This window comes from Ruminococcus sp. Marseille-P328 (assembly GCF_964249465.1).
Classification (GTDB): Bacteria; Bacillota; Clostridia; order Lachnospirales; family Lachnospiraceae; genus Blautia_A; species Blautia_A faecis.
Map to the genome: position 1 here is coordinate 1 of NZ_CAXUBQ010000009.1, position 57,671 is coordinate 57,671.

General features: G+C 43.1%; 52 protein-coding genes and 1 rRNA gene (1 of these 53 running past the window's edge). 7 read left to right on the forward strand and 46 right to left on the reverse strand.

The genetic code is table 11. The features are described 5' to 3' along the window. A 16S ribosomal RNA gene (locus tag ACESTK_RS07955) occupies nt 1-292 on the reverse strand; the annotation flags it as partial. 670 nt (nt 293-962) lie between these two features. On the opposite strand from ACESTK_RS07955, the gene ACESTK_RS07960 reads away from it, so the two are divergent. Beyond that, nucleotides 963-1,847 carry a hypothetical protein gene (locus tag ACESTK_RS07960; RefSeq protein ID WP_373119405.1) on the forward strand — a complete coding sequence of 295 codons (885 nt, stop codon included), beginning with the start codon at nt 963-965 and terminating at the stop codon, nt 1,845-1,847. 107 nt (nt 1,848-1,954) lie between these two features. On the opposite strand, the gene ACESTK_RS07965 is transcribed toward ACESTK_RS07960, so the two are convergent. The 5 genes from ACESTK_RS07965 to ACESTK_RS07985 form a co-directional block, all read right to left on the reverse strand. Further along, nucleotides 1,955-2,386 (reverse strand): hypothetical protein, encoded by a 432-nt coding sequence (locus ACESTK_RS07965; protein ID WP_373119407.1) that lies wholly within the window; start codon nt 2,384-2,386, stop codon nt 1,955-1,957. A gap of 306 nt (nt 2,387-2,692) precedes the next feature. After that, the gene (gene sigE / locus ACESTK_RS07970) at nt 2,693-3,379 is read right to left on the reverse strand and encodes an RNA polymerase sporulation sigma factor SigE (RefSeq protein ID WP_173772878.1); all 687 of its coding nucleotides are present in this window, start codon (nt 3,377-3,379) and stop codon (nt 2,693-2,695) included. A gap of 57 nt (nt 3,380-3,436) precedes the next feature. After that, complete coding sequence (locus ACESTK_RS07975) at nt 3,437-4,282, reverse strand: sigma-E processing peptidase SpoIIGA (RefSeq protein ID WP_118584313.1); 846 nt, start codon at nt 4,280-4,282, stop codon at nt 3,437-3,439. Between the two features lie 251 nt (nt 4,283-4,533). Next, nucleotides 4,534-5,271: a type I 3-dehydroquinate dehydratase gene (gene aroD, locus ACESTK_RS07980; RefSeq protein WP_325064564.1), complete on the reverse strand. Its 738-nt coding sequence runs from the start codon at nt 5,269-5,271 to the stop codon at nt 4,534-4,536. Next, the gene (locus tag ACESTK_RS07985; RefSeq protein ID WP_313720020.1) at nt 5,156-5,539 is read right to left on the reverse strand and encodes a DUF6783 domain-containing protein; all 384 of its coding nucleotides are present in this window, start codon (nt 5,537-5,539) and stop codon (nt 5,156-5,158) included. Before ACESTK_RS07985 ends, aroD begins: the two co-directional genes overlap by 116 nt. Between ACESTK_RS07985 and ACESTK_RS07990 the strand changes: the two genes are divergently transcribed. Together ACESTK_RS07990 and ACESTK_RS07995 are read left to right on the forward strand one after the other, a co-directional pair. Beyond that, nucleotides 5,438-5,659 carry a DUF6783 domain-containing protein gene (locus ACESTK_RS07990; RefSeq protein ID WP_373119409.1) on the forward strand — a complete coding sequence of 74 codons (222 nt, stop codon included), beginning with the start codon at nt 5,438-5,440 and terminating at the stop codon, nt 5,657-5,659. The genes ACESTK_RS07985 and ACESTK_RS07990 overlap by 102 nt on opposite strands. Then, entirely contained in the window at nt 5,656-6,525 is an 870-nt protein-coding gene (locus tag ACESTK_RS07995; protein ID WP_373119410.1) for a shikimate dehydrogenase, read from the forward strand. Before ACESTK_RS07990 ends, ACESTK_RS07995 begins: the two co-directional genes overlap by 4 nt. Nucleotides 6,526-6,698: 173 nt before the next feature. On the opposite strand, the gene thrS is transcribed toward ACESTK_RS07995, so the two are convergent. From thrS to ACESTK_RS08065, 14 genes are all read right to left on the reverse strand, one after another. Continuing rightward, nucleotides 6,699-8,636, reverse strand: a complete 1,938-nt coding sequence (thrS, locus tag ACESTK_RS08000) for a threonine--tRNA ligase (RefSeq protein WP_347709132.1) — start codon at nt 8,634-8,636, stop codon at nt 6,699-6,701. 494 nt (nt 8,637-9,130) lie between these two features. Then, on the reverse strand, nt 9,131-9,877 hold the full coding sequence (locus ACESTK_RS08005; RefSeq protein WP_373119412.1) for a YdcF family protein: 747 nt from the start codon (nt 9,875-9,877) through the stop codon (nt 9,131-9,133). 206 nt (nt 9,878-10,083) lie between these two features. After that, complete coding sequence (locus tag ACESTK_RS08010) at nt 10,084-10,599, reverse strand: SEC-C metal-binding domain-containing protein (protein WP_118578503.1); 516 nt, start codon at nt 10,597-10,599, stop codon at nt 10,084-10,086. A gap of 347 nt (nt 10,600-10,946) precedes the next feature. Next, complete coding sequence (locus ACESTK_RS08015; RefSeq protein ID WP_195379290.1) at nt 10,947-11,768, reverse strand: HAD family phosphatase; 822 nt, start codon at nt 11,766-11,768, stop codon at nt 10,947-10,949. A 250-nt stretch (nt 11,769-12,018) separates the two neighbouring features. Continuing rightward, a complete protein-coding gene (locus ACESTK_RS08020) occupies nt 12,019-13,299 on the reverse strand; it encodes an adenylosuccinate synthase (RefSeq protein WP_195379289.1) in 1,281 nt (426 codons plus the stop codon). Nucleotides 13,300-13,360: 61 nt separating this feature from the next. Continuing rightward, nucleotides 13,361-14,794 carry an adenylosuccinate lyase gene (gene purB, locus ACESTK_RS08025; RefSeq protein WP_195379288.1) on the reverse strand — a complete coding sequence of 478 codons (1,434 nt, stop codon included), beginning with the start codon at nt 14,792-14,794 and terminating at the stop codon, nt 13,361-13,363. Between the two features lie 196 nt (nt 14,795-14,990). Then, a complete protein-coding gene (locus tag ACESTK_RS08030; protein ID WP_178090565.1) occupies nt 14,991-16,877 on the reverse strand; it encodes a beta-L-arabinofuranosidase domain-containing protein in 1,887 nt (628 codons plus the stop codon). Between the two features lie 70 nt (nt 16,878-16,947). Next, nucleotides 16,948-18,675: an extracellular solute-binding protein gene (locus tag ACESTK_RS08035; RefSeq protein ID WP_373119415.1), complete on the reverse strand. Its 1,728-nt coding sequence runs from the start codon at nt 18,673-18,675 to the stop codon at nt 16,948-16,950. A 178-nt stretch (nt 18,676-18,853) separates the two neighbouring features. Further along, nucleotides 18,854-20,677: a sensor histidine kinase gene (locus tag ACESTK_RS08040; RefSeq protein ID WP_373119417.1), complete on the reverse strand. Its 1,824-nt coding sequence runs from the start codon at nt 20,675-20,677 to the stop codon at nt 18,854-18,856. Further along, nucleotides 20,674-21,906: a response regulator gene (locus ACESTK_RS08045; RefSeq protein ID WP_148461306.1), complete on the reverse strand. Its 1,233-nt coding sequence runs from the start codon at nt 21,904-21,906 to the stop codon at nt 20,674-20,676. Before ACESTK_RS08045 ends, ACESTK_RS08040 begins: the two co-directional genes overlap by 4 nt. Nucleotides 21,907-22,130: 224 nt before the next feature. Then, a complete protein-coding gene (locus tag ACESTK_RS08050; protein ID WP_148461305.1) occupies nt 22,131-24,548 on the reverse strand; it encodes a glycoside hydrolase family 3 C-terminal domain-containing protein in 2,418 nt (805 codons plus the stop codon). Between the two features lie 61 nt (nt 24,549-24,609). Continuing rightward, nucleotides 24,610-26,319 carry a glycoside hydrolase family 2 protein gene (locus ACESTK_RS08055; RefSeq protein ID WP_148461304.1) on the reverse strand — a complete coding sequence of 570 codons (1,710 nt, stop codon included), beginning with the start codon at nt 26,317-26,319 and terminating at the stop codon, nt 24,610-24,612. Nucleotides 26,320-26,603: 284 nt separating this feature from the next. After that, nucleotides 26,604-27,287 carry a beta-galactosidase trimerization domain-containing protein gene (locus ACESTK_RS08060; RefSeq protein WP_313719902.1) on the reverse strand — a complete coding sequence of 228 codons (684 nt, stop codon included), beginning with the start codon at nt 27,285-27,287 and terminating at the stop codon, nt 26,604-26,606. An 8-nt stretch (nt 27,288-27,295) separates the two neighbouring features. After that, nucleotides 27,296-28,609, reverse strand: coding sequence for a beta-galactosidase (locus ACESTK_RS08065; RefSeq protein WP_313719904.1), 1,314 nt, complete (start codon nt 28,607-28,609; stop codon nt 27,296-27,298). 175 nt (nt 28,610-28,784) lie between these two features. Here ACESTK_RS08065 and ACESTK_RS08070 point away from each other — a divergent pair, with 175 nt between their 5' ends. Beyond that, nucleotides 28,785-29,060, forward strand: coding sequence for a hypothetical protein (locus ACESTK_RS08070; protein ID WP_330634135.1), 276 nt, complete (start codon nt 28,785-28,787; stop codon nt 29,058-29,060). Here ACESTK_RS08070 and ACESTK_RS08075 read toward each other — a convergent pair. The 10 genes from ACESTK_RS08075 to ACESTK_RS08120 all read right to left on the reverse strand — a co-directional run bounded on the left by ACESTK_RS08075 (nt 29,050) and on the right by ACESTK_RS08120 (nt 40,987). Beyond that, the gene (locus tag ACESTK_RS08075; protein WP_148461302.1) at nt 29,050-29,268 is read right to left on the reverse strand and encodes a hypothetical protein; all 219 of its coding nucleotides are present in this window, start codon (nt 29,266-29,268) and stop codon (nt 29,050-29,052) included. The genes ACESTK_RS08070 and ACESTK_RS08075 overlap by 11 nt on opposite strands. Nucleotides 29,269-29,287: 19 nt before the next feature. After that, nucleotides 29,288-30,433 carry a glycoside hydrolase family 27 protein gene (locus ACESTK_RS08080; RefSeq protein WP_148461301.1) on the reverse strand — a complete coding sequence of 382 codons (1,146 nt, stop codon included), beginning with the start codon at nt 30,431-30,433 and terminating at the stop codon, nt 29,288-29,290. Between the two features lie 30 nt (nt 30,434-30,463). Further along, the gene (locus ACESTK_RS08085; protein WP_148461300.1) at nt 30,464-31,369 is read right to left on the reverse strand and encodes a carbohydrate ABC transporter permease; all 906 of its coding nucleotides are present in this window, start codon (nt 31,367-31,369) and stop codon (nt 30,464-30,466) included. Between the two features lie 15 nt (nt 31,370-31,384). Beyond that, nucleotides 31,385-32,332, reverse strand: coding sequence for an ABC transporter permease subunit (locus tag ACESTK_RS08090; protein WP_148461298.1), 948 nt, complete (start codon nt 32,330-32,332; stop codon nt 31,385-31,387). A gap of 153 nt (nt 32,333-32,485) precedes the next feature. Further along, entirely contained in the window at nt 32,486-33,178 is a 693-nt protein-coding gene (locus ACESTK_RS08095; RefSeq protein ID WP_148461297.1) for an amino acid ABC transporter ATP-binding protein, read from the reverse strand. A gap of 70 nt (nt 33,179-33,248) precedes the next feature. Next, nucleotides 33,249-33,899 carry an amino acid ABC transporter permease gene (locus ACESTK_RS08100; protein ID WP_118578520.1) on the reverse strand — a complete coding sequence of 217 codons (651 nt, stop codon included), beginning with the start codon at nt 33,897-33,899 and terminating at the stop codon, nt 33,249-33,251. 394 nt (nt 33,900-34,293) lie between these two features. After that, entirely contained in the window at nt 34,294-35,184 is an 891-nt protein-coding gene (locus ACESTK_RS08105; RefSeq protein ID WP_373119421.1) for an amino acid ABC transporter substrate-binding protein, read from the reverse strand. A 132-nt stretch (nt 35,185-35,316) separates the two neighbouring features. Continuing rightward, nucleotides 35,317-36,099: a hypothetical protein gene (locus ACESTK_RS08110; protein WP_373119423.1), complete on the reverse strand. Its 783-nt coding sequence runs from the start codon at nt 36,097-36,099 to the stop codon at nt 35,317-35,319. A 12-nt stretch (nt 36,100-36,111) separates the two neighbouring features. Continuing rightward, nucleotides 36,112-37,389: a DUF5716 family protein gene (locus ACESTK_RS08115; RefSeq protein WP_148461294.1), complete on the reverse strand. Its 1,278-nt coding sequence runs from the start codon at nt 37,387-37,389 to the stop codon at nt 36,112-36,114. A gap of 4 nt (nt 37,390-37,393) precedes the next feature. Then, nucleotides 37,394-40,987 (reverse strand): DUF5717 family protein, encoded by a 3,594-nt coding sequence (locus tag ACESTK_RS08120; RefSeq protein ID WP_226840989.1) that lies wholly within the window; start codon nt 40,985-40,987, stop codon nt 37,394-37,396. Nucleotides 40,988-41,296: 309 nt separating this feature from the next. Between ACESTK_RS08120 and sigK the strand changes: the two genes are divergently transcribed. Next, a complete protein-coding gene (gene sigK / locus ACESTK_RS08125) occupies nt 41,297-41,926 on the forward strand; it encodes an RNA polymerase sporulation sigma factor SigK (RefSeq protein WP_148461293.1) in 630 nt (209 codons plus the stop codon). Between the two features lie 89 nt (nt 41,927-42,015). On the opposite strand, the gene ACESTK_RS08130 is transcribed toward sigK, so the two are convergent. The 9 genes from ACESTK_RS08130 to mtaB all read right to left on the reverse strand — a co-directional run bounded on the left by ACESTK_RS08130 (nt 42,016) and on the right by mtaB (nt 49,419). After that, nucleotides 42,016-43,242 (reverse strand): U32 family peptidase, encoded by a 1,227-nt coding sequence (locus tag ACESTK_RS08130; RefSeq protein WP_118578538.1) that lies wholly within the window; start codon nt 43,240-43,242, stop codon nt 42,016-42,018. After that, nucleotides 43,235-43,891 (reverse strand): O-methyltransferase, encoded by a 657-nt coding sequence (locus tag ACESTK_RS08135; protein WP_270414013.1) that lies wholly within the window; start codon nt 43,889-43,891, stop codon nt 43,235-43,237. Before ACESTK_RS08135 ends, ACESTK_RS08130 begins: the two co-directional genes overlap by 8 nt. Further along, the gene (locus tag ACESTK_RS08140; RefSeq protein WP_270414014.1) at nt 43,888-44,436 is read right to left on the reverse strand and encodes an endolytic transglycosylase MltG; all 549 of its coding nucleotides are present in this window, start codon (nt 44,434-44,436) and stop codon (nt 43,888-43,890) included. Before ACESTK_RS08140 ends, ACESTK_RS08135 begins: the two co-directional genes overlap by 4 nt. A 9-nt stretch (nt 44,437-44,445) precedes the next feature. Continuing rightward, nucleotides 44,446-44,784 carry a YlbF family regulator gene (locus tag ACESTK_RS08145; protein ID WP_373119426.1) on the reverse strand — a complete coding sequence of 113 codons (339 nt, stop codon included), beginning with the start codon at nt 44,782-44,784 and terminating at the stop codon, nt 44,446-44,448. Nucleotides 44,785-44,795: 11 nt separating this feature from the next. After that, on the reverse strand, nt 44,796-46,397 hold the full coding sequence (locus ACESTK_RS08150; RefSeq protein ID WP_368368580.1) for a ribonuclease J: 1,602 nt from the start codon (nt 46,395-46,397) through the stop codon (nt 44,796-44,798). A 459-nt stretch (nt 46,398-46,856) separates the two neighbouring features. Further along, nucleotides 46,857-47,111, reverse strand: a complete 255-nt coding sequence (locus ACESTK_RS08155; protein WP_373119428.1) for a DUF1292 domain-containing protein — start codon at nt 47,109-47,111, stop codon at nt 46,857-46,859. Next, on the reverse strand, nt 47,098-47,547 hold the full coding sequence (gene ruvX / locus ACESTK_RS08160; protein ID WP_118578548.1) for a Holliday junction resolvase RuvX: 450 nt from the start codon (nt 47,545-47,547) through the stop codon (nt 47,098-47,100). The genes ACESTK_RS08155 and ruvX overlap by 14 nt, the downstream gene beginning before the upstream one ends. Nucleotides 47,548-47,549: 2 nt before the next feature. After that, entirely contained in the window at nt 47,550-47,822 is a 273-nt protein-coding gene (locus ACESTK_RS08165) for an IreB family regulatory phosphoprotein (RefSeq protein ID WP_021925017.1), read from the reverse strand. Between the two features lie 265 nt (nt 47,823-48,087). After that, nucleotides 48,088-49,419: a tRNA (N(6)-L-threonylcarbamoyladenosine(37)-C(2))-methylthiotransferase MtaB gene (mtaB, locus tag ACESTK_RS08170; RefSeq protein ID WP_373119429.1), complete on the reverse strand. Its 1,332-nt coding sequence runs from the start codon at nt 49,417-49,419 to the stop codon at nt 48,088-48,090. 295 nt (nt 49,420-49,714) lie between these two features. Between mtaB and ACESTK_RS08175 the strand changes: the two genes are divergently transcribed. Then, complete coding sequence (locus tag ACESTK_RS08175; RefSeq protein WP_021925019.1) at nt 49,715-49,951, forward strand: HPr family phosphocarrier protein; 237 nt, start codon at nt 49,715-49,717, stop codon at nt 49,949-49,951. Nucleotides 49,952-50,042: 91 nt separating this feature from the next. Here the strand turns inward: ACESTK_RS08175 and thiI are convergent, their stop codons facing one another. Both thiI and ACESTK_RS08185 read right to left on the reverse strand, forming a co-directional pair. Next, the gene (thiI, locus tag ACESTK_RS08180; protein WP_118578552.1) at nt 50,043-51,224 is read right to left on the reverse strand and encodes a tRNA uracil 4-sulfurtransferase ThiI; all 1,182 of its coding nucleotides are present in this window, start codon (nt 51,222-51,224) and stop codon (nt 50,043-50,045) included. 82 nt (nt 51,225-51,306) lie between these two features. Continuing rightward, nucleotides 51,307-52,461: a cysteine desulfurase family protein gene (locus ACESTK_RS08185; protein ID WP_173716408.1), complete on the reverse strand. Its 1,155-nt coding sequence runs from the start codon at nt 52,459-52,461 to the stop codon at nt 51,307-51,309. On the opposite strand from ACESTK_RS08185, the gene ACESTK_RS08190 reads away from it, so the two are divergent. Then, nucleotides 52,452-52,679, forward strand: a complete 228-nt coding sequence (locus ACESTK_RS08190; protein WP_373119432.1) for a DUF6783 domain-containing protein — start codon at nt 52,452-52,454, stop codon at nt 52,677-52,679. The two genes, ACESTK_RS08185 and ACESTK_RS08190, sit on opposite strands and share 10 nt — an antisense overlap. Here ACESTK_RS08190 and ACESTK_RS08195 read toward each other — a convergent pair. The 5 genes from ACESTK_RS08195 to dnaK form a co-directional block, all read right to left on the reverse strand. After that, nucleotides 52,676-53,422, reverse strand: a complete 747-nt coding sequence (locus ACESTK_RS08195) for a 16S rRNA (uracil(1498)-N(3))-methyltransferase (RefSeq protein WP_373119434.1) — start codon at nt 53,420-53,422, stop codon at nt 52,676-52,678. The two genes, ACESTK_RS08190 and ACESTK_RS08195, sit on opposite strands and share 4 nt — an antisense overlap. Nucleotides 53,423-53,424: 2 nt before the next feature. Then, a complete protein-coding gene (gene prmA, locus ACESTK_RS08200) occupies nt 53,425-54,378 on the reverse strand; it encodes a 50S ribosomal protein L11 methyltransferase (protein WP_173716406.1) in 954 nt (317 codons plus the stop codon). Nucleotides 54,379-54,523: 145 nt separating this feature from the next. Further along, complete coding sequence (locus ACESTK_RS08205; RefSeq protein WP_226815525.1) at nt 54,524-55,204, reverse strand: phosphatase PAP2 family protein; 681 nt, start codon at nt 55,202-55,204, stop codon at nt 54,524-54,526. Nucleotides 55,205-55,364: 160 nt separating this feature from the next. Continuing rightward, nucleotides 55,365-56,552, reverse strand: coding sequence for a molecular chaperone DnaJ (gene dnaJ / locus ACESTK_RS08210; protein WP_118578560.1), 1,188 nt, complete (start codon nt 56,550-56,552; stop codon nt 55,365-55,367). A gap of 154 nt (nt 56,553-56,706) precedes the next feature. Beyond that, nucleotides 56,707-57,671, reverse strand: partial view of a molecular chaperone DnaK gene (gene dnaK, locus ACESTK_RS08215; RefSeq protein WP_373119435.1) — the 3' portion only. The gene runs 919 nt beyond the window's last position; only the last 965 of its 1,884 coding nucleotides appear in the window; its start codon lies off the right edge, out of view — the gene reads right to left on this strand; it ends in the stop codon at nt 56,707-56,709.

Here is a 57,671-nt window from a genome sequence, read left to right on the forward strand (position 1 = left end):
TCGCCTTGGTAGGCCGCTGCCCTGCCAACTAGCTAATCCAACGCGGGTCCATCTTATACCACCGGAGTTTTTCACACGGAACCATGCGGTTCTGTGCGCTTATGCGGTATTAGCAGCCATTTCTGGCTGTTATCCCCCGGTATAAGGCAGGTTACCCACGCGTTACTCACCCGTCCGCCACTAGAAATAAATTAAATCGACCGAAGTTTCAATAAAGTATTTCCCGTTCGACTTGCATGTGTTAAGCACGCCGCCAGCGTTCATCCTGAGCCAGGATCAAACTCTCTGTAAAAGTGTTTGATGCACTCAAGACAACCAACTAGCTTAGTTATCTCTCGTCATTACTGTTATAAAAAGTTCATTCATTTGAATGATGATTCGTTAAGAATTTTCGAGAATCGTATGTGTTTCACTGTTTAGTTATCAAGGTTGTTTGTCTGTCATCTCTTTGCGACAGCTTGTTTACTTTATCATATCTTCCAAATCTTGTCAAGCACTTTTTTCAAAAGTTTTTGAGATTTTCAAGATCCTGTCTATCGTTCTGTTCAAACGACTTGATTACTTTATCATAAGTTCAGTCATTTGTCAACAGTTAATTTAAATTTTCTGAAAACTATTTTATTTTTCAGCATTTCAGAAGCAATTTCTTGCGACAGCTTGTTTATTATACCACTGCCGCAAGGAATCGTCAAGCACTTTTTACAAAAAAGTTTATATTTTTTTGTTCAAATTATTTGTCGAATCATGTCGAACTCTTTTTCTTGCATTTTAGCCCGCCATGGGCTATGCTATAACAAAGCATTTCATTTCAGTAAGTCTATTTAATATCATCTCTGGTATCTTCGGCGCTCTGCCGCTTCAGAAATCTCATGCTTTTCCCATATAGCAGCAGGAAGGTTTCTGACCAAAATGTAGAGATTTACATTAAGAGGCCTTCCACCATCTTTATAAGGAGGTCTTCTATGAACAATGTATCTTTACCTGTAAACCGTATTTACAAGGATCGACTCTACAAGATGATTTTTAATGACAAATCAGAATTACTGAAACTTTACAATGCAATTAACGGAACTCATTATGATGATCCTGCAATGCTAACAATTACTACATTGGATAACGCAATCTACATGACAATGGAAAATGATCTTTCCTTTATTATTGATATGCGCCTGGCACTTTATGAACAACAGTCCACGGTAAATCCCAACCTACCTTTACGCTTTCTCATGTACATAACAGATATTTATTCAGCCTATACGAAAGACATGAACATATATGGTTCCAAGAAAGGGCAGATTCCGCTGCCTTCCTTCGTAATCTTTTATAATGGTGTGAAGTCGCAGCCAGACAGGACAGAATTTCTTCTTTCAGAGTTATTTCATCCAACAACCGACCAACCAGCGTTGGAATTGAAAGCGGTTATGCTTAACATCAATAAGGGGCATAACCAGGAATTAATGAATGCCTGTCATACCCTTCGTGATTACTCCGAATATGTTGCTCGCATTCGTACCTATTCTGCTGAAATGCCACTGACTGACGCAGTTGAGAAGGCAATTACCGAATGTATCCATGAAAACATCCTGCGGGATTTTTTACTAAAGAACCGAGCGGAGGCGAAAGCTATGAGTATTTATGAATATGATGAAGAGAAAACCTTGCGTATGTTTTGGGAAGAGGGTTATGAAGACGGAGAACGGAATGGAAAAATCCAGGCAACTATTGAAATGTGTTTGGAATTTAACCTCTCTTCAGATGCCATTGTTCAAAAACTAATGACGAAATTTCAGTTTTCTGAAAACCAGGCACAGGAATATCTAGACAACTATATAGCTCAAAATTCTTAAACTAATTTTTTCTATGAATAATTGTAATTTCATAATATCCTTGCGCAAAACTGGCGGAGGATAAATACTTCCTTCATCTGGAAGCATCTCCCCCGCCGCCTTATTTCCTACAGAAAATCCTTCAGCTTTTCCACATTCTCCTCTTCAAATTCCTGCAGCCGTTCCATCAGCTTTTTGATGTCTTTCTCCACGTCATTTTCGTACTGATGAAGCTTTTTCACGGCTTCGGTAATTCCCATGCTGCTGCCCTGGATCAGCATTTTGGCGATGTGGGAGGTGGAGTCATCGGCCATGGTCTGGAGGTTAACCATAAGGTAGGTGCGGATTTTTTCAAAGGTGCCAAGACCTTTTTCGTCATATCCGCTCCGATTCAGAATATCCCTGGCTTCGTTATGAAACTTCCGATAGCCCTCAATCTGCTTTTCCAGACATGTCTGCAATTTTTCGTCTTCCGTGATCTCAAGCAGCTGCTCCAAGGTGTCTATACCCATCTGGGAATTCTGATACACATAGTTTAGAAATTCTACATCGGCATTCATAAGCGTGTCTCCTTTACTGTAAATCCATTTCTTTACATATGAAATAATAAAACTATCCTCTATGTCTATTGTAGAATTCCCATTTTTGCCGTTATTATTCCAATACACGCCCATATTCTGTCCTTCTTTTCGCTAAGTATAATTTCCAAATCAACCCATAGCCTGCTTGCGCCATTTTGTTATTTTGATAAAGATTCCCTCCAAGCCATGCTTACATGGACAAAGAAGCCACAAATATTTGAAAGGCTGGACAGTATGAACAACAGAAGCAGACCATGCAAAGCCTCAACTTGCAGCTATTCACTTTTACTCATACTTCACAATTTCCTTCTTCAATCTCTTCATGATCCTTTTTTCCAACCTGGAAATATAAGACTGTGAAATTCCCAGAAGGTCCGCCACTTCTTTCTGTGTTTTTTCCCTTCCCTCCTGTCTTCCAAGCCCGAACCGCAGTTTGATAATCGTCTGCTCCCTTGGAGAAAGCTTGGAAATTGCTTTTCCAAGAAGCTTGATCTCCACCTCGTTCTCCAGCCTCTGGGAGATCACATCATCATCCGTTCCCAAAATATCAGAAAGCAAAAGCTCGTTTCCATCCCAGTCCACATTCAGTGGCTCATCTATGGAAACCTCCATTTTCGTCTTACTGTTACGTCTGAGATACATAAGAATTTCGTTTTCAATACATCTGGATGCATACGTAGCCAGCTTAATATTTTTTACCGGGTTAAAAGTATTGATTGCCTTAATCAACCCGATAGTGCCAATGGAGATCAGATCCTCCACACTCACACCTGTATTATCAAACTTTTTGGCTATATAGACCACCAGCCTGAGATTGTGCTCGATCAAGGTAGACTTAGCTTCTTTCTCCTCTGGTGTACCCAGTTTTTCAAGGATCCTCGCTTCTCTTTGTGTTTCCAGTGGCGGCGGCAGAATATCACTTCCACCAATATAATAAACCTCTCCCTGTCTGCCGAGCAGGAATCTGGGCATTACCTGAAATGGATAATACGCTGCACTTGCTGATCTGTTCATGAATAAGTCCCCCTCCTAATGCAAAATTCTGGAATTCAACAGTACCTGGTACTCTTTTCCCAAAGCAGAGGGTTCCACGGCCAGCGCCAGCACCGGATTTGCCACATGAATCACCTCCCTGGGAGTGTGAATACAAAGGTCATCTAACACCACTGCCAACAGCACGCCTTCCTCCCCGATTGTCTTATAGGGCAAAAAGTGCGGATGCAAGTCAGCCGGCTCTGTACCTTCCAGCTCCCCTGGGTTCTCCTTAAGGTGTTTCAGCCTGTCTGCATTTTCCTGCGGAAGCAATGCTTCCAGAACCTCCGGTTTTATAATAAATACCTCCTTCTGGCTGATGGGGTCTACAAGAAAATTTCCTGTATCCCAAAGCCCGAAAAACGGTTGTACATTTCCCCGATAGGACAGGGTAACTGGATAAATATTTTTCCATCTGGCACGGAAAGAATCGCTAAGATAGATCAGTGCACTAAGTCCCATGTAGGCTCCTGCGGCAACAATCAAAAAACGTATGGGTGTCGCCTTTTTTACAGGTGCCGCTTCCATAAGACCTCCCATGAAAAAAGCCATCAGGTAAACAGTCACCAGAGCTTTTACCAGAAGTCCGTTTTTCTTAAGATCCAGTCCAAGAACCAGCATGCCCCAGGCACAGCCGCCATGGAGCAGTACCTTTGCAGGAAAAATCATATCCGGCAGTACATATAAAATGAGGCAGGAAAACAGAGCGCCAACGGCTGCCGCCAGCAAAATCCTTCCACGATTTCTTTTTCGCAGGAAAAGCTTTCCTACAATGCGAAGAAGAACGTAATCCATTAAAAGATTCGTCAGAAAGACGATGTCTATGTATACGTCATAATACATAAAAAGCCCCCTGTGGCCTGTCGTCCGTTACCTTTTGCGGTAACGTCAATCCTTAACTTTGGTAAGTGAACCCATTATACGGTCACAGAGGGCGCAGATTTTGTCAAAAAGGGGCGGGAAATCCTAAGAATTTCTCGCCCCAAATCGACAGCATGATCTGTCATTTTTCGTTATTTTGTTCTAAATTAATTCTGTCAATATTATTTTCAATTAAAGCAATTCATTTTTTCATGCTTCGTGCAAAATTAATTCTACTGCTTTAATTCGTCTTCTTCATTTTTCTCATGTAAAGCATCCAGAAGACTTCTCAGTTCTCCAATCGGAAACTGTCCCGGTGCAGATGCGGCGCCAACTGTTCCAAAGGTAATGCCAGAGCCGAAGTTCTCTCCGGAAATTCGGGTAATAGAACCAATACTTCCCATTGCCATGGATACCAAAGGCTTTTCGCACTCCTGTCTCATAGCATTTGTTGCCTCCATAATTGCTGCCACGTCTTCGAAACCATGAGGCATTACCGCCATTTTCAAAATATCAGCGCCTGATTTTTCCATTTCGCGGAAGCGGTTTAAAAGAACCTCCTGACTGTCTGTTTTGTGGAAATCATGGGAAGAAGCGATCACTTTGACTCCTTCTTTTTGAAGCTCTGCCACCAGCTTTTTCTTCTCTTCCGAATTACTCATAACTTCCACATCAACCAGGTCTGCCTTTTTGCCTTTTGCAATATTTATATTGCAGGCAGCGTAATCCTCCAGAGAAATGGTAATATTTCCGCCTTCCTCACTTGTCCGGATTGTAAAAAGCAGTGGTGTTTCACCAAGAATTTCTGCCAACGCTTCAAGCACATTCTGGCAGGCTTCCGGATTCATCAGTTCTTCAAAGAAATCTGCACGCCATTCCACCAGATCTGCAGCTGCTTTTTTGGCATCCTCTGCTTCCTGGCAGATTTTTTCTCTGGTGGTTCCAGTAAGAGGAACGCAGATTTTCGGGATTCCTGCTCCAATGGTCAGGTTCTTTATCTGAATAGGTTTTGTCATTTCTTGACATCTCCTTTCTCATAGAATAATATATACTTAGTAATACTTTAATGATTTCCAGTTTTAAACTAAATGAAAGTTCATGTTCCAATATCTTAAGGCTGTTCATACTAGAGCGTGTTTGAAAAAGGCTTTCTGCAAGATGTGCGTCACAATTTGTGGGAGATTTCGCTCGGATGAGGGCGCCGTAGCGGGCTACGGCAACCGAATTCGGGTGAAATATACCGCAAAGTGGGGCGTGCAGATTGCGGGAATGATTTTTCAAACACGCTCTACCCCAGATCAGTCACTGCTATTGCCTTGGACTTTCAAAATAATAGAAACTTCAGGAGGTACCTTATGATCCCAATTACCGGTCACACACAGCTTACCGCACTTCTTGGAAGTCCGGTGGCACACAGTATTTCACCACTTATGCACAATGAAGCATTCCATCTTCTTGATCTTGATTACACTTATCTTTGCTTCAATGTAAACGAGGAAAATCTGGAAACTGCTGTCATGGGACTGAAAACTTGCGGAATCCGTGGCTTCAACCTTACCATGCCAAACAAAAACAAGATCGTGGAGCTTCTGGACGAGCTTTCCCCTGCTGCCCGACTGATCGGCGCTGTGAACACCGTAGTCAATGACAATGGACGCCTTACCGGCTATAACACTGACGGTGTAGGATACATGCAGGCTGTCAGAGATGCAGGATATGATGTGATCGGAAAAACCATCACCATCATGGGGGCCGGTGGTGCAGCTACTGCCATCTGTGCACAGGCTGCCCTTGACGGGGTAAAAAAAATCCATATTTTTGCCCGTGAGACCAGTCGTTTCTGGAACCGCACACAGAAGCTGGTGGAAAATATCAACGCCACTCTTCCCTGCCAGGCCATTCTTCACGAAAACAAGGATAAAGAAGAACTGGCACAGGCTATCTCCGAGAGTGCGCTTCTTCTCAATGCCACCTCAGTGGGGATGGCTCCTGATACAGAAGGGTCCATTATTGAAGATACCAGTCTTTATCATCCGAATCTGATCGTGTCAGATGTGATCTACAATCCCCGTGAGACACGATTCTTGCGCGACGCAAGAGAGGCTGGCTGCCGCACCTTCAACGGTATGTATATGCTGCTTTACCAGGGGGCTGAAGCGTTCCGTCTGTGGACAGGAAAAGAAATGCCAGTGGAGGAAATTAAGGCGAAATACTTTTCCGAATAATGCATTCATCTGCTATAATTCACAAGATTATATATTTTTTCACCTAATCCAGCTATATTTTATAACAATGTTAATATTTTCAAGAAAGGCGCCGCATCTCACAGCAGCGCCTTTCTTTTATATGGAAATCACGTTCCTATTTATTCACTTAAAACTTTTTCGGAAAATCCGGCTTATTTCTGCTCTTCCTGAACCTCTACCTTACGGTTCTCTCTGCTCTTGATCTCAGCTTTGATAGAAGTAATGAACTCTCCAAGATCCTTCGCACCTTCATCTCCCAGGAAACGGCTTCTTACAGAAACTTTGCCCTCTTCCTCTTCTTTGGCACCAACAACCAGCATATAAGGAATCTTCTGAAGTCTTGCCTCACGGATCTTGTAACCGATTTTCTCAGCACGGGTATCAATTTCGACACGAATACCAGACTCTTTCAGCTCGTTTACAACCTTTTCTGCGTAATCCATATATTTATCAGAAATCGGAAGCACCTTCACCTGTACAGGAGCAAGCCATGTTGGGAATGCACCTGCAAAATGCTCGATCAAAATACCGATAAAACGCTCGATGGATCCAAAAGCAACACGGTGGATCATGATCGGACGATGTTTCTCGCCGTCAGCACCAACATATTCACAATTAAAACGGAGCGGAAGCTGGAAATCAAGCTGGATAGTACCACACTGCCAGGTTCTTCCGATGGAGTCCTCAAGATGGAAGTCAATCTTCGGTCCGTAGAACGCTCCGTCTCCCTCATTTACTACATAATTAAGCCCGAGGTCGTCAAGAGCTCCGCGAAGAGCGTCTGTAGCCATCTCCCAGTCCTCATCACTTCCCATGGAATCTTCCGGACGTGTGGAAAGCTCTACGTGATATTTGAAACCAAACAGCTGATATACCTCGTCAATCAGTTTTGCAACCCCTTTGATCTCCTCACGGATCTGCTCCGGCATCATAAAGATATGGGCATCATCCTGTGTAAAGCAGCGTACACGCATAAGTCCGTGAAGCTGTCCGGATTTTTCATGACGATGTACCAGACCAAGCTCACCCATACGAAGCGGCAGATCACGGTAAGAACGTGGTTCTGACTGGTATACAAGAATACCTCCCGGACAGTTCATTGGCTTGATTGCAAAATCCTGATCGTCAATTACAGTTGTATACATATTTTCTTTGTAATGATCCCAGTGTCCGGATGTCTCCCAAAGATGACGTGCCAGCATGATCGGTGTGGAAATCTCAACATATCCTGCTTTCTGATGGATTTCTCTCCAGTAATCAAGAAGAGTATTCTTCAGAACCATTCCCTTAGGAAGGAAGAACGGGAATCCAGGACCTTCGTCGCTCATCATGAACAGACCAAGCTCTTTACCAAGCTTTCTGTGGTCACGTTTCTTCGCCTCTTCCATACGGGTAATATATTCTTCCAGATCTGCTTTCTTTGTGAAAGAAGTTCCATAGATTCTGGTAAGCATTTTATTCTTCTCGCTTCCTCTCCAGTAAGCACCTGCAATGCTGGTAAGCTTGAATGCTTTTACCGGTTTGGTTGTCATAAGGTGAGGTCCTGCACAAAGGTCAACAAACTCACCCTGCTGATAAAAGCTGATCTCAGCATCTTCTGGAAGATCTTCGATAAGCTCCACTTTATATGGCTCATTTTTCTCTTTGAAGAATGCGATCGCTTCTTCTCTGGATTTGGTAAAACGGGTAATCGGAAGTGCTTCCTTTACCACTTTCTTCATTTCAACTTCGATCTTTGCAAGATCCTCTGTGGTGATCGGGTTCTCGCTGTCAATATCATAATAAAATCCGTCTGCAATAGATGGTCCGATTGCAAGCTTTACATCCGGGTACAGTCTCTTGATTGCCTGTGCCATAATGTGGGATGTGGTGTGACGGAAAGCGCCTTTTCCACCCTCATCCTCAAATGTCAGGATGCTTAACTCGCAGTCCTTGTCAACTACATGTCTAAGGTCAACAACTTCTCCGTCAACCTCTCCTGCACATGCAACTCTTGCAAGGCCTTCGCTGATATCAGCCGCAATGTCGATAACGGATTTTGCTTCTGCGTATTCTTTTTTAGAACCGTCTTTTAATGTGATAATCATGATTCGTGTCTCCTTTTCTTTTTCTGAAACTGTATCCGGCAGGAAACTGTCTGATACGAAAAACGTATGGTAACGTTTGACTGAGCACTGAAAACCAAACATTTTCTGTACTCCCATGCAGGGACGAGACGAGCTGCAGTCTCCAAGGTCACACACAAACGTGGACTTTAACTCATTGCTCGTGAAAAACAAAAGCCCCTTACAATGCTCTCACACTGTAAGGGACGAATATACTCGCGGTTCCACCCTGCTTGCCATAGCATACGTATCTGTAAACCAGGCCACTTATTTGATGGTAACGGAATCACCGGACCGGATTAGGGCCACTCGGAGGTAGTTTTCAACTGTTTCCTGATAAGGCATTTCCAGCCGCCTGCCTCTCTCTGAAACATTCCACAGTTTACTCTTCTCGTCAACGTGTTTTCTTATCACTGTGTCCCATTATAGCCTTGGGTTTTGGGTTTGTCAATAATCTGCAAAATAAAGATGATAAAAAATTAGATATTTCCCCGAAGTTTTTCTTTTACAAGCGCTACTACTTCCCGCACCACATAATGCACCTGCATAATAGGATCTGATACCGCCGCAATTCCATAAGGATGTTTATATCCCAGCTTTTCCGCCAATTTTACTGCTCGGTACACGTGAAAATTATTTGACAATATTCCCGTATTTTTCTTACTGCACCCGGTAAGCTCATCGGAAAATTTCAGATTTTCTTTCGTGCTTGTAGACTTCTCTTCCAACACCAGCCGCTCCTGTGAAATACCATGCGCTGTCAGATAATTCTCCATACATTTTGCTTCCGTAATATCCTCCCCAAAGCCCTGTCCGCCGGAAAGGATCAGCGTGGTATCTTCATTCTCCCTGGCATATTTCAGTGCCGCCTTCAGACGAAGTTCCAAAGCCTTGGATGGTACATCTCCTTTTACATGAGCACCTAACACAACTACATAATCCAGGTTCTTTTTCCCGGAAGACTTCATTCCGGAAATTACACGGCTGCAGATAAATCCAAAACAGACAATTCCGATCAGCACAGCCACCATGATCACAGTTCCCAGCCATCCAGGGAAAATTCCCGGATGATTTCTGCCATAGCGGATCAGTACTGCGCCGCCTTCCAGAACCGCTGTAAGCAGTACCCAGAACCAGGCAAAATCAGCTGTAATGCCAGCATATACCACGATCAGCACATAATAAGCCAGGCTTAAAATCCCGGCGCAAAAACAAAATAAACTCAAATTCTCTTCTCTCTTTCTAAATTCAAATCCACTCTGCGTGTTTCACTCATTACTCGCACAAAGCAAACTGATTCATACTTGTAGAACTCATAAATCAACTAATTTTCCTATAAATATACACGAAACGGATTGCCTGGCAGCCATCCACCATTGCAATCCGTCCCACAGCCGGAATCCACCGGATCCCGGTCTATATTCACATTTTATTATTTGTTTCTACCGCAGCAGAATTTATATTTCTTTCCGCTTCCGCATGGACACGGATCGTTACGTCCGATCTTGTGTGCCTTAACAACAGTACCGGATTTCTTCTGCTCAAGATAAAGCTCTTTACGTTTCTCCGGGGTAAAGATCTTGTCCCACTGTGGAAGATTGTAAAGCCAGTCAGCCTTAGCGTCTACCATGTTCTTGTAAAGAAGCTCTTTGTCAAAGCAAAGACTCACGGTAGTATTCTCATCCATAGTCTCAATCGGGTTCTGAACCTTAAGGCTGTCATTGATTCCATCAAGGAAACCAACCATGGTGAGCACTTCCTGATTATATTTCTCAGCCAGCTCTTTAACTGTACCAGTAACTACTTCGTCCGGATTCTCAAGAAGCTGTGCATAAATGTTCTTCTCAATGTTAAAATATTTTGCCCAGAACTGCTGAAGTTTATTACGATCTGCCTGCTGGTCATAGGCAATGGCACGCCACTGCTCTAAAATGGTCTTGTCGCTCATTTCTTATTCCTCTTTTCAACAAAATTTCGTAATTATGCCGTTTTACAGCTGAAATTCATTATACCATCTTTTACTGAAAAACACAAATCTTATTTTTTTTCCAAAATTTTCTTGCAGATTTTCCATAAAATTCATACTATTTTTCTGTAACATATGTATAAAAAGCCAGTGACAGGTTCATACTATGAGTGTTCAGTAAAATGAACCAACAAATTCATTGAACCCCCTTCAATGATGACGCATTACAAAAGATAAGCGAGATTAACTTATATCCTCCCCGAAACGCCCCGGCTTCTGAAGTACTAGCTGAAGCCGGGGCGTTGACTTTCCTGTTTTGCTGTTTTTTTCTATTTTACTCCAAGCTTCTCCAGTTCCTTTGCCGCCTGCTTCAGATCATGGAATTCAATGGCATGAATACCAAGCTTTCTTGCAGCCTCGCAGTTCTCCGGGCGGTCATCCAGGAAAACGCTCTCCTCCGGTTTTAAACCGAATCTGGAAAGAAGTGTCTCATAAATATCAGCCTCCGGTTTGATCTGCTGAACCTCACAGGAGAAAATCACACCATCCATATTTTTCAAAAAAGGCATTTTACCTGGTCTTGTCTGATCCAGCATGAATTGACTGTAGTTTGAGAGAATGTACAGACGATAGCCCTGGCTTTTCAGATAGCCGGTCCAGGTTTCAGCGTAATCCTTAATTCCAATTGTTTTTCCGGATTCTTCGATCACACGCTTTACATCCGCCTCGTACTCAGCCGGAAGTGCTGCGATAAACTGTTTCCGGTATTCTTCTTCAGAAAGCAGTCCACGATCACGCTCATTCCAGATCTGGCTCTTAAAAACCTTCTCAGCAATCAGCTTCTCTTCTTCTGCCGAAAAGTGGAACGCTTTCAGATAGCTTTCCCAATCATAGGAAACCAATACCTGTCCCACATCAAAAATTATGTTTTTCACTTCGCCTGCGACCTCCTTTTCCTCTTTCTTCAAAAGTTTATAAACCATAAGAAATACATAAGCCAGCACTGGCACCAGAATTACCGTACCTACTGCCGCCTTAAAATTCCCCTGTGCGTTGTCGCCGCTGCCAAAAGCAAAGATCATAGGCAGACAGCAAACTGCCAGTAAGACTACCACTCCCAGAATGGCAGCTGCACGTTTAAAATTTTTCATTCTTTATTCCTTTATAAAATCCGTTTTCTTTTTTGTCATCTAGAGCATCGAAAATTAAGTTTCTGCTATATTGGCGCAGCAAATAAAAATCAGACAAGTCAATATGGCAGTTACTTAATATTCGATGTACTAGATACAAGATACGCCGGAGAGAACCTCCGGCGCAGTCACATTTCAATTACCGATCACTCTGTAACCAGTAATGTATTCTTACTTACAAGCGTCTGATACGCAGCCGCTTTTTTCCAAATTATTTATTTCTGTAAATAATATCGTTTCTTCCTGGTCCGTTGGAAACCATGGTGATCGGGTATCCGATCTTCTCCTCGATGAATTCGATGTATTTTCTGCAATTCTCCGGAAGATCCTCATAGTTCTTTATTCCACGGATATCACATTTCCATCCTGGAAGCTTCTCGATCACCGGTTTTGCTTTCTCAAGTCTGGCTGTGGTCGGGAAGTCTGTGGTAATCTCTCCGTCGATATCGTAAGCAACACAAACCGGGATCTCATCCAGATAGCCAAGTACGTCAAGTACTGTAAATGCAACATCTGTAGCACCCTGAAGACGGCAGCCGTATTTGGAAGCAACACAGTCATACCATCCCATACGTCTCGGACGTCCTGTGGTAGCGCCGTATTCTCCGCCATCACCACCACGTCTTCTAAGCTCGTCAGCCTCTTCTCCGAAAATCTCGGAAACAAATGCACCGGCACCTACCGCACTGGAATAAGCCTTGCTTACAACAACGATCTTCTGGATCTCATATGGAGGCACACCTGCTCCGATGGCACCGTATGCAGCCAGTGTGGAAGAAGATGTAACCATTGGGTAAATACCATGGTCAGGGTCTTTCAGAGTTCCAAGCTGTCCCTCAAGAAGGATCTCCTTGCCCTCTTTCAGTGCATTATTCAGATACAAGGAAACGTCGCATACATATGGTGCAACCATTTTCTTGTATTCCATCAGCTCTGCAAAAAGCTCGTCAACATTCAGAAGCGGTTTATGATATAAGTGCTCAAGAAGAACGTTCTTAGTTTCACAAACACTTGTCAGTTTCTCCTTCAGGCGCTCCTCGTCAAAAAGCTCATTTACCTGGAAACCAATTTTTGCATATTTGTCAGAATAGAAAGGTGCGATACCGGATTTGGTGGAACCAAAGGACTTACCCCCCAGACGTTCCTCCTCATACTGATCGAACAGAATGTGGTATGGCATAACCATCTGTGCTCTGTCAGAGATCAGAATCTTCGGTGCCGGAACACCTTTGCTTACAACCTCATTGTATTCTTTGAAAAATACAGGGATATTCAGTGCAACACCGTTGCCGATCACACTTGTAGTGTGTCCGTAAAATACACCTGACGGCAGAGTGTGAAGTGCGAATTTACCATAGTCGTTTACAATAGTATGTCCCGCATTTGCACCACCCTGGAATCTAACGATAATATCAGCTTTCTCAGCGAGCATGTCGGTAATTTTACCCTTACCTTCATCTCCCCAGTTTGCTCCAACTACTGCTTTGATCATAACTCAAATTCCTCCTGTGTCTGATCTGAATTTCATAAAAAAAGAAATCAACAACCTTTTATCATACATTAATCTCAGCTGTCATTCCAAGCATTTCCTTGTGGGAAGCCAGAACCGGATTTACAACTTTTGCAATAAAGCTTTCGGTCTGCTCTTTGGCACGTCCCACATATTTCTTCGGATCCATGGTCTTCTGAAGCTCTTCCAGAGTCAGGTTAAACGCCGGATCTGCTGCGATCAGCTCAAGAAGATTGTTGTCCTTACCTTCTACTTTAACATTCTTACCAGCTTCCATGGAAAGCTCACGGATACGCTCATGAAGCTCCTGACGGTCTCCGCCTGCCTTTACTGCGTCCATCATAATGTTCTCAGTTGCCATAAATGGCAGCTCAGCCATCATGTGTTTCTCGATAACCTTCGGATAAACCACAAGGCCATCTACAACATTCAGACACAGATCCAGGATTCCGTCAATTGCGAGGAAGCCTTCCGGTACGGAAAGACGCTTGTTGGCGGAGTCATCCAGAGTTCTCTCAAACCACTGGGTAGCAGAGGTGATGGCTGGATTCAGGGCATCTACCATCACATATCTGGAAAGGGAAGCAATACGCTCACTTCTCATTGGGTTTCTCTTATAAGCCATAGCGGAAGATCCGATCTGTGATTTCTCAAATGGCTCCTCTACTTCTTTCAGATGCTGAAGAAGACGGATATCGTTTGACATCTTGTGTGCACTTGCTGCAATTCCTGCCAGAACATTGACAACACGGGTATCAACTTTACGGGAATAGGTCTGTCCGGATACCGGATAGCATTCCTTGAATCCCATCTTGGCAGCGATCATCGGATCGATCTTGTCGATCGTCTCCTGGTCTCCTTCAAACAGTTCCAGAAAGCTTGCCTGTGTACCTGTAGTACCTTTAGAACCAAGAAGCTTAATGGTGCCAAGAACATATTCCAGATCTTCAAGATCCATCATGAATTCCTGTGTCCACAGTGTGGCACGCTTTCCAACGGTAGTTGGCTGTGCAGGCTGGAAATGGGTAAATGCAAGTGTAGGCTGATCTTTATATTTGTCAGCGAACTTGGAAAGCTCTGCAATTACGTTTACTAGTTTCTTCTGAACCAGTTTCAGAGCTTCTGTCATAACAATAATGTCTGTATTATCTCCTACATAACAGGATGTTGCTCCCAGGTGGATGATTCCCTTTGCTTTCGGGCACTGCACACCGTAAGCATATACATGGGACATAACATCGTGACGCACTTCTTTCTCACGGGCCTTGGCAACATCATAGTTGATATCGTCTGCATGAGCTTTCAGTTCATCAATCTGTTCCTGGGTGATGTTCAGTCCAAGCTCCTTCTCAGTCTCTGCCAGAGCGATCCAGAGTCTTCTCCAGGTGCGGAATTTCATATCCTGTGAAAAAATGTACTGCATTTCCTTGCTGGCATAACGCTCAGACAAAGGGCTTGTATATCTGTCTGTACTCATTCTTTCTCTCCTGTTTCTAAGTAAGTTTTTATCATTTACTTTGCGGATCAACTGTTTTTTCCACATACAAGGGGATTATATAACATCCAAAGATTTTAAGCAAGACCCTGATGGAATTTCGTGTTCACAATTTCACACTCTGAATTCCAAAAAATTTCTTTTTTGTCCTTTATCTTACAGATTTTCTGCCGCACATTTATTTCGTCTGTAGCCATACTTCCATTTCCGTATCCCGTCTCCAGGTTTTTCCGGCAGACGCATAATCCACCATCAGGAAGGTCTCTTCCCCTATGGTGACGTCAAACAGACACTGATACTTCTTTTTCAAGGTATTGGATAGCGCTTTTCTTGTATTCTCAATTTTCAAAGGTCCGTTCAGTGCTTCTTCTTTCCGGCAGTCCATAATCGTCCCTTCTTTTTCCTCCAGGCGCTTTTCTCTTGCCAGAACCAGCGGACCATATAGCACAGCCATTCTTCTGGCACTGTCGGCATCCTCCGGATTCTCCATTCCCCACAGGATTCTGGGGTTCATATCCAGATTTAATACAATCTCATCTCCATCTTTCCAGGTCCGCTTTAAGGAAAAATATTTCTCTGCTTCCGGAAGAGCGGCATCTTCATTATTTTCTGCCGTTCGCACTGTCAGCCTGCCTGTCCTGGAAAATTCAGGAATTCGAAGCTCTGTTTCGAACCAGACATCCTGAGTCATGCTCAGTTTCATACGAATTTCCCCATTTGCAGGATACTTTGTTTTTATTTCCACTTGTACGGGAACGCTGTCGATCAGAAACTCAAGTTTTCCCGGCATATACAGATTTATTCTTACCAGCCTGTCTTGCACTTCTGTCCCAAGAAGCGGGACAAGCGCTGTTCCAGCTGCTCCGATTGCAATGCAGCAGCCGCAAAAGGCCTGGTTTTCCTCCATTGCTTTAAATCCGCCCACTGCACGGCCACGTATGTTGGAACTTAATGGACTATAGCTGTCAAATGCGGGAATACAGCCATCTTTGTCTGCCGTATAACGGTCATACACCTGCCTGTAATAGGGTTCATCAAAACGGGTTTCTTCTCCACACACTGCCTTTTCAAAATTAACAGAACCATAAAGTACATTAAATGCCGTTCTCTCAATTTCATCAATATATTTGATATCTCCTGTAAAATAGTACATTCTGCGCAGCAACCTCATCCAGGTAACTGATACGCAGGTTTCCAGCATGATTCCGTCATATTTTGTACCACTCTGCATAAGACTTCCATGATTCAGCAATTCGTTTTTGCAGCCAAGGCCTCCCACTACTGTTCTCTCTGATTCCAGAAGTTTCTCTATAAAATTTTTTACAGAAATCTGCCATTTTTCTTCTTTGACAACAAGGGAATATTCCAGCAGACCTTCAAAGCAGGACATTAACTCATAGGCTTTTACAACCGGATATTCATAAGGATACAATTCATTCTGATAAGCAGCTTCAAAAATGTTAAATTCCCGGGCTCCACCGCAATCTACAATATAAGCTGCAAAGTCCAGATACTTTTTTTCATGCACAATGCGGTACAGCAGAACCACCGGCTCCAGAATAGAGCTGGAATTGATTCCCTGCCAGATATCAGAAGTTTCTGTAATCTTCTTTTTTCCAGATTCCTTTCCTACATGCGCCATAATATAATCCAGATGTCTTTCTGCTGACTGGATCACTTTTCTTTTTTTCTCTTCTTCTCTGCAGATATTATAATAACTGATCAGCCCCATAAGTACATATTTCCTGCCCCACATATCCCATCCCTGGAATTCTGCTTCTTTGCTGTATGTGGAAATTCTGCCTTCCCCATCCTGATAAAAAAGAAGCTGATCCACAGACTCTGTGAGAATTTCATATAATTCTTCATCCCTGGTATAGAGGTAGGTCTCACATGCACCACGCATAAGCTTCCCCCAGTATTCCCCTCTCCAGCCAAGATCCCCATCATCTGGGCAGTTGGCAAACTGATCTGCTGTCAGTTTCCATAGGCTTCTGTTTTTCAGCTGCTCTTTTTCTACAAAACGCGCTGCTGCGTCTGCAATTCCGTTGTATTTCATTTTCATTATATTCTCCTTTATTTGGTTAAAAAGAGCCGTGAAAACTTTCACGGCTCTTAGATTTTTATGGCTATATTTATTTAAATGTTTCTGCTGCTGCCTTTGCATCCTCAAAGTTTGCCTGAACTTCTTCCAATACCTGATCATATCCCATTGCATTGATATCACTGATCATCTTTTCTCTCTGAGCTGCAAAAGCATCATCATCCTCGCAGGTAATAATTTTGGCAATATTTGCCTGTACATACTCGGATGCCTTGTTGCCAATTCTTGTAGCTTCATCAGATATAGGCTGCATTAAAGTTGCTGCCAGACCAACTGCCGGATCTTCATTATTTGTTTTTAATTTTCCTTCATCAACCAGCTGTTTATAAACCTCTCCCGGATACTGTGCTTTTCCGTCAGTATAATAATTGCAGAAATCCTTATCTATCTCTGTAACACTAGATAAAACATATTTCTTAGAAAGAGTTAAATCTACCGGTTCTCCATCTGCACACTGATTGGTTTCCCATAAAGGTGATAACCATTTATACTTGCCAATTCCCTGTACACCGTCAGTTGTATAGCCAGAATACTCTTTATCATTGCTGGTAAAGTTTTCAAGGCGCTTTCCGATCAGTTCCGGTTCTCCATCCACAACATCCCAGTCTTCGCCAGGAACTCCTGTACGTACCAGTCTTGCGCCTTCATCAGAGGTCATGAATTCAATCAGTTCCATTGCACGTTCCGGATATTCACAGTTCGCACTGATTACAAGTGCATTCGCAGCCTGATATCCTAACGGATTTGCATATGGATAAATCTGCATTGCATATGGGAAAGTACCAGGAATCATATACATTGCTGCATCTTCACCGCAGATATTTTTATCCGGCTGTGTCCAGTTATAATTACATACCAGAACCTCTCCGTTTTTAATTTTGTCATCATACTGACTGTTTTTCATGGTAAATGCTTCCGGATCCATAATGCCCATCCGATAAGCCTTGTTATAGAAGGAAAGAGCTTTCCACAATGGTCCGTCTTCTACCGTAAACATATCTTCAAATTCACCGGTTTCATTGTTTATGAACTGATTATTTCCTGAATTTGTATAGCCCATATCAAATGGGTAACTGATCATATAAGGCCAGATTCCCCAGTCAGACCAGCCAGACAATGCATAAACCTTCTTGCCGTCTGCTGTCGTCGGATGTGCATCTACCATCTGTTTTAAAACATCCAGATATTTGTCTTCAGTGCTGACATCCGGATATCCTAATTCCTTATAATAATCCCATCTTGTAAAAAATACTACAAAGCCATTCTTATTTGGCAGATCTTTATTCTCTGTCTGAACATTTGTCGGAATAAAATAAGTACTTCCTCCGCCAATAATATCTTTTGAATACTTTAATGCATCCGGAAGTTTTTCTTTCAGATTATCTCCATTTTCTGCAAGCCAGTCATCCATGGCCCATAACGATCCTGCATCGATCAGATTTTTAACATCAATATCTCCGTTATGAAGTTCTACAATATCCGGAAGATCTCCACCGGAAGCCATCACTTTTAATCGATCTGTACTTACATTTGTATATTCCAGTACGATTCCCAGTTTTTCCTTAATATAGCGTCCTACTGCATCGTCTGTGGAAATGCCGTCCATTCCTGTTTCTCCCATGACTCTGAGAGTAATTACTTCCTTTTCTTCCCCTTCCTCAGCCTGCACTGCCAGGGCTCCGTTGCTTACCATAATTCCCCCAACCATCGCAGCACATAAGGTTGCAGATGTAACCTTTTTCCATAAATTCCTTCTCATTTCCTACCTCCTGTTTTCTTTTTTGGTGTTGCGCCGTGTTTTGTTTCTGTAAAAAGGATACCAAAAACAGAACACATCTTCCAGAAACAACCTTCCGATTTTTGGCATAATTCTATGCACATCTTATCCCCGTCACATTCCTGGTTTATGGAAAAAAGCCACGATTTTTATAACTATTTTACCATTTTTCTTCTTCATAAGGAATCCGGACCAGTACCTGGAAACCGTTCTCATTATCACTGCCAATTTCCACTCCGTTTTCCATGTCATAAAGAAGCTTGATTCTCTGATATATGTTTCTGAGCCCAATATGTCTGCCGTCATCCTCCATATTCAGACTTGCACGGAGCTTCTCACAGTTTTCCCTGCTTATTCCAATTCCATTGTCATATACGCATAATTCCAGGCAGTCCCTGGTTTTATACTCTTTTCTTTTCCCTTTTACGTATATCTGGAATTTTTTATGCTCCTGCATTTCTTTTTCTGCCAGACCATGAAAAAAAGAATTCTCCACAAGCGGCTGCAAAATAAATTTCGGCACCATAGCAGACATAAGTGAACTGTCTGCTTCTATACCAAGCACTGTTTTTTCACCGTATCTGTAATTCATGATCCTGCAGTAATTTTTGATATAAGTAAGTTCTTCCTCTACTGACCACTTGTTGCGTGTATCCCTGAAAATCGGCTGAACCATTTCCGCCAGTGCATCCATACAGTCCACAATATCATTTTCGCCTTTCACAATTGCCATCCATTTCACTGTATTCAGCGTATTATACAAAAAATGAGGATTGATCTGGGACTTCAGTGCGCGGATCTGTGCATCTCTTTTTGATTTTTCATTTTCCACATTTTTGCGGATCAGACTTGATATTTCCAGTGTCATTTTATTATAGCTGTTCACCAGAAGAGAGAACTCATCCCCATTCTCATGGTCTTGTTCCAAAACAATGCCGAACTGCCCGTTTTGTACCATTTTCAGCGCATCTATCACCTTTACAAAGGGCGTTGTCATATATTTCACCCAGAATACAAGAAATAAAATTGAAATGGTTACCGAAGCGACAATTGCCAGAATAAAAATTTCCTGAACATCCTGGATGTCTCCTAATATTTCAGATATTGGAGTTTCATTTACCAATGTCCAATTACAAAAGCCCACCGGATAACACAGGATCAGATTTTTACCGGATTCAAATATTTTTGGGGCAGCTTCTGGCTGCAGCATTAAATTTTCTTTTTCATCCCCTATCCCATATACATTTGTTTCTGAAACAGTCCTTCCAAACTGGTCGATCATATAGGTTTCCTCTGACCAGCCTCCATCTTGTGAAATTGAATTGTAATAGCTTACAAAATGTTCCAGATCCACATTCAACACAAGCCAGCCATATTTTTCTCCCCGGAAAATAGGCCTGCACACGCTCACATAATTCAACAGTTTCTGGTTATCCCTGTCATTTTCCACAAAATCACTGCTGTTATAGCCTCCATACCAGATTGGTTTTTTCTGTGGAACTGCGTTCCGGTTTTTCAGTCTCTCTGTGTAGAATTTCCCCCTTTTCTCACTGTTTTCAGAGGTAATGTTCCAGTTTCCGTCAGCAAATAAGGTTACATCTTCCGCATTATAAAAAACAATGGAATCAATAAAGCTGTACTCTGCCAGAATCGTGTCTGTCATGCTGAAAAAATCAATTCTTTGCTCTATCATGCTAGTTTGAGAGCCATGGGATACTACCAGGCTTGCCAGATCGGAACCATTTAAAACACGAAGGGCAACCTGGTCAACTTCTCTTCCAAATGTATCCAGGTTCTGTTCCAGCTGCTTATAAGATCTTAGAAGTTCCGTTTCTGTACGTGTTCTTAAGGCTCCCTTCACTCCCATATAAAGACCTATAAAGCTTATAATGATCACAAGCAGAAAGCTAAGGGATACTGCTATTATCATTTTTCCAAAAACACTTTTATAAAATGGAATTTTTACTGTATCATCTTTTTTCATAAAATATTCCGCTTTCTGAAGCTGCCTGGATTCTTTCCGGAAACCTTCCGAAATATCTTGCTGAAATAGCTGTCGTCCCCAAAGCCAGTGAGTTCTGCTACTTCATGGGTTCTAAGATCGGTTGTGGCAAACAGCTCCTTGGCCTTTTCTACTCTCTGTTCTGTAATATAATCCACGAAGCCTACCTGCATTTCCTTTTTCCACATGCTGCTGAAATAGTTAGGACTTAAACATACAATTTCCGCAACCTGGTTCAAGGTAAGCTTGTCTGCCAGATGCTGGTCTATGTACTCTTTTGCTTTATAGATTTCAATACTTAACTGTTTCAAGTTCTGTGCTTTCTGATCTTCTTTCTGTTTTTCTGTTTCATTCTTCTTACATTCCTGGTACCTGTCGGAAAGCTCTGTCCAGGAACGTCCCACACCGCTGATTTTCCAGCAGACCTGCGCCATAATATGTTCCCGCAATACCCGGGCAATTTCCTTCAGGATCGTTTTCGTTTTCTGGTTATCCTCTTCCGTTTCTTCAATTAAAAGAAGATAATTTTTTTCATTCTCCCGGATCAGTTCTCCATTTTTATATTTTCCCAGTATTTCCTCTGTCATATTAAAGATCAGGAATTGGATCAAAGCTCCTTGTTCGTCTTTTGTTTTTTCACATACCTCTTTATAATTTGCAATTTCCATCCTGCAGATTCGGTATGATTTTTCCGAAACCTGAAAATCAAGCTTTTTTAACTGTTCCCGAAAAGTATTTTCATTAATCTGGTGATAAAAAACATACTGCCCGAATAAATCTGATTTATCCTGCACTGCTTTTGTTTCATTTTTGGAATCGGGATTCTTCTGTTCCAGTTCTTTACAGACCTTCTCCATTGCTTTTTCAATCTCATCAGGTTTCATTTTTAGTTTTAAAATATAATCAGACACCCCTAGCTTCATAGCTCTCATCAGATAAGAAAATTCTTCATAACAGGTCAGTAGGACAATCCTGGTGCTCTGATCCTGTTCCCGTATTTTTTCGATCAGTTCCAGTCCGTCCATAACCGGCATTTTAATATCTGTCATAACAATATCCGGTTTTTCTTTCTCGTATATTTCCAGGGCTTCTTTTCCATTGGAAGCATCTCCAATTACATCCAGCCCCAGTTTTTCCCAGTTCACCATGGACCTTAATCCACATCTTACCAGCACTTCATCTTCCACAATAAGAATTTTTCGTCTTGTCATTTGCTCTCATTCCCACCCATACATTTTTTAACACAAATACCCCCTGCGTCAAATGATCTGTTCGTGGAACACTGCCAGCCAATCACCTGACCAAGGGGGTTGTGCGAAAATATCAACATTGCCAGTAGCAAAAAATATTTTGACACTATACTATTATATAATACCTCAATGAATATTACAATTTCATGTTTTTATCTGTTATTTTTTTGATTTTTTATACAAAATTAATCAATTTTCAAAATAAGCTCCAATACGCGTCTTGCACTCTGTTCCAGTTCCTGTCGACCGAGCAATCCCATTTCCATAGCTTTTTTCACACGCTCCGGATACCCTGTTGCCATTTTAAGGTCATTTCCAGCCTTTATTTCTTTATAATGCTCTCCACATGTCCACCAGTCTGTTGTAACCATACCCTGAAATCCCCACTCACCACGCAAAATATCTGTCAAAAGCTCATAGCTCTCTGAAGTACGGTGTCCGTTAACAGCATTGTAAGAGGACATGATCGTCCAAGGCTGTGCTTCTTTTACAATAATCTCAAAGCCCTTCAGATAAATTTCACGAAGTGCACGCTCCGATACCCTGGAATCACTATTTTTCCTGTTTGTTTCTTTGTTGTTTGCTGTAAAATGCTTTACAGATGCTGCAATATGCTGTGACTGAATCCCCTTTACCATAGCGGCACCCATTTTTCCAGCAATCAGCGGATCCTCGGAATAATATTCAAAATTTCTTCCACACATAGGGTTTCTGTGAATATTTACAGCTGGTGTCAGCCATACAGCAAGATTATTTTCCTTTACCTCCTTCGCGCCTGCCTTTCCGACCTGCCATACAAGTGCCGGATTCCAGGTACATGCCAGAAGCGTTGCACATGGCCAGGCTGTTGTATTCACAGTACATCCGATATTAAGGCGTAGTCCTGCTGGTCCATCTGCAGTCATTACTGAAGGGACCCCGTACTCAGGAAGATTTCCTAATCCGAATGTATTTGCAACACCTGTATTTGGCTGTCCGCCGAGAAGATGAAGCAGTTCCTTATCACTTAACTGTGCCATAAACTCATCCAATGAAAGCTTTCCTTCAGCTACATCAATGAACTGTTTTCTTCCACAATTATCAAACCATTTTCGACGGGAACACCAGCGCACTTCTGGCACAATACAATCCTCTTCTTCCGTTTTCAGTTTTTCAAATGCACATTCATTCATATCATTGCATTCATACTGAGGAAGCATTTCAAAGGTACCATCAGAAAGCATACGCTCTTTCAGACTTGTTGGAACCAAATGCGCTGATAGCTGTTTTACAATTATATTTTCTGTAAGCTCGAATGTATAAGCGGCTTCTTCTGTATCCCTTACAGAGATTCCAATGTAAAATCTGTAAATTCCTTTTTCCAGAATATAGGCTGACTTCTGAATTTTCCCGAGATCATCATAGGAAGCCATGTCCGCTTTTTCAAATGACAGATAAACTACCTGTGTTTCTCCAGGCTGAAGCAGACGGGTTTTTTCAAAAGCAGCAAGCCGGAGTGCCGGATTACCAAGAAGACCCTGTGGTCCGTTAAAGTAAAGCTGTACCACTTCTTTTCCTGCCATGTTCCCTGTATTGGTCACGTGAACTTCTGCAAAAATATGTTTTGAAGTTTCCCATACAGAATCTGTATGCACTCTGAAATCAGTATAGGAAAGCCCATATCCAAAGGGATATATAACCTTTTCCTTTGCACCTGGAATCGTCTCAAAATAACGGTATCCTACATAAATATCTTCTGTATAATTTACATAGTCACAGGATTCATGAAAATTTTCAGTTGATGGATAATCATCTAAGGAAGCTGCAAATGTATCAGTCAGCTTGCCAGACGGATTTCCTTTTCCCAGAAGAAGCTCTGCCATGGCCAGCCCTCCTTCCATTCCCCCCTGCCAGCCAAGAAGGGCGGCTGAAATCCGGTCATCATTTTTTATCCAGGAAACATCTACAATTCCACCGACATTCAGAACCACTGCAATACGGTTAAACCGTTCTTTCACCATGTTCAACATTGCCTTTTCATTCTCTGTCAGAAAATAATCTCCCTCTGGAAAGGCTTTCGCAATCAGTTTTGCCATGTAGTTATCTTCCAGCTCTTCCCTTGACATTTCGCTTAACTGACTATCAAGGCTGGAGCGATCCCAGCCTTCTGATGAAAAACGGCTTATTACAACAATTGCCACATCTGCAAATGCTTTTGCACCGTCAGCAAGTCCTTTTGGAAGTTCAGGTTCTATTGTCATACCTGGCATTGCACCTTGCCTATACTGTTCCTGAACATTTTCTCTGTAAAATTCTGCCAGGGGTTCATAAAGCATAACTGCATTTCCTTGCATTTTAAACCCATCATAAAGGTTATGCACGTAGGAAACCGCAACATCACCACTTCCTCCACCGCCTTTTACATAATCAAAACTTCCTTTCCCAAACAGTGCAAGTCTGGTTCCTTCTGCAAGAGGCAGAAGCTTTTTCTCATTTTTCAACAGCACCATACCTTCTTTTGCAGCTTCCTTTGAAAGTCTGATATGCTCCTTACATTCCGTCACACGTCTTTTTTCCTCTAATGGAAGATTGGGTTGAAATCCAACACGTGTCCATTTTCTCATTTTATGTATTCTCCTGTCATATTCATATATTTATTTCTGTAAGGCTTGAACGTTTTTACTCTTAATCTTCAATGGCAGCTTTTCTTGAAAAAATAGCATGAATAATTTCCGGATCAAATTTCGGCTGTCTGTCATACGTATACAGTCCGTTTTGTTCCTGTTCCACATCTGTAAGCTGCGTATAGCAAAGTGCAAACATGTTCTCATTATCCAGTAAAACATCTGTAAGCTCTTTCAGACGTTTCATGTATGCTTCCGGTGAATCCGGCGTATTTCCATATCCCCAGGCATCCTTGCTCAAAGACCAGCCAATGCCGCCATATTCGCTGACAAAGAAGGGAATTTTTCCATTATATGTCTGCCGTTCTTCAAATGCCGCACGGAAATCAAGCCTGTTTGATTTTCCAACCTCTTTGTAATGCTCTGCAAAAATCTCCGGATCCTGTTCATAATCATGCAAATCATAAATATCGGTGAGCACATGATAATTTCCGCTGGTGTCAATACAGGGCCGGGTTGGATCCGCTGCTTTCGTTGCCTTATAAACTGTGGCAAGAAGCTCATCAAACTGTTTTCTTCCTTTTTCATCCCAGGTTTCATTAAACGGACACCATCCAATAATCGCAGGATGGTTAAAATCACGGTCAATCTCTTCCAGCCACTCTGGAAGGATTCCGTAAATGCTGTCTGCATAAGAGTGATCCAGTCCCCAGTTGGGATACTCTCCCCAGACGATATACCCCAGCCTGTCACAGTGATACAGGAAACGCTCTTCAAATACTTTTTCATGAAGGCGGGCACCGTTAAATCCCATTGCCAGGGATCGTTTTATATCCTTTTCCAGTTCTTCATCAGAAGGTGCTGTGTAAATTCCATCCGGATAAAAGCCCTGATCCAGAATGAGACGCTGAAATACAGATTTTCCGTTGAGCAGAAACTTTTTGTCTGTAAGCTGTATGGAGCGCAGTCCAAAATAACTTGTCACCTGATCTTCTCCATAGCTTAAGGCAAGGTCATAAAGATCTCCCTTTCCAACCTGCCATAAATGCTTTTCTGCCAGCTTCACCACTGCCACTGCTGTTCCGCCATCTGAGCTCACTGTAGCCTCTCCCATTGCCTTTCCCTTGTAGGACGCTTTTACCGCAAAGGTTCCTGCTCCCTGAAGCTCTGCAAAAACAGTAATTGTTCCATTGTTTATGTCCCCATAATATTTTGTTTTTATAATGTGTGTGTCAGGAACAAATTCCAGCCATACGGTCTGCCAGATACCTGTTGTTCTGGTATAATAACAGCTGTAAGACTCATAATGGGTGCTCTGTTTTCCGGACGGAATCAAGTGGGAACGGGTGTCATCTTCCACATGAATTGTGATCACATTTTTTCCGGCAAAAAGATACCTTGTAATATCCACAGAGAAAGAAACATATCCCCCTTTATGAGTGCCACATTTCTGTCCGTTCACATATATTGTGGTAAAATAATCTGCCGCGCCGCAATGCAGAATCACAAGATTTGATAACTGGGCTTCTGTAATTTCAATTTCTCTCCGATACCATACAGAATTCATGAAATCCGTGTAGCCAATCCCGGACAGCTTACTTTCCGGGCAAAAAGGCACCTGGATTTTTTTTGAAAGGTCTGCTTCCGGCTTGTAAAGCTCCCGTGCTTCTCCACTTCCGCCATGATCAATTTCAAAATCCCAGCTTCCATTTAAATTCAACCAATTTTCACGCATAAACTGTGGTTTTGGATGTTCGGTTCTGTAAATCATCTTTTCTCTCCCTTTATTTTTTTTCAAATAGGCGTTTGCGGAACGCCACAAGCCGCATAAACACGGCATTTTTTTACTACCCCAAAAAACAAATAACCCCTCACTGGATACGGTATAATAGAGTTGTCGAGAAACTATAAACCATACACCAAGAAAGGAGTTATTCTAACATCTATGATACCATATAAACAGCTTTCTTTGGCAGATATTTTTACAGATTGCCAGGAAAAATTTTAAAATGACAAACCTGCGTTTTTATCCCTATTAGAAACCTCAGATACAGGCTATTTCTTTATGATCTCTACCTCAAAAGGTTTCAAAATTTCCTGTCTGGACACCGTTTCCCCCGTCAAAAGGTTTTGCATTCCTGCAAAACACTGAGGAACCACAGTCTCTTCCTTACTGAAATTTATTAGGAAATAAAAGGTATTTTCCTTGGTTTTCCGTACTGTCACTTCAAGGGATGTCCGCTCATCTACTAAGCTTTTGACTGCTGCTTCCTTAACTATGCAGCCCATCATCCTTGTAAACGCACAGTCCTCTGGCTGAGTCCCCCAATAATAAACAGTACCTTTTCCATAACTGTTTTTGGTGACAGCAGGTGTACCCGCATAAAAATTGCTGCTGTAATCAGCCATGCTCTCGGCCCCTTCCAGATGAATCAAGTCACATAGCATTGTGCTGGTAAACTCTGTACCATCTTTAAATTTTACAGAATTTTTCTGCTCTGGAGCCAATGCGTCAATCTCCTCCACCCAAATTCCAGCCAAGTCCCTGAGGGGTCCTGGATAGCCGCCAAGATATACATTGTCTGATTCACCTACGATACCGCTCATAAAGCCGGTCACTAATACACCACCTTTCTTTACGAAGGCTTCAAGCGCTTCCTTGACACCCTGATGAACCATATAAAGCACCGGCGCAACGATCAGCTTATATTTTGAAAAATCTGCATCCCTTGGGATCATGTCAACAGCTATGTTTTTTCATAAAAGAACTTATAATGCCTATGAATCTGATCCACATATTTTAAATCTTTATGGGGTCCGCTTGTAAATTCCAATGCCCAATAATTATCCCAGTCAAACAATATCCCGACATCAGCCGGATTTGCTGTCCCCAGGATCTGATCTCCCAGCTCTTCTAACTCTGTCCCTAGTTGTGTGACCTCACGGAACACCCTGGTATTATCTGTTCCTGCATGGGCAATGACTGCTCCATGGAATTTTTCACATCCGCCAACACTGCGGCGGAGCTGGAAAAATTGTATCGTATCCGCCCCATGTGCGATCGCCTGATAGCTCTGTGCCCTCATCTGCCCCGGTTTTTTCAATGAATTGTAAGGTTGCCAATTCTGCTGGCTTGGTGTCTGCTCCATCAGCATGAAGGGCTGCTGCTTTAAGCCCCGCATGAGGTCATGCTGCATCGCCGTCAGACTTACCGGCGTATCATAAGATGGATAGTTATCCCAGGATACGACGTCCATCTCCTTTGCCCATTTGAAATAATCCAGCTGCTTAAACGTTCCCATTAGATTTGTTGTAACCGGAGTCTTTTGATCCACGCTGCGGATAGCGTTCCGCTCCATCTTGAAATTTTCCAGCATACTATCCGAATTAAAACGGGCATAGTCAATGGAAATGCCGGCGAACGCTGTGCCGCTGCACCACTCGAGACCTTCGCCAAGAGCGTTTGGCAGCACAATTTCCTCCCAGTCATAGAGGGTGTGCCCCCAAAATTCTGTATTCCATGCCTCATTCAGTGCTTTCAGCGTCCCGTACTTTTTCCGAAGCCAGACACGGAAGGCTTTTTCGCAATTTTCACAGTAACACTCACCGCTATATTCATTATTTATGTGCCAGCACACCACACTGTCCAGATGTCCATACCTTTTTGCAAGCTTTTGAGCCAGTTTTGCCGCGTATCTCTGGTAAACAGGGCTATTTGGGCATGCATTTTGCCTCTGTCCAAACTTGTGGTGCCTTCCCGCATAGTCCGTCCTTGCCACCTCCGGATATTTCCGAAACATCCAGGCCGGCATTGCCGCGGTTGAAGTTGCAAGGACAATGTCTTTATGGTTTTTTCCCAGCATTTCAATGACCTTGTCCAGTTCCTCAAAATCATACCGTTCTTCTGACGGCTGGAGCTTTGCCCAGGAAAATACATTGACTGTTGCGCTGTTTATCCGAGCTTTATCGAAAAGTTCCATATCTTCTTTCCAGACTGCTTCCGGCCATTGGTTCGGGTTGTAATCCCCGCCATATAGGATATGCTTAAAATCTGCTTTCATATTTTTATTCCCTTCTTTTGTTTATTCTTTTAGGCGTTTGCGAAACGTCACAAGCCGCATAAACACGGCATTTTTTTATTACAAAAAAAACAAATAACCCCTCACTGGATACGGTATAATAGAATTGTCGAGGAACTATAAACCATACACCAAGAAAGGAGTTATTCTAACATCTATGATACCATATAAACAGCTTTCTTTAGCAGATATTTTTACAGATTGCCAGGAGAAATTTGAAAATAACAAACCTGCGTTTCTATCCCTATTAGAAACGCATATCGATATTGATGAGATTATTCCGATTTCATTTCAAAATCATTTTTATGCATCAGACTTAATCCTTGCTGGTATCGCGCAACTTATTACCATTGTTCTTGCAGACAGTATCAAACTTAGATACAAAATTGTAAACGAGCATTGCGAGTTTCGCAATTACCTATTTATTCTGTAAAAAGTGTACACCCCATATCACGAAATTCCGCTATTTTCTTTTCCAGCTTTGGAACAGGACAGTCAAGATACTCACTGATACAGTGAATGCACCAGAAAGTCTCAGCTCCCCGGTTAAATATCCTCTTATAAAGACCAATTTCATCATGACTCACTGGACGGTTGCACTTCACACAACATATGACGGAAGTATTTTTAGTATCTGTCATTTCCATATTCATCCTGTTTTCACTCTTTTTCCGGTAAGATCATCTCTGCAATTATAATCTTGCACTCATCTGGCAATACCTGTGTAGAAAAGGCATCCTGGTAAACACCAATGCTTTCCCCGGTAACTGCATTTGTAAATTTCATTTTTATTCCGGTTCCAGAGTGAATTCCAAGATCGCAAAAGGAAATTTCCATAGTATTCAAATAATCACTTTCGTATTCCAGATTAAAAAATGCAAGGGCAATTCTGTTTCCGGACAGAAGCTTTGCCAGAATATACCGCTTATCGCCCATATTGTCTACAAGAAATGCAGGGCGATACTCTTCATCCTGATTAATGGCAATCAGCCCTTTGTTTAAAAGAATGTCTTTATTAGTCTTGTCAATTTTTCGAAGATCTGCTCCCATGATCAAAGGAGAGCCAAGGAATGACCACATTGCAAAATGCTGAAGATACTGCTGGTCTGTACATCCATTAAGCCCTACATTGCCGCTTCCATGCATTCCTGTGATCAGCATATCCATATCGTTGTAGCAGTCCGGTGCATTTCCTTCAATATTCTCTACCTGGCTTTTAAAAATATCTTTATAACTTTTCGGTACATCAAAAATATCACCTGTAGAGCGGTAGGTATGTGCCCCTCTTGACCGCATCCAGCCCGACGGATCATATTTTCCCCAGTTACAGGCTGCAAATAAAATATCCTTTCCCGAGCTTCGAAGAGCCATTGCCATAGTAAGATATGCATTTTTTGCATCTGCACAGACCGGAAAGTAGCAGAAATCATATTTCAGGTAATCCACGTCCCATTGGGCAAACTGCTTTGCATCTTCTGCTTCATGACCATAGCTTCCCGGGTATCCTGCACAGGTTTTCGTACCGGCGCAGGAGTACATGCCGAATTTCAAACCTTTGCCGTGGATATAATCTGCAAGAGCTTTCATTCCATGTGGAAACAGTTCCGGATCTGCCACTAATTTTCCATCCACACGCTCCTTCAGGGACCAGCAGTCATCTATGATCACATACTCATATCCAGCCTCCTTGTAGCCTTCTGCCACCATAGTATCTGCCATTTCCATGATCAACTGCTCATTTATATGAGCACCAAAAGTGTTCCAGGAATTCCACCCCATCGGTGGTTTCTGTGCCAATACTGCCATAGTTAAATCCTCCGTTCAATTTTTCCCATATCATCCTTTAACAGCTCCAAGCATAACCCCTTTTACAAAATATTTCTGCAGGAAAGGGTATACCAGCATAACAGGAATAACTGTAATAATCGTGGTTGCCATACGTACACTGTCTGCTGATAATGAAATAGCAGCTGCATTTCCAACCTGTCCGCTTCTCATACTGTCTGCCAGCATCTGTGCCTGATTGATGCAGTTATAAAGGATCAGCTGTACTGTCTGCAGGTTGGGATTCTGCACCAGAAGGTAGTTATCCTGCCAGGAATTCCAGGCTCCAACTGAGGCATACACTGCTACTGTCGCCAATATAGGTTTGCTCAGAGGCAGAATTATGCTCGTATAAATCTTGAAAAAGCCTGCTCCGTCAAGTTCCGCAGACTCCTGAAGAGACTGCGGAATCTGTTCTATAAATGTTTTGATCAGTATGACATAATATGCGTTTACAATTCCAGGAATAATATACAGCCAGAAAGTGTTGTTCAAATGGTATGCTTTCATGGTTATGTAATAGGGAACCAGACCGGCACTTAAATACATGGTAATAACTACAAACCTGTATACAAATTTTCTTCCAATCATATCTTTTTTCGTTACCAGATATGCAAACAGGGAGGAACCAAACAGACACAGGATTGTCTGGATGACTGTTCTGGCTCCTGAAATCAGGAAAGCATGTCCGAATCCTGATTTTTTCAGGATCATCTTATATGCATCCAATGTGAAGCCCTTTGGCAGGAAATAAATTCCCTCCAGGGATGCCCTTGTACTGTCAGACAGGGAATAAATAACCATGTAATAAAACGGATACACACAGAGAAATACTGCAATCAACAGAAAAAATACATTTAATACATGAAGAAATTTCTCCTGTGGTGATGTTTTAATTTTTGAACTTGTTTTTTTCATTCTTCTCACCTCCAGTTATACAATCGATTCGCCTCTGATTTTTTTCGACAATGCGTTTGCAGTAAATAATAATACAATTCCAAGTATTGACTTCAGCATTCCCAGGGTAATGGAATAGGAATAATCATTTATATAAAATCCAACCTTATATACATAATAATCAAGCACTTCAATTTTATCCGCTACCATAGGGTTGTAAAACATAAAATACTGGTCAAATCCGTTTGAAAGAATATTACTTACTGCAAGAAGGAACATTACCACATAGGTAGGCATGATCCCTGGAATTGTAATATGCAAAATAGACTGGATCTTATTGGCTCCGTCTACCTTTGCTGCATCATATAGTTCTGAATCAATTCCTGTAATCGCTGCAATATAGATAATTGCTGACCATCCGAAGCTTTTCCAGATTCCCAGAATCCACTGCAGAACCCAGGTGTGATCCACATCACCAAGAATTCCCATAACAGGCGGCTGAATGCCAATTTTCTGCATCAGAACACTTACAAATCCATTTACAGAAAAGAAAGCAAAAGCAACACCATAAACAATGATCCAGCTGATAAAGTTTGGCAGTGTGGTTGCTGTCTGAACAATTTTTTTAAATTTAGAATTTTTTATTTCATTGAACATAATTGCAAACACTACCGGAACAGGGGTTGCCAGCAGCCCCAGTGCGCTAAGCGCCAATGTATTTCTTAATACACGCAGTACCTCTGACCGTTCTGTAAACAACTTCTGGAAATTACCTAGTCCTACAAAAACCATGCTGCCAAAATCCAGAAATTTCTGTCCAATTTTGTAATCAAACACGGAATAAATCCATCCAACCAGCGGAACATAGGAAAATGCAAATACATAAATTAAAAATGGAACTGCCAGAAGCAAATATTTGATTCCACGTAATTTTTTTCTTCCAATCCTCTCTGCCAATGCAGTTTCTGACTTTTTCACGCTCATATAGCATACCTCCTTCTCTGCTAATAAGATAACGCAAAACGGAAGGTGTATTCCAGATACAACCTTCCGTTTTTTTGACATATCCTATTTAGTTAAAAGGTGGTGCTTTCACATTTAAAGAAATCTTACAAAAAATGGTAAAATCTTACGATTTTAAACAAGCCCCTGATGGAATTTCCCAAGGAATTCCTTCATTCTTACATGTTCTGATGAAAATACCTCTTCCGGGGTGCCTTCCACTGCGATCAGACCGTCATCCATAAAGATAATCCGGTCGGAGATGTCACGGGCAAAGCTCATCTCGTGGGTAACAATCACCATGGTGATATGCTCGGCTGCCAGGTCTTTGATTACTTTCAAGATTTCGCCAGTGAGCTCCGGATCCAAAGCAGATGTGGGCTCATCGAAGAAAAGAATATCCGGGTTCATGCAAAGGGCTCTGGCGATGGAAACTCGCTGCTGCTGTCCGCCGGAAAGCTGGTAGGGATAATAATTTTCCTTATCCGAAAGCCCCATTTTCTTAAGAAGCTCCCTTGCCTGCGCATAAACCTCTTTTTTATCTCTCTTTTGTACCTTAATTGGAGCGTCTGTAATATTTTTAATCACGGAAAAATGGGGAAAAAGGTTAAAATTCTGAAAAACCAATCCGATTTTTCCGTTTTTGATGATTTCGCCGCCGTCTGGTGTCTCCAGACCAGTGGCACAGCGAAGCAATGTAGACTTACCAGAGCCGGAGGGACCGATAATACTAAGAACCTCGCCCTTGTCTACTTCCAGGGAAATGTCACGGAGAACGTCCAGGGCTCCGAAACTTTTCTTTATGTGTTTCATTTCAAATAATTTCATATAGTGACTCCTTCTGGTTACCCGCACACAGTTTTACAATGTATATTCACTGCAGGTTGATGATAAATTATTAGCGGTAATAGTTCAGTTTTTTCTCTACTTTATCCATAATCACTGCTACCAGCAGGTTAAATACATAATAAAATACAGCCGCTACCACAAACGGCACCATCGTGGTCTGAGAGCTGGCAATCTGTTTGGCCAGAGTGAACATTTCAGCTACTGCTACCACGAAGGCCAGGGAGGTATCCTTTACCAGTGTGATTACCTCGTTGGTGATGGAGGGCAGAATCCGTTTGAATACCTGAGGGAGAATAATACGGAAGAAGGTCTGTGCTTTGGAGTAGCCAAGGATTCTGGCTGCTTCATACTGACCTACTGGCATGGATTCAATTCCGCCACGGTAGATTTCTGCAAAATAAGCGGCATAATTAATTGCAAAAGCAATAAATACAGCGATCAGGCTATAACCCATGGAAATCCGGATTCCAAAAATAAAATATGGTCCAAAATATACTACCATCAGCTGCAGCATAAGAGGTGTTCCGCGCATAATGGAGATATAAGCAGAAATGATCCATCTGATTATCTTTATTTTGGACATTTTCCCCCAGCAGACCAGAAGGCCAAGTGGCAGGGAAAATATAAGGGTTACAAAGAAAATTTCCGTAGTTACGGTCATTCCCTTTGCAAGCTGGCTTAACATTACACTAAAACTCATAGTTACTGTGTTCCTCCTGTTGATACTTGTGTTCTAAGGGATCGCATTTCACGTTTCATTTCATTCCATAATTCATATTATGATATGAGTGTCAAAAGGTCTTTTGACACTCATTTGATACCCGGATTGCTACGCAGCTACGCTGCTCCCGCAATCCTCCAAATATTCGAAATCCGCTGATTTACTGCGTAAATCGCTACTTTCTCATATTTGGCGTGTCCCAAGTTCAAAAGCCTTATCGTGCAATCACGAACAGCTTTTTGACCTTTTGACACTGGTATCATATTATGCGAATCAAGCTCCTACTTTGGGAGCAGACCCCTTCTCGCTAAGAAAAGAGGGTGCGCCAGGTACCCTCTTTTTTGCGTATATTCGTGTTTATAGTCTATGTGAATTATTCAGCCTCATCCTCAGCAGTATCTGCGTCAGCTGCCTCATCAGAATCTGCATTTTCTTCTGCCGCATCTGTACTCTCTTCTGTCTTATCTGCTTCTTCATCTCCCAGGCAAAGCATGTCAGCTACACCATACTGCTCAGCCAGTTTATCAATCTCGCCCTCATCATACAGCTTCATAACCTCAGCCCATACGGTATCACGAAGCTCCTCATTTCCCTTGGCAAAGCCAATGCCGTACTGCTCGCTCTGAATCGGCTCGTCCAGAATCTTATATTTGCCCTCTTCTCTCTGAGCCAGCTGATATTTGGCAACTCCGATATCAACAGCAACAGCATCAGCTGCGCCAGAATCAATATTCATAAATGCGGTATTGTAATCCGGATTCTCTGTAAGGGATGCAAAGCTGTCTGTCAGATCCTTGTTGTCATCACTGTTTAATGCATCGAGTGCAGCAGATGCAGCCTGTACTACAACATTCTTCCCTGCCAGATCTGCCAGTGTCTCAATTCCGGAATCGGAAGCGACTACCATAACCTGCTCGTTATTCAGATATGGATCAGACCATGTATAATCATCCTCACGTCCATTGATGGTAAAGCCATTCCAGATACAGTCAATATTTCCGGAATTCAGCTCCATATCCTTGGAATCCCAGTTAATTGGTTTCTTTACAAGCTCCCATCCAAGATTATCACATACCTTCTGCGCCACATCCAGGTCAAAACCAACATATTCGCCACTTTCATCCATATAACCAAAAGGCGGGTACTCTGCATCAAATCCAACAGTCAGGGTCTTACTGTCGGCATCTGCATAAACAGTCACACCAGAGCAGATACCTGCTGCCACCAAGGCACTCATCATAATCGCCAGCATTCTTTTTTTCATAATATCTATCCTCCTGAAATCTAATTCTCATTATTTTAGTGTGTTTTCACTCTACCATGTTAAAGCATGGTTGTATGGTAGCATACGAAAGTAATTCTGTCAATATAGTTTTTTAGAAAAAGCACAGGTTCATCACGAACCTGTGCTCCTATGATACTCTCCAGTCAGCTTCTCCAGCATTTCATCCGCCTTCCCTTGTCTTATGCTGACCTCCTTTTTCTGCGCAAACTCATCCAATGCCTTTTTTAAAGTATCCTTCACTTCCTCCGATACATTCAGCTCTTTCAGCCTGTTCTCATACTCCTGCGGCTTCTTCACGCTACGATAAGCAAGCAGATAGCAAACCAGCTCCTTAGGATCGCTCTGGGTAAGGAACGCCTCCCAGAAACACTCCATTGCTTTCTCCATCTGAAAAAGATAGCTGTACGCACATCCAAGGTTATGCCACACACTCATGGTCAGCCCCGGTCTTATCTGCTCCAGCTCTTCTTTTTTCAGAAGCTGCTGATACACCTTGATGGCACTTACATACATCTTATTCGCTACCAGGGCATCCCCTTTTCTCTTTTTTCGAAGAAGAGGTGCCTCCTGATCCAGCTTGGCAAGCTTTACATTCAATGCCTTCAGCTCATCGTAAGTAAGATAATTGATCTCCTTAAATACCGGATAAAGCACATCCTCCGCACTGGCAAATTTACCAAGATGAGGACGTAGCTTGGCTGCCAGCCTTGGCAGATCCAGTTCCTCGCTGATCCAGATACAGAGATTTTCATTTATAACAGAAGAATCCACCAGATAAAGATTGTGGTACAGAAAGTAGCAAAGCTCCTCCAGTGAGTAAATATTGGTATTGATACTCTCCACAAAAAACGGCTTGTCCGCCTTTTTTGTCTGACATAAAATATAACCGCTCATTTCCAGCCTCCTTTACCACTCTACCAGTTCGTCCCAGACCTTGCCGCTGGAAGGGAACATTTCTCCAAATCCAAGATCTTTTACAACAACGCGGCATTTCTTCTGTGACACATATGCAAGGGCCAGAGACAGTCTTGTAGTCTTATTGGGACGCTCAGGAAGTCCGGGCAGTCCCATAATTACTTTCTTCTTGTGCTTCTCGCCGAAGGTTCCAACAACAAAAACGAGCTCTGTTATATCATCCAGGATCAGCTCACAGCCAGCTTTACACTCATACCAGTTCTTACCAGCCTCAATAAGCGGGTAATATGCCGGTGCACCCATCACCCGCATTTCCATTCCCACATCTTTCAGCACAAGAGCAGGACTCATATAACGGTACCCCTTCAAGATCTTATCCTCAAGGCGCTCCTTTCCAGCTGCACATGCACCTTTTGCAAAAAGGTTATTTCCATAATAAACCTTTCTTCGCTGCATGCAAAGGCTTCCAATGGATATTTTCGCCCAATCCGGGCTGAATCCATATCCTGTGATCTGAATGCTGGAAAAAAGACCGGTTCCAAGAGTCTCCTTAATAAAATCACGGAAAGCCTCATCTCTGGCTTCCACGGCCTTCTCTCCCTCTTCCTCAGGTGCTGTAAGAGATGGGAGGACCGTCTTCTTCGGCTCCTCAAGGCGTACCAGCACCGGCCTTGTGCTGCTGTCCATAGTCAGCTGCTGAAACTTCACTTCATCCTGGTGAAAAGAATACCAGCCGATACTCCGGTTCCAGGTCTCTCTTTTCTGGGTAAGGGAATAATAATAAAAGCTCTCTCCATGGTCTATCAGCATGTACTGATTCTTCGAAAAACCAATGGCCTGGCAGGCTTTTTCCATATTTTTCACCTGGGGGTCCTCAAGCTCAGGACTTGTGATCACCAGGCATTTTGTATTTTTTACAAGATCTGCAACTCCCAGAAATTTCAGCATACCCTCCAGAAAAACCTGAAGCAGCTCCCATGGCTCCACCTGTTCTCCCAGAATCTGCACACTGTCTTCTTTCTTACAGATTCCATACAGGTCATCCACCATCTGTCCCCCTTTTTCCCGGGCAAAATAAACTGCCTCAAGACCAATGGTGTACTCTTTATGCTCTCCGCGCCTGCAAATACAGGTAGGTGCTTCAAACTCCTGGGCACCAACTTTCATGGACACAGAGCAGGGTTCCTCCCCTTTCCGGTCATAATAGCAGATCTGGGAATAATCTTTTCCAAAATCAATTCCTATGATCAAATCACGAATTTCATTCATATATTCAGTCCTCTTCTGTAATGACAAACATTTCTTTTACATACTGTTCCTGGCGGAAATACTGCTTCAGTCCCTGTTTCACCTCATGATGCTTGTCCAGTTTCCGCGCAGACAAAATCTGATTAATCATCTGGTACTTGCTGAATGGTGTACCTTCCACCTTACTCATTCCAAGTACCCGCTCTGGCGTTCTTTTGGTCTGTCCATTACATTCCTCTGAAAAATAATAATGCAAAGTTTCCCCGTAAAACATGGTAAACGGCTTGGTAAAAATACCCTCATATACATTCTTAAGAGGCTCTGTCTTATATTCCAGCGCACGTCCAAGTCCGGTATCCAAAGCATATACAAGGGTTACCTTCGCCTCCGGGCTGGTGTGATATTCCACACATGTTTTGTCATCCATCTGATACAGGCTCAAAATTTCCGGTGGAAGTCTGTGGAAGAAAGAAAATACCATTTCTTTGTCCATGCACATTTTCAGAAGCTCTTTTTCTATGGAAAGAAGAGCCTCTTTTCTGCTCTTTTCCCTGGAAAGCTCTTTAAACAAAGCCAGATAGCAGACTTCATTTACCATCCATTTCTGCATATATGCATTCAACAGACAGTTTTTCACAAAAGGACTCATGGTGTATTCTTTTACAAAAATGCCATAGGAAACATGGGTCAGATATCCGCTTACGATCCACTCCCTTCCGGAATGGCGAATGTAGGATTCCAGAACATGCTCTCCCTCCTTGCGGTAATCCGTGGTAAACATAAGAAGCTGAAGGATTTTTTCCTCCAGATCATAGGTATCCATTTCAAATCCCACAGCACTTTTCCAGATGGAAAACATTTCATCCACAGGTCCAAAACGATATTTCATAAGATATGTGAGGATCACCTCATCATAAAATCCATTTCTGTAAACATCAGATGCCAAAGCCAGAAGTTCCTCATCTTCCAGCATGTCGCAGCGCACGATCATGCGGCTTACCAGTTTCAAAAGGCTTCGCATGTCCACGCCCTCATAGCCGAATTCCTCCACAATGGCCTGTGCCTGGGAAAAAAGACCGCGGCTTATAAGAACCACCAGAAGCTTCTGCCTGTCCACACGGGCGTATTCCTGGTAATCCATCTGCTTTAAATATTGATCCAGATCTTCGCCAAATACATGCTCTGCATAATAATCCAGAATCCTGCGACGCACCTTCTGCTTATACTCCATGCAAAAAGCATCGGATTTGACCAGTCTTTGAAAAATATCCAGATTATCTTTGTCCAGTTCATGGCTTTCGCAATAATGAAGAAGCACACCTGGCTCATCCACGCCAAGGGCAAGAACTTTTCTCACTGCCCCATCCTCATCCATGGTCTTCTTCAAGCTGTAATCTACAGTAGCACTGTATCTGCGCTGCTTGTCATCCTGAAAAAGGATAGCAGCATCTTCTGTATAAATTCTTGGATAAGCTACGCCCTGAACACAGGTATAAGTCTCCTCTGATTCCATCTGACTGTGACGAACGATCACATAGCGGACTTTTTTATCATCAAAATAAAGGCGGTGGGTAAACATTTTCTGCGCAATGGAATCTGCCGCCTCTTTTGTGCGAGGCTCCATCAGAAACTCCTGATATAAGACAGCATAGCTCTCATTCATTTTGCCCTCAGCCAGTTTTTTCCTGGCGAAATCCCGCATACCTGACATATAGCGCTGGTATGCTGCCGGCTCTTTTTCCTTATTTGCAATAATGCAGGAATAAATAAATGCCCGCTTGGAATCTCCAAGGGAATCGCTGTTGTAAGTAAAATACATGAGAAGAGCCTTTGGAAGCTCAATCCGTCTGGAAGTGTCCATAGTCTCCACATAATACTCATAAAGTCTTGTAAGACGCAGCCCATGCTCCACTGCCAGGGAAAACCAGCGGAAATATTCGGTCTTTCTTGGGTTTCCCTTCATCACATATTTGCAGATGGCTTCCAGGGTATCCTCTGAAGAATACTGTTCATAGCCCTTTGCCAATGCCTGATAAATACTTTCGTTATAATCTTTCTCATACCCAGAAAGATATGCAAGACGCATTACCAGCTCCTCTGTAAGAAGGTTTCTTCTTGCCGCGAAGCGGAATACCTGTCCCCAGAAGCTGTTCAGCCTGTGAAGAAGAGTCATGTCCTTGCAGATGATCTTCCATGCTTCCAGATAGAGGAACGGACTCCTGCAGCCCTTGCCAAACTGCTCTTCCAGCACAAATAATGCCTTGGACGGAGTCTCCTTGTATGCAGGATCCAGCTTCAGCAGGATCCATAAAAGCGGAAAACTGTCACTTTTTTGCATGTAAAAATTGCGGATTCTGGACAGGGCGTGAACCTTGTCCTTATATAAACCGGTAAGCGTGCACAGATACAGATAAATTCCAGCAAACTCCAGATCATCTCTTGTATAGGATTTATCCTGATAGCTTTCCAGAAGAACTCTTGCTTCCTCATGATGGTTCTCCATGTAAAGAAGAAAGGCCTCATACATCTGGTATTCCGGATAATCACATCCGGACTGGTGAAGCTGGTTCAGAATATAGTGGCTGCTTGCACTCCAGGTGGAAAAATCCATCCAGCTGTTGACCCCTGGATTCTCCTTTCCCGCAAGACAGCTTGCCACAGCAGTCTCATAGCACAAGTAGGCCAGACAGTCTTTTTGAAGATCCAGTTTACTCTTCTCCTGAGTCAGACGGATATCTACATCCAGTTTACCACTTGTGGATGCAACAACGGTATAAGTAATCTCCTGATAAGGGCTTTTTACTATAATTTTGCCAAACTGATTGCCTTGTCTTAATTTCTCCTTGTGTACCAGATATTCCACTTCATAATGGCTGCCAATAAAATCTTCGTCTGTTACCACCTTGCGGGGAACTTCCAGAAACTCTCCAACAGCTTCCACATCAAGGCGCAGATGCCCCCATCCGCTTCTCTGAATATAAAAAGATTCTTTCAAAGAGTCTTTCAACTCATAGTATTCTTTGCCCACCTCTCTGGCACTTATGGTTACTTTTTCCTTCTTGCCTGCGGCAATGAGAAATTCTTCCAGATGCTGATATGTCACCGGCTGTCTGGACAGACCATAATAAAGTGTCTGGATCTTTTGATCCTCATTTTCCAGAATTCTGGTGAAGCTGGCATCTTTAAAAATACGGAATGCCTCTTTAAAATCATCCCGGGCAACTTTTACAAATTCGTCCAGATTCCCTACCACACCTGAAAAACTGCGTATTTCCTCTTTTTCGATCTCAATTTCAAAAGGAAGACGGGCCTCTCCAATATTTGTAGTAAAGCACAGCCATCCCTTCAGGTTTTCTCCGGGAGCAAGTCCTACCGTATCAATTCCAAGCGGGAGACGCACAGTAGTTCCTGAAATATGGTCCATTCCCGGTACCACCCGGCGGCTGGAGGAAGTAACATAACCGCGGATCTTCTGATTATCCTCTGTTCCAACGTACACTTCCCCTCTCTTCGTCTCCCCTGCTTTCATGGTCAGGGAAATCTTCTCCTTGGAAAAAAGGAGCTGGGGCTGTTCATATTCAAACTTTCCGTTTAAAAGCTGTTCGATCTTTTTTTTCAAAATCATTCACCTTACGTCTTTCGTGTTCTTGTTACTGTCCGCAAACTTCACAGCAACACACTTCTCAGAACATTGCTGTGGAACAGTAATCCTGTTACTCGCTGTCACTGCCTCTTTCGAACCAGAGCCTTTTTCAAACACGCTCCAGGCAGTTACTCTGACATTATTATAATGATTTTCACCCTTTATTTCAATGTAAAATATAAAAAGAATCCTGCCACGATTTTTTCCGCAGTAAAAAAAGGCAGCCAGGCACTTAAAGCCTGTATTTTTCATAGACTATATAGAAATCCCCTTTGAGGTAGCGATTTGAAGACATTTTTGAAACCTTTGACAATGGCCGAGGAGCAGTATTATCTTCAGCAGTACCAAAGGGGCGATATGGAAGCAAAAAATATTCTCATAGAACGTAATCTGCGGCTTGTTGCCCATGTAGTAAAAAAATATCAGGGAACAGATGTAGAACTGGACGATCTGATTTCCATTGGCACCATTGGATTAATGAAAGCCATCTCCACATTTGATTCCACAAAAACAGCCCGGCTGTCCACATATGCTGGAAAGTGTATCAACAATGAACTGCTTATGTTATTCCGCTCCCGCAAGAAGCATTCCCGGGAAATCTCGCTGTATGAACCCATTGGTACAGACAAAGAAGGCAATGAGATCAGTCTTCTGGATGTAATGGAAGGACCGGCAGTGGACGTTGTGGAAGAGTATTCCACCAGAGAAGATATCCGTCATGTACTGGATTCCATGAAGTCTGTACTGTCTTCCAAAGAATATGAGGTGATCTGCTGCCGTTTCGGTCTCTTTGGGCAAAAGGAACAGACGCAGCGGGAAATCGCCAGGCACCTTCACATCAGCCGCTCCTATGTATCCAGAATTGAAAAAAACGCCCTGCAAAAATTGCGGACGCTTTTTCCTGAAAACGGGTAAAACACGCTCTGCGAGTTTTACCTCTATGATTATTTGTTACTGTTCATTCCGTGACCAGTAACGATTATTTTTCTGAATTACTCTCAGACTTATGCTTCACTACGGCGGAGGATATCATAAACCTCTGCCTCACCGCCAAGATCTACAAACAGCTTCTGCTGCGGATGGGGAGCGCTTTCTACGGAATTGCCCTCCTCATCATAGATAGCTTTTACAGGAACCAGAAGATTGGTTCCATCCGGTTTCATGATCTCGATCATCTCTCCTACTGTAAACTTGTTTCTCTGTGTAATCTGCACATAGCCTCTCTCATCTACAGCTTCTGCAAATCCCAGATACGTATACCCCTTCTCATAGGTATTATTGTCATAGATCTGTGCTTCCTCGCTTGGTTTGCCATAAAAGAAGCCAGTTGTAAATTTACGGTAAGTGCAGCCTGCGATCTGCTCCTGATACCAGGACATGTTTGCCTGATATTTGGCCGGATCTTCCAGATAATCATCAATAGCCTTGCGGTAAGTACGTGCGACAGTTGCTACATAAAGAGCTGTCTTCATACGACCCTCGATCTTCAAACTGTCGATTCCGCTTGTGAGAATGTCATCCATGTGCTCGATCATGCAAAGATCCTTGGAATTGAAAATGTAAGTACCACGCTCATTCTCATAAACCGGCATATACTCCCCGGGTCTCGACTCTTCCACAATGGAATATTTCCAACGGCACGGATGTGTGCAGGATCCCTGATTGGCATCTCTTCCTACCAGGAAATTGCTGAGAAGACAGCGTCCGGAATAGGAAATACACATCGCTCCGTGAATGAAAGTCTCAATCTCCATATCATCTGGAATATTGGCACGGATCTGGCGAATCTCTTCTAAAGAAAGCTCACGGGCAGTTACCACACGCTTCGCTCCAAGCTTGTACCAGAAGCGATAGGTTTCGTAATTAGTGTTATTTGCCTGGGTACTGATATGACGCTCAATCTCCGGACAGATTTCCTTGGCATAGGTAAAAATACCAGGATCAGCGATGATCAAGGCGTCCGGTTTTAATTCCTTAAGCTCTTTCAAGTACTCTCTTACACCAGCCAGATCATAGTTATGCGCAAGAATATTCACTGTCACATAGACTTTTACACCATGCTCATGGGCAAATGCAATTCCCTGCGCCATCTCTTCTTTTGAAAAATTGCGGGCCTTGGCACGAAGCCCAAAAGCCTCTCCTCCGATATAAACAGCGTCTGCTCCGAAAACCGTGGCAATCTTCAGAACCTCAAGACTGCTTGCCGGAACTAATAATTCTGGTTTACGCATATGACTCCTCTTTCTTTACACTGATGGAGGCTCCGTCTCCTAACGGAAGGATGGAGGTCTCCAGCAGCGGATTGTGCTTCAGTTCATAGAGATACTGACGCATACGCTTATAAATGGTACGATTGCGTCTCTCTACAAGATAATGGGATTCGATAATGTCCCCTTCTTGAAGAACATTATCAGAAACAAGAACGCTGCCCTTATGCATTAATCGAAGCACATCCGGCAGCCAGTTCATATACTGCCCCTTGGCAGCATCCATAAAAATAAGATCATAAGTTCCAGTAAGTTCTTTCAGGATCTCTCCTGCATCCCCGGTAAGGAACTCTATCTGGGATTCCCGTCCTGCCTTCCTGAAATTCTCTCTGGCAATAGGGATCCTTTTTTCATAATTCTCAATTGTTGTTATTTTCAGATTCTCAGGTCCATATTCGCACATCAGCAGAGTGGAAAAACCTACTGCCGTTCCGACCTCCAGTATTCTCATCGGCCGGGTTGCTGCAAGAAACATTTTCAGAAAGCTCTGCATTTCCTTGCGGATAATGGGAACCCTTCCTGCAAGTGCTTCTTTTTCCAGTTCTTCCAGAAAAGGAGTATTCCCCATATCAAGAGAATTGATGTAAGTGCGCATTCTCTCCTCTACGATCACTGTCCGGACTCTCCTTCCCCTGCAGTTCCATCAGCTGCCTGAGTATCCGCTGTACCATCTGCGCTCTGGGTATCAGCTGTATCAGTTCCTGCATCTGTAGTCTGAGTATCTGTCTGGACCGCTGTATCAGCTGCTGTGGCACTATCCTGCGTAACACCAGTCTGCTCCTCATCACCAGCAAGAATACCCATAATACGTGTAGGAGTGTAAGCTGTACTTAACAGATAAGTTCCAGCCTGCATCTGTCCCTTATATGTAGAAAGTTTCTCCTGTGCAAAGAACACCAGACTGTCATCAATAAGTCCCTTGCTTTTCAAGATCTTGGCTACATCATACGTGGATGAGCCTTCCGGAATCACAACTGTCACTTCCTGACCTGCTCCCGGGCTGACTGCCTGCTGGTTAAAAACATTGTAGCCAAACTGATAGGCCGACTTGCCAATCCAGAAAATCAGCACTGCAACACAGACGTAAAAAGCAGTACGAAAAATTCCACCAGCTACAAAAAGCCCTGCTTTTCCCACCTGATCTCTTGTATTACCCATGTTTCCTCCTTATAACTCAGGAATGTCCAGATCGATTCCCTCTGTAAGTGTCCTGCATATCTTCTGCATAAGTTTACAAAGAGCAAACTCCGCATCAAGAAATGCGTTTACAAGGGGATCTCTGCGCAGCTCCCTGGATTCTCTGTTGAGCTGCTCCGTTCCCCGGAACAGCTCATCTCTGTTTGCTTCATTCTGTAGTCTGAAATTGTTTCCTCTGAATGCATTCACACGGTCCATAAGCTCCGGGTTCTCCTTCAGAAGATCTCTGTATTTCTCAAATTCCTGATATTCTTCACTGTTCTGTACAGCTGCAAGAAGTGCATCTATACAGTCTTTTATCTCGTTCATCGCGCCTCTGCTTATGCCTCCATAATGATTGGAAGGATCATCGGACTTCTCTTGGTACGTTTCCATACGTAGTCGCTGAGTGCATCCTTCACTGCTGCCTTAATCTTACTCCAGTCTGTGATACCTTTATCCAGACATCCGTCAAGAGCCAGCTCCACCACTTCTCTTGCATGATCCATAAGGTCTTCTGACTCTCTTACATACACAAAACCTCTGGAAACAATATCCGGTCCTGCCAGTACCACATTGCTGTGTCTCTCTAATGTCATGACAACAATCATAATACCATCTTCGGAAAGATGCTGTCTGTCGCGAAGTACAATATTACCAACATCTCCGACTCCAAGACCGTCTACAAGAATTGCACCTGTGTGTACGGAACCAGTAACAGCTGCACTATTCTCATCTATCTCCAGAACATTTCCTGATTTCAGAATAAAAATATTGTCCTTGGAATATCCAAGCTCCTCTGCAACAAGCTTCTGTGCAGTCAGATGACGGTATTCACCATGTACCGGAATTGCATATTTCGGCTTCACAAGGGAGTAGATCAGCTTGATTTCCTCCTGGCAGGCATGTCCGGATACATGTGCATCCTGGAAAATAACCTTGGCCCCTTTCATAGAAAGCTCGTTGATAACCTTGGATACTGCCTTCTCATTACCTGGAATCGGATGAGAGCTGAAAATAATTGCATCATTAGGTTTAATGGTAATCTTCTTGTGGATATTGGCAGCCATACGGGAAAGAGCAGCCATGGACTCGCCCTGGCTTCCTGTAGTGATCAGAACAAGCTGCTCATCCGGATAGTTCTTTACCTGGTCGATCTCGATCAGAGTCTGATCCGGAACACGCAGATAGCCAAGTTCTGCGGCAGTGGTAATAACATTTACCATACTGCGGCCTTCTACTGCCACTTTACGTCCAAAGCGGTATGCAGTATTGATGATCTGCTGTACACGGTCTACATTGGAAGCAAACGTTGCGATAATGATTCTTGCAGTCTTATATTCATTAAAAAGATTGTCAAAAACATGACCAACTGTACGCTCAGACATGGTAAAGCCCGGACGTTCCGCATTTGTAGAATCACACATAAGGGCAAGAACGCCTTTCCGTCCGATTTCCGCAAATCTCTGCAGATCAATGGCATCTCCAAATACAGGGGTATAGTCCACCTTGAAGTCACCTGTGTGTACCACGATTCCCACAGGAGAATAAATAGCCAGTGCAGATGCATCCTGGATACTATGGTTCGTCTTAATAAATTCAATTGCAAAATCACCAAGATTGATCACCTGACCGTGTTTTACCTCTTTTAACTTGGTAGTCTTAGTCAGATTATGCTCTTTCAGCTTGTTGCTGATCAGCGCAAGCGTCAGTTTGGTGGAGTAGATCGGTGCATTTACTTCCTTCAGTACATATGGAAGCGCACCAATATGATCCTCATGACCATGGGTGATCACAAATCCTTTCACCTTGGAAATATTCTCTTTCAGGTAGGTAATATCCGGAATTACAAGATCAATTCCCGGCATATCATCTTCTGGAAAAGCGAGTCCGCAGTCTACTACCACTATACTGTCTTCATACTCAAAAGCTGTAATATTCATTCCAATCTGCTCCAGACCACCAAGTGGAATGATTTTCAGCTTGGAGCCATTGTTAGTTTTGCGTGGTCTCTTTAAGGCAGGCTTGCCCTGACCGCGGAACTGAGGTTTATAATTCCCCTTGGTCTGCTTATCCTGTCCTTGTTTCTGACCGTCTTTTCCGTCCTTTTTCGGCTGTGCCTTATATCTGTAATTTTTATGTCTGAAATTTGGTTTTCTTGTTCCGTTTCCGGCTGCCGGAGTCCTTTGCCCGTTGTTGTTCATTTCATTTTCCGTCTTCAATCAATCTATCCTCCATTTTGCGCACTTTATCCTCCAAACTCACGCTACCAGGATAAAGCGACTTTATTTTGTTTCGGCTGGTAACTGTTCAGTAACTTCACAGTTACACGCTTCACGATGCACAAAATAACATGCAAAGCATGATTTCGCATCACTGTTCACGATCTGCCCAGCAAATTATTACATTTCAAGATCTACGTCGTCCAAAATCTGTTCAAATACTTTGGAAATTGCCACCAGTTCTTCATCATCTTCTACCATCTCATAGCTGGCTTCTTCGCTTCCCGCTTCTGAAACATCTTTCATAATATAGGCATTTGCCTCATCGTCCTGTGAATCGGAAACCAGAAGATAAGTGATTCCTGCAACTGTAGTCTGTTCTTCCACAAAAAATTCTATAATCCCATCCTCAGATTGAAATTTAATTTTCTCCATTATTTTCGTCCTTATTCATATTCATTCGGTCTAAGTATCCCTGTAAGATCAAAACCGCAGCCATCTGATCAAGAAACTGCTTCCTGTTCTCACGTCTGACACCGGTCTCCATCAAAGTACGCTCCGCTTCTGCCGTAGTCAGTCGTTCATCCCACATCACAACAGGCAGGCCAGTCCTCTTCTCCAGCTTTTCTTTAAACTCAAGAGATTTCACCGCCCGCTCGCCTACAGTATTATTCATGTTCTTCGGATATCCAAGTACAATACGCTCTACCTGATACTCCGAAATCAGTTCTTCAATCCGTGCCATCGTCTGGCGAAGCTTATTCTCCTGCTTGCGCCAGACAGTCTCCACACCTTGTGCGGTAAGTCCCAGTGGATCACTGACGGCAACGCCCACCGTCTTGGAACCGTAGTCTAATCCCATTAATCTCATAATCAGTATTCCCAGGATCTGTTCTTAATATACTCGGTCAGCAATTCCTCAACAAGTTCGTCACGCTCAACCTTCATGATCATGCTTCTGGCACCCTTATGGCTGGTGATATAAGTCGGATCACCGGACATAATATAACCTACGATCTGATTCACAGGATTATAGCCTTTTTCTTCCATTGCGTTGTAAACCAGGTCCAGGATTTCTTTTACTTCAAGCTCCTGATCTGGTTTTGTTCTGAAATATTGTGTACTTCCCAGATTATTTTCTGCCATTTTTCTCACGTCCTTACGATTATTTCTTTTTTATTTTAATATAATTACGTGTAAATTACAATCCTAATTTTGCATTGCCTGTCATTTCCGCAATTGTGTGGTTACTGGTCACGACCTGCCCAGTAACCCGCTTCGCGATGCACAGAAATCATGCATTCGCATGATTTCGCGCTGAGATTCTCGGGTTTTCTGTGAACTTTGTTCACAAAAAACACCTCGCGGAACGTTACCAGTGAACAGTAATAATTATGTTACTGGTCACGCCCTACAGAACCTGTATTTCTTCTCCCTGCAGAATATGTGGCTGCAAAGTTTTTTCCACTTTCACCGCCAGAATATCATTTACACCGTATTTCTCCGTTTTCGGCACCGCCACTTTCACATATTCTCTGGAATGTCCCAGATAATATGCTTTTCCATCAATCTCCACTTCCTCCTCCAGAAGTACCTCCAGAGTCTTTCCAAGAAGAGAAGTCTCATATTCTGCTGCACGCTTCTGGTGCAGCTCCAGCATTTTGTCACTTCTCACAGCTTTTTCTGCCTCTGTCAGCTGACCGGACATAGCCGCAGCCTTAGTTCCATGGCGACGGGAATATTTAAAAATATGGGTTTCATAAAAATGAATATCTTTCACAAAATCATAGGAAGCCTGAAACTCCTCTTCTGTTTCCATTGGAAAACCAACGATCACATCTGTTGTCAGTGCTGGATTTCCGAAATATTTGCGAAGAAGTTCACATCTTGCTTTATACTCCGCGCTTCTGTATCGTCTGTTCATTCTCTCCAGAGTCGTATCGCATCCGCTCTGCAGGGAAAGATGAAAATGAGGGCAGACTTTTGACATAGAAGACAGCTCTTTTGCAAATTCTTCTGTGACGATTCCCGGTTCCAGGGAACCAAGGCGGATTCTCTGAATTCCTTCCACTTCATTTACTGCCTGAATAAGAGAAAGCAAAGTTTCTTTTTTGTCCTCAGGAAAATCCACTCCATAGGAGCTGAGATGAATTCCTGTAAGCACCACTTCTTTGTAGCCGGCTTTGGCCAGCTTGTGCACTTCATTTAAAATATTCTCTTTTTCCCTGCTTCGCACGCGGCCTCTTGCGTAGGGAATGATACAATAGGTGCAAAACTGGTTGCAGCCATCCTGCACCTTAATATAAGCACGTACATGCTCAGCTGTACGGCTGATTTCCAGTTCTTCATATTCCTTTGTCTGGTTAATCTTAATAATATGAGCCTGACGCTGGTGTTCTTTTTCAAATTCAGCCAGAACTTCCACAATATTTTTTTTCTGGTTATTTCCAAGTACCAGATCTACTGCTTCGTCCGTTTCCAGTTTTCCCTCGTCAGTCTGTACATAACATCCTGTTGCTACTACCACCGCATCCGGGTTCATCTTTTTCGCCTTGTGAAGCATCTGACGGGACTTACGGTCTGCAATATTTGTTACCGTACAGGTATTTATTACGTAAACATCAGCACCTGGTTCAAAAGGTACAATTTCATACCCTGCCTGTTCCAGAAGCTGCTGCATAGCTTCCAGCTCATAAGAGTTTACTTTACATCCAAGATTGTGTAATGCAACCTTTTTTTTCATTTTTTCCTCCAAAACTAGTACTGTCCACACCATGCAGGATAATTTCTCCGCGGTGCACAGAATTCATGCAAATACGTGATTTCGTGCCGCACTTCCCGGATCTTCTGTAAATTTCATTCACGAAAAGCATCCCGCGGAATATTACCAGTACACAGTAATGTTGTAAATTTTTTATACATTTTCACTAATTCTGCTGCCATTTTTTCTCTTTTTTCACCTTGACTTTTATCCTGCCTACAGGTAATATGAGTACTGTAAAGCAAACTACTAACAATCCAAGGGAGGTTATATCACAATGAAAACAGCAAAAATCTCACTTAACTCTATTGATAAAGTGAAAGCATTTGTAAACGAGATCAGCAAATTTGACTGCGACTTCGACCTGGTATCCGGAAGATATGTGATTGACGCTAAATCTATCATGGGTATCTTCAGCCTGGATTTATCCAAACCGATCGACCTCAATATCCATGCTGACGGAGCTGCTCTTGACAGCGTTATGGAAATCATCGACAAATATACAGTTGAATAATTAAATATTCGATTGTCAGAGGAACTGTTCACAGTTCCTCTTTTTGTTTTTTCGATGACTTCATGCAGTCTCTGAGTGCTTTTCCACTTTTTTACTGGATTTCAATCACTTCTGCAGTGCTAAGTGCCGCTTCCATCAGTTCATCAATTTTCTCAGCCAGTTTCTCCTCTGACTTGCGGATCACATTCAGATTCGGCTTTGTAACCGGATGCTTTGCGACAAAAATAGTACAGCAATCTTCATATGGAAGAACAGAAGTGTCATAAGTTCCAATCTCCCAGGAACGCTCTACAATTTCCTGTTTATCAAACCCAATCACCGGACGATATACCGGTAATGTACACACTTCATTCGTTGCTGCAAGACTCTGCAGGGTCTGGCTTGCAACCTGTCCAATGCTTTCACCGGTAATAAGTCCAAGACAGTTATCCTTCTTTGCAAAATGCTCTGCAATTCTCATCATATAACGACGCATAATGATAGTAAGCTCATCATGTGGACACTGATCGTAAATGTACAGCTGAATGTCTGTGAAATTTACTACATGAAGCCTGATCGGTCCACTGTATTTTGCCACCAGCTTCGCCAGGTCCACAACCTTCTGTTTCGCACGCTCGCTGGTATACGGCGGAGCATGGAAATAAACGGCTTCAATCTTAACTCCTCGCTTTGCGATCATATATCCGGCCACTGGGCTGTCAATTCCGCCGGAAAGAAGCAGCATTGCCTTTCCATTGGTTCCAACCGGCATTCCGCCAGGTCCCTTGATGCTCTTGGAATATACATAAATTTTCTCACGGATCTCAACAGAAACGGTAAGTTCAGGCTGATGTACATCCACCTTTGCCTCCGGAAAAGCATCCAGAATGCTTTCACCGATTCTTGCACTTACTTCCATGGAATTTACCGGATAGGACTTCTTTGCACGTCTTGTATATACCTTGAAGGTGCCGTGATAATCCGGATGTACATTCTTCATGTACTCCACAACGTCAGAGCGCATCTGCTCAAATCCTTTGTCCTCGTAGATCACTACCGGACAGATATAAACAATACCGAATACTGTTTTTAATGCAGCTACAGCCTCCTCAAAATCGTATTCCTCCGGACAGAATACATAAACACGGCCCTGCTCCTTCACAACGCGGTAATCGCCCTCTATCTTAGAAAGAGCAATATTCATCTGCTTCACAAGGGCATCTTCAAACAGATATCGATTTTTACCCTTGATAGCTATTTCTGCGTATTTTATTAAAAATGCGTGAAATATCATTTGATTTCCTCCTGTTTCTTTATGTTATGCGGCTGCCGGACTTTCCCCGGCGCTGCATTTCATTCTTCTTTTCCTCACTGCATCAGTGTCTGGAATATCTCCGAAGCATAGGCAGTACCTGCCCGATCACTTCCAATGCATAATCCACTTCTTCAAATGTATTTTCCTCTGAAAAACTGAATCTCAGCGTACTTTCTCTTTGGGCTGCTTCCATTCCCATTGCACTTAAGGTTCCGGCAGCTTTTCTTTTGTGGCTGGAGCAGGCGCTTCCGGCTGAAACATAAATGCCTTTTTCTTCCAGAGTATGAAGCAGCACTTCGCTTCTCACGCCCAGAAAGCTGGCGCTTAAGATCTGAGGTGCACCTTCTCTTATCTCCATTCCGTTGAGACGAACATCAGGAAGTTTCAGAAAACCTTCTGCAAGGCGTTCCTTCAGCTGATACATATGCTCAATTTTCTTATCAAAATCCGTGTAGACCATCTTTGCAGCAACACCCAGTCCTGCAATTCCAGGTACATTATCTGTACCGGACCGCATACCGGCCTGCTGGCCGCCGCCTAAGATCTGAGGCTGAATCCTGGCTTTCTCATTGATATATAAAAATCCTACACCTTTAGGCCCGTGAATCTTATGGCTGCTCACAGAGAGCATATCAATTCCTGCCTTTTTGGGATAAATACGGTATTTTCCAAATGCCTGGATCGCATCTACATGATACAGAGCCTTCGGGCTTTTCTCATGAACCAGTTTTGCAATCTCTTCTACTGGCATCACAGCACCAACCTCATTGTTTACATACATAGTAGATACCAGAATCGTATCCGGGCGCAAAGCTTTCTCTAACGCCTCCAGCTGAACCACACCCCTGTGATCTACAGGAACTATCGTCACCTCATATCCCATCTGTTCCAGGCGCTCTGCGGGCTGTCCTACAGCTGCATGCTCCACTGAGGTGGTGATAATATGGTTTCCGCTTCTTTTATTTGCATCCGCTCCGCCAAACAAGGCCAGATTATTTGACTCTGTTCCGCCAGAGGTAAAAATGATCTCTTTTTCATTTACCTTGAGAATTTTGGCAAGTGTCTGTGCAGCTTCACGGACATACTTTTCCGCTTCCACACCTTTTAAATGCATGGCAGAAGGGTTTCCAAAATCCTCTGTCATTGTTTTTACTACAATCTCTGCCACCTCAGGATAACATCTTGTGGTAGCGGAGTTATCAAAATATGCTTCCATTTCTTACTTTTCCTCTTTTTTCCAGAGCATGTTTAAAAAAGGCTATCTGCAAGAAGTACATCACAATTTGCGGAAGCTTTTGCCCGGATAAGGGCGTCGCAGCGGGCTGCGGCAGCCGAATTCGGGTGAAATATACCGCAAAGTGGGGCGTGCAGATTGCAGAAATGATTCTTCAAACAGACTCTGGCACGTCTTGCAGATTGCTAAAATATTTTTAAACAGACTCAAGCGTATACATCAGAATAGACAGCATGGTCATACCTGCTGTCTCTGTGCGCAGGATTCTTTTTCCCAGGGTCACCGGTTTCCCACCGGCTTCCATGGCATCTCTCACTTCTTCCTCCTCAAAGCCGCCCTCCGGGCCAATAAAAATTCCCACAGACTGTCCAGGCTGAATTGCCGACAGGATTTCCCGGGTCTCTTTCATACCTTGGGCAAGCTCATAAGGAATCAGAACCACATCCAGTCCTTTTGCAAAGGCAAGTGCTTCTTTCCAGCTCATTACATTTTTCACTTCCGGGATCAGCATACGCTTAGACTGCTTAGCTGCGCTCTCGGAAATCTGCTGCCATCTGGTAACCTTCTTCTGCGCTTTCTTTGCATCCAGCTTCACCACACATCTCCTTGTTTCAACTGGAACAACAGCGTAAGCGCCAAGCTCCACAGCCTTCTGAATGATCAGTTCCATTTTATCCCCTTTGGGAAGACCCTGGAACAAATAAATCCGGCTTGGGAGCTCATACTGGGATTCCTGAGCATAAAGGATATGAAGAACTGCGCTGTCCTCCTGAAATTCTTCTATGGTACAGTGATATTCCTTCTCACTGCCATCGCTGATCCACACATCCTCACCAATGCGCATGCGCAGAACATTTTTCATATGGTTCAGATCCGGGCCGGTAAGGGTGATCCTGTGTTCTTCCTCCAGGACCTGAAAAGGCTCCACAAAAAAGCGCTGCATAATTATTCCTTTCTGGCTGTGACAGATACCCATTCTCCCTGATGGGTTACCTCAACCAGCTGAAGCCCGGCGTCTTTCACTGCCTTTACCACTACTTCTTCTTTCACATCCAGGATTCCAGAGGTGATATAGTAAGCACCCTTTTTCATCTGATTTACGATAACCGGTGTGAGAGGCACCAGTACATCTGCCAGGATATTAGCCGTTACAATGTCATATTTCTCATATCCAACCGTGTCTTGAACTTCTTTATCATCAATGATGTTTCCAATGAGCATGTCAAAAGTCTCATCCTTAATATCGTTAGCCTCTTTATTGTCTGCCACTGCCGGAATTGCACAGGGATCAAGGTCAGTTCCCACAACATGAGCAGCGCCCAGCTTCAAAGCTACAATTCCAAGAATACCGCTTCCGGTTCCAACATCCAGCATCTGGGTGTCTTTTGTCACAAATTTCTTCAGCTGACGAATTACCAGCTGGGTTGTCTCGTGCATACCAGTTCCAAAAGCTGTACCTGGATCAATGTGAAGGATCATCTTATCTTTATCTTCTTCCTTCACTTCTTCCCAGGATGGAACAATAAGAATGTCATCTACATAGAACTGATGGAAATATTCCTTCCAGTTATTGATCCAGTCTTTGTCCTCTGTCTGGGATTCTGTGATGGTGCCTTCGCCGATATCCATGTATCCGCGTACTTCTTCAAGGACAGCACGTACTCTCTCGAGAACAGGCGCAGTTTCTGTGTCCTCTTCCAGATAAAAATTCAGATAGGCGATTCCATCATCCGCTGGACCTTCCGGCATAATATCCACAAACATCTGCTCTTTATCTGTCTCGGTAAGGGGCTGTTTGTCCTGAATCTCTACGCCCTCAACTCCAACGTCTGCAAGGGCAGAGATGATAACGTCTTCTGCTTCTGTTTTTGTTTTGATGGTAAAGCGATTCCACTTCATACTATTTCTCCAATCTTTTTATTGAAAGCTGTTTCTTCATAATCACAATATGGTATTTTTTAACATCTTTCGAAACGGTTGTTATCTGTTACTTTATTCTGATTTTTCAATTCACCTGACCAATTACTGTTTTTTTATGTCCATGTTACTTCTTTTTATGTGCAAAAACATGCACAACCCACTTATGTCGCTGCCCTTTCTGATAAAATCTCCAGAAAAACTCTACCAGAAGCAACGCCGCTGCTGCATCCACAATGTAATGCTGCTTCAGCACCTGGGTAGAGATAATGATCAGAATTGCAAATACCAGAGAAAATCTCTGATACCATTTCGGCACCTTCTCTGAGCCTTCCACACCTTTCCAGCACATCCAGCTCACATAGCAGTGGATAGAGGGAAACAAATTAGAAGGACTGTTCCCGCCATCCAGGGAATATACCAGAGCGAGAATCTTTTCCGAAAGGGTATTTCCTGGGATCTCCGGTCTTATATTGGTGGTCGGTATTAAAATAAAGCAGATAAAGCAAATAAAATGTATGGTCAGATCTGTGGCAACAAACCGGTAAAACATATCCTTACCACGCCTTGCCGCCAGCAAATACCCCACCGCCCAGAATGGAAATGCCAGAATATAAAACCACACAAATACAGGCAGTAAAGGAACTTCCCTGTCAAATGCCATCGTAAAATCAAAGTGATACCTGCCAGCTGTAAGCGCACTGCTTCCCCAGTAAATCAGACAATTCACTGCCATGATGGTCACAAGAGGTACAATAGACCACAGGGGGATATATCGGTTTAACAAATCTCTTTTCTTTGTTTTCAAGGCAAAACTCCTTTCCGGACTCTTGCGATGTTACTGCTCATTTCCTGACCAGCAGCACGGACAGTAACGTTGCGGCTACCCTTTAATATACAATAAGTAACAAAAAAAGAAAAGAGGATATCTCCCCTTTTCTTTATTCTTTTATGGAAAAACTGATTTTTTACTCTTCAAAGGTCTCTTTTAATTTGTCCATGAAGCTTTTTTTCTTCTTTTCGGACTTTTCTGTGCTATCGCCGGCACTGCCTGCAGGACGATTGCCGCATGCCTCGTCAAATTTGCGGAGAGCTTCTTTCGCGTCCTCATTCAGGTTGGTTGGTACCTGAACAACCAGAGTTACGTAGTGATCACCGCGAACATTCTTGTTTCGAAGGGACGGAACACCTTTTCCCTTCAGACGGATTCTGGTATCTGTCTGAGTTCCTGGTTTCACTTCATAGAGAACTTCTCCATCTACTGTATTCAGTTTGACTTCGCCGCCAAGCGCTGCCTGTGCATAAGTAATCGGTGCAGTAGAGTAAATATTCATATCCTGTCTCTGGAAAATCGGATGGCGTGCTACATTTACTTCTACCAGCAGATCGCCTCTCGGACCTCCATTTGTGCCAGGTTCACCTTTATCACGGATACGGATACTCTGACCATTGTCAATACCAGCTGGAATAGATACCTTAATTTTTTTGCGATTGGAAATGTAGCCGGTACCACGGCAATCCGGACATTTATCTTTGATAATTTTGCCAGTACCATGACAATCCGGACACACCTGAACGTTACGAACCATGCCAAACATGGACTGCTGGGTGTAAACGATCTGTCCTTCACCATTACATTTCGGACAGGTAACCGGTGAGGTACCAGCCTTAGCTCCAGAACCGTGACAGGAAGTACATTCATCTTTCAGAGTAATCTCAAGTTCTTTCTCACAGCCAAATACAGCATCCTCAAAGGTGATATTCACGCGTGCACGCAGGTTTGCACCCTTCATAGGTCCATTATTGGCACGTCTGCGGCTTCCGCCGCCTCCAAACAGATCTCCGAAAATATCTCCGAAGATATCACCCATGTCTGCGCCGGAGAAATCAAAGCCGCCGAAACCGCCTGCTCCGCCACCGCCGCCGTTTTCAAAAGCGGCATGACCAAACTGATCATACTGTCTTCTCTTGTCCGGGTCACTTAAGACGCTGTAAGCCTCTGTTGCCTCTTTGAATTTCGCTTCAGCTTCCTTATCTCCCGGATTTACGTCGGGATGATACTTCTTGGCAAGCTGACGATATGCTTTTTTTAATGTAGCGTCATCGGCGCTCTTATCAACGCCTAAGACTTCATAGTAATCTCTTTTATCAGCCATGATTTCTTTCTTTTCCTAACTTTTTGTATTTGGTTATCTTATGGAAGACGCCAGCGGCGCATTTCTGTAATATGTCTTTCACCACCACTGCCCGGTCATGAATCATGACCGGGCTGTAGTTTCATGTTCCGAAATATTGGAACTTATTATTCAATTAAACCTCTTTGTAGTCAGCATCTACAACATCATCGCCGTAACCAGCCTCGTTACCGCCCTGGGAAGCTCCTCCCATGTCCGGTCCAGGGCCTGCCTGACCAGCACCACCCTGTGGGTTCTGTGCTTCATACATCTTTGCGAAAAGCTTCTGAGCACTTTCCATCATCTTCTCCTGAGCAGCTTTGATCTCAGCGACCTGAGCATCTCCGATCTCATCTGTATTTGCATATTTAGCAAGGATATCTTTTAATGCATTTAAGTCAGCCTCTACGGAAGCTTTGTCATTTGCATCCAGTTTATCGCCTGCTTTTTTCAGTGCATTCTCAACCTGGAATACCATGGAGTCTGCATTGTTCTTTGTATCAATTGCCTCTTTACGTTTCTTATCCTGAGCTTCGAACTCAGCAGCTTCTTTAACAGCCTTGTCAATATCAGACTCGGACATGTTAGAACCAGCTGTGATTGTAATGTGCTGCTCTTTACCTGTTCCAAGATCCTTAGCAGATACATTTACGATACCGTTGGCATCAATATCGAATGTAACCTCGATCTGCGGAACACCACGACGTGCTGGCGGGATTCCATCCAGACGGAACTGTCCAAGGGACTTGTTGTCTTTCGCGAACTGACGCTCACCCTGTAATACATTGATATCTACAGCGGTCTGATTATCAGCTGCTGTGGAGAAAATCTGGCTCTTCTTGGTCGGGATTGTTGTATTTCTCTCGATCAGACGTGTTGCAATACCACCCATTGTCTCGATGGACAGGGAAAGTGGAGTAACATCAAGAAGAAGGATGTCACCTGCACCAGCCTCACCGGAAAGCTTACCACCCTGGATAGAAGCACCAAGTGCAACACACTCATCTGGGTTCAAGGCCTTGCTTGGCTCTTTGCCAGTTAACTGTCTTACTTTATCCTGTACAGCCGGGATACGTGTAGATCCACCAACCAGAAGCACCT

Coding starts and splice junctions, on each gene's coding strand:
- ACESTK_RS07960 (WP_373119405.1), top strand. CDS start 963: ATGAACAATGTATCTTTACCTGTAAACCGTATTTACAAGGATCGACTC.
- ACESTK_RS07965 (WP_373119407.1), bottom strand. CDS start 2,386: ATGAATGCCGATGTAGAATTTCTAAACTATGTGTATCAGAATTCCCAG.
- sigE (WP_173772878.1), bottom strand. CDS start 3,379: ATGCCCAGATTCCTGCTCGGCAGACAGGGAGAGGTTTATTATATTGGT.
- ACESTK_RS07975 (WP_118584313.1), bottom strand. CDS start 4,282: ATGTATTATGACGTATACATAGACATCGTCTTTCTGACGAATCTTTTA.
- ACESTK_RS07995 (WP_373119410.1), top strand. CDS start 5,656: ATGATCCCAATTACCGGTCACACACAGCTTACCGCACTTCTTGGAAGT.
- ACESTK_RS08010 (WP_118578503.1), bottom strand. CDS start 10,599: ATGAGCGACAAGACCATTTTAGAGCAGTGGCGTGCCATTGCCTATGAC.
- ACESTK_RS08015 (WP_195379290.1), bottom strand. CDS start 11,768: ATGAAAAATTTTAAACGTGCAGCTGCCATTCTGGGAGTGGTAGTCTTA.
- ACESTK_RS08020 (WP_195379289.1), bottom strand. CDS start 13,299: ATGATCAAAGCAGTAGTTGGAGCAAACTGGGGAGATGAAGGTAAGGGT.
- purB (WP_195379288.1), bottom strand. CDS start 14,794: ATGAGTACAGACAGATATACAAGCCCTTTGTCTGAGCGTTATGCCAGC.
- ACESTK_RS08030 (WP_178090565.1), bottom strand. CDS start 16,877: ATGAAAATGAAATACAACGGAATTGCAGACGCAGCAGCGCGTTTTGTA.
- ACESTK_RS08035 (WP_373119415.1), bottom strand. CDS start 18,675: ATGAGAAGGAATTTATGGAAAAAGGTTACATCTGCAACCTTATGTGCT.
- ACESTK_RS08040 (WP_373119417.1), bottom strand. CDS start 20,677: ATGAAAAAAGATGATACAGTAAAAATTCCATTTTATAAAAGTGTTTTT.
- ACESTK_RS08045 (WP_148461306.1), bottom strand. CDS start 21,906: ATGACAAGACGAAAAATTCTTATTGTGGAAGATGAAGTGCTGGTAAGA.
- ACESTK_RS08050 (WP_148461305.1), bottom strand. CDS start 24,548: ATGAGAAAATGGACACGTGTTGGATTTCAACCCAATCTTCCATTAGAG.
- ACESTK_RS08055 (WP_148461304.1), bottom strand. CDS start 26,319: ATGATTTACAGAACCGAACATCCAAAACCACAGTTTATGCGTGAAAAT.
- ACESTK_RS08060 (WP_313719902.1), bottom strand. CDS start 27,287: ATGATCCCAAGGGATGCAGATTTTTCAAAATATAAGCTGATCGTTGCG.
- ACESTK_RS08065 (WP_313719904.1), bottom strand. CDS start 28,609: ATGAAAGCAGATTTTAAGCATATCCTATATGGCGGGGATTACAACCCG.
- ACESTK_RS08070 (WP_330634135.1), top strand. CDS start 28,785: ATGATACCATATAAACAGCTTTCTTTAGCAGATATTTTTACAGATTGC.
- ACESTK_RS08075 (WP_148461302.1), bottom strand. CDS start 29,268: ATGACAGATACTAAAAATACTTCCGTCATATGTTGTGTGAAGTGCAAC.
- ACESTK_RS08080 (WP_148461301.1), bottom strand. CDS start 30,433: ATGGCAGTATTGGCACAGAAACCACCGATGGGGTGGAATTCCTGGAAC.
- ACESTK_RS08085 (WP_148461300.1), bottom strand. CDS start 31,369: ATGAAAAAAACAAGTTCAAAAATTAAAACATCACCACAGGAGAAATTT.
- ACESTK_RS08090 (WP_148461298.1), bottom strand. CDS start 32,332: ATGAGCGTGAAAAAGTCAGAAACTGCATTGGCAGAGAGGATTGGAAGA.
- ACESTK_RS08095 (WP_148461297.1), bottom strand. CDS start 33,178: ATGAAATTATTTGAAATGAAACACATAAAGAAAAGTTTCGGAGCCCTG.
- ACESTK_RS08100 (WP_118578520.1), bottom strand. CDS start 33,899: ATGAGTTTTAGTGTAATGTTAAGCCAGCTTGCAAAGGGAATGACCGTA.
- ACESTK_RS08105 (WP_373119421.1), bottom strand. CDS start 35,184: ATGAAAAAAAGAATGCTGGCGATTATGATGAGTGCCTTGGTGGCAGCA.
- ACESTK_RS08110 (WP_373119423.1), bottom strand. CDS start 36,099: ATGAGCGGTTATATTTTATGTCAGACAAAAAAGGCGGACAAGCCGTTT.
- ACESTK_RS08115 (WP_148461294.1), bottom strand. CDS start 37,389: ATGAATGAAATTCGTGATTTGATCATAGGAATTGATTTTGGAAAAGAT.
- ACESTK_RS08130 (WP_118578538.1), bottom strand. CDS start 43,242: ATGCGTAAACCAGAATTATTAGTTCCGGCAAGCAGTCTTGAGGTTCTG.
- ACESTK_RS08140 (WP_270414014.1), bottom strand. CDS start 44,436: ATGGGTAATACAAGAGATCAGGTGGGAAAAGCAGGGCTTTTTGTAGCT.
- ACESTK_RS08145 (WP_373119426.1), bottom strand. CDS start 44,784: ATGAACGAGATAAAAGACTGTATAGATGCACTTCTTGCAGCTGTACAG.
- ACESTK_RS08150 (WP_368368580.1), bottom strand. CDS start 46,397: ATGAATATTACAGCTTTTGAGTATGAAGACAGTATAGTGGTAGTAGAC.
- ACESTK_RS08155 (WP_373119428.1), bottom strand. CDS start 47,111: ATGGAGAAAATTAAATTTCAATCTGAGGATGGGATTATAGAATTTTTT.
- ruvX (WP_118578548.1), bottom strand. CDS start 47,547: ATGAGATTAATGGGATTAGACTACGGTTCCAAGACGGTGGGCGTTGCC.
- ACESTK_RS08165 (WP_021925017.1), bottom strand. CDS start 47,822: ATGGCAGAAAATAATCTGGGAAGTACACAATATTTCAGAACAAAACCA.
- mtaB (WP_373119429.1), bottom strand. CDS start 49,419: ATGAAAAAAAAGGTTGCATTACACAATCTTGGATGTAAAGTAAACTCT.
- ACESTK_RS08175 (WP_021925019.1), top strand. CDS start 49,715: ATGAAAACAGCAAAAATCTCACTTAACTCTATTGATAAAGTGAAAGCA.
- thiI (WP_118578552.1), bottom strand. CDS start 51,224: ATGATATTTCACGCATTTTTAATAAAATACGCAGAAATAGCTATCAAG.
- ACESTK_RS08190 (WP_373119432.1), top strand. CDS start 52,452: ATGCTTCCATTTCTTACTTTTCCTCTTTTTTCCAGAGCATGTTTAAAA.
- ACESTK_RS08185 (WP_173716408.1), bottom strand. CDS start 52,461: ATGGAAGCATATTTTGATAACTCCGCTACCACAAGATGTTATCCTGAG.
- ACESTK_RS08195 (WP_373119434.1), bottom strand. CDS start 53,422: ATGCAGCGCTTTTTTGTGGAGCCTTTTCAGGTCCTGGAGGAAGAACAC.
- prmA (WP_173716406.1), bottom strand. CDS start 54,378: ATGAAGTGGAATCGCTTTACCATCAAAACAAAAACAGAAGCAGAAGAC.
- dnaJ (WP_118578560.1), bottom strand. CDS start 56,552: ATGGCTGATAAAAGAGATTACTATGAAGTCTTAGGCGTTGATAAGAGC.